The following is a 57,179-nucleotide window of genomic DNA, read 5'->3' on the forward strand; positions in this document are numbered from 1 at the left end:
ACCACTACGGACGCATCGTCAACGAGCGCCACTTCGACCGCCTCACCGCGCTGCTCGGCTCCGGCCGCACCGTGACCGGCGGACAGAGCGACCGCGCCGAGAAGTACATCGCCCCGACCGTGCTGCTGGACGTGACGCCGGACGAGCCGGTGATGCGGGAGGAGATCTTCGGCCCCATCCTGCCGATCCTGACCGTCGCCGACCTCTCCGAGGCCATCGCCTTCATCAACGACCGCGACAAGCCGCTGGCGCTCTACGCCTTCACCGAGAACGACACCACCCGGGCCCGGCTGATCGCCGAAACCTCCTCGGGCGCGGTCAACTTCGGCTTCCCCGTCTTCCATCTGACCGTGCCGACCCTGCCGTTCGGCGGGGTGGGGGAGAGCGGCATGGGCAGCTACCACGGCCGCTACTCGCTGGAGACGTTCAGCCACCGCAAGGCGGTCCTCGACGTCCCGCTGAGCTGACCCACCCACTCATCCACAGTGCGCAGGAGGACGAGGACATGAGCGAGATCAAGACCCGGTTCCGGCGGATCGACGGACTCTCCGTCCGGTACGCCGAGAGCGACAAGCCCCATGACCGCGAGGCGCTGCTGCTGAGCCCGTGGCCGGAGAGCCTGTACGCCTACGACGCGACCTGGTCGCGGCTGGCCGACCACGCTCATCTGGTCGCGGTGGACCTGCCGGGGTTCGGGCAGTCCGAGCTCCGGGAGGATCTGCTGTCCCCCCAGGCGATGGGCGAGTTCATCGTACGGATCGCCGACACGTTCGGGCTGGCGAAGCCGCATGTGGTGGGCCCGGACATCGGCACCAGTGCGGTGCTGTTCGCCGCGGCCCGGCACCCGGACCGGTTCCGCAGCGCGGTCGTGGGAACCGGCGGGGCGGCGGTCCCGCTGCAACTGGGGGGCGTGCTGGACGAGTGGGTGCACGCCGAGGACCTGGCTCCGTACCGGGCCATGGGTCCCAAGGACGTCGTGACCGTCGCCATTGATGCCATCGACGGCTACGAGCTGCCGGAGGTGGTCCGCGAGGACTACCTCGCCTCCTATATGGGCGAGCGGTTCGCCGACCAGATGCCGTACGTCCGGGCGTATCCAACCGAGCTGCCGGTCCTGGGCGACCTGCTGTCCCAGATCGAGACGCCGGTGCAGATCATCGCGGGTCGCAAGGACACGGTGGTCCCGGTGGCGAACGCCGAGTACCTGCACGAGCGCCTGCCGAACAGCGAGCTCGACATCATCGATGTGGGCCACTTCGTCTGGGAGGAAGGCGCGGAGGAGTACGCCCAGGCGGCCACCGGCTGGTGGCAGGCGAACTGACCTTCTCCGTAAGGGAGGTGGCGAGACCCGGCCCGGCGTTAGCTCCCGGGCCGGGTCTTCTTCCGGGCGCGGTACGCGGCCACGTTGCTCTTGTTGCCACAGACCTCGTACGAGTGCCAGCGCTGGGTGCGACTGCGCGTGGTGTCGTAGAACACGTGGCTGCAGCGCTCGTTGGCGCAGATACGGAGGCGGGGCCAGGTGCCGTCGGAGACGAGTTCCGCCACCGCCAGGGTGATGCCACCCACCACGGGGTCGCCGCCCACCTGCCGCAGCCGCACCGCTCCGGGCTCCGAGAAATCCTGCCGCAGGGTGACAGCGGACGCCCGCTCGGCGAGCTGCGCCCAGCCGGGTGCCGCCTCGGCGCTGTCCGGCGCGGACGCGATGTCCATGAGGGTTGTGCGCAGCCCGCGGATCTTGGCGATGCGCTGGGGTGATGGCGCTTCCGCCGCGGGCTGGCCGAACGGGCGCAGGACCGCGCTCGCCGTCTCCGGGGTCTGGAGCGTGTCCGGAAAACCGGGACCGTGCGGCCGGGAGTTGAGCAGGTCCACCATCGCCGCCGCGGTCGCGGGAATCCGCCGCGCTGAGTCCGATTCTTCTCTGGCCACCCAGCCATTGTAGCACATGGTCTACTGGCGAATGGGGCTTACATCTCGGTGGTCGTGCATGCTATAAGTAAGCGTCTAAAATAAAACACCAATTACAAGATCACCTTCCGAGATCAAACCTCGAGGACACAGCTCATGATTGCCAAGAACGGCCCGGACCTCCGGCCGGGGCGGGGCCAGGGCCCGCCGATCCTGTCCGGCTCCGCCGCCTCGGCCGGAACCGCGCCGTACGCGGCTCCCGCCTCCCATGACTCGCGGAGCGCGCGCATCGGCCTGCTGGCGATCTCGCTGGGCTCCGCGGGCCTGGGTGGAGCCTGGCAGGCGGCGACCTCCGTCGCCTCGGCGTGGATCCAGATCAGCGATGTGCTGTTCGCGATCAGCGGACTGGTCTGGATCGTGCTCCTGGCCGCATATGTGCGGCACGGCGGAGCCCGGTGGCACAACCTGCGCGAGGATCTGCGCCACCCGGGCCAGGGGTTCGCCCTCGCGTACGTCCCCATCATCGGCATGCTGATCACCGGTCACTTCTCGCGCTTCGGTGAGGAAGGCGCCCGCTGGGCCTATGCCGTCTTCGTCGTGGCGGCCGCGCTGGTCGCCGCCCGGCTGCTCGCCCACTGGTTCACCGGCGTGCTCAGCGAGACCACCCTGCACCCCGGCTACCTGCTGCCGGTCTCCTCCGCACCGTTCATCGCGAGCATCACCGCGTCGACGCTGCACCTCCCCGAGATCGCGGCAGCGGCCTTCGCCGTGGGGGTTCTGTACTGGCTGGCCTTCGGCACGGTCATCCTCGGCAGCCTGGTCGCCGGCAGTCCGCTTCCGCCACCGGCCCGGCCCACCCTCACCGTCCTGGTCATCCCGCCCGCCGTCGGCAGCAACGCCTGGCTCGCCGCCCACGGGGGCCGTCTGGACGGGGTCGGCTACGGGCTCTCCGGCATCCTGTTCTTCACCCTCGTCCTGGTCGCCTTCATGCTTCCGACCATCCGCGAGCGGTCCTTCCACACCGGGCTGTGGATCTACAGCTTTCCGGTGGCCGCCACCACGAACTTCCTGGTGCGCTGGACCTACGCGGCGGACGTGCCGGGCCGGGAGATCATCGTCTGGGCGCTGCTGGCGGTGGCGAGCGTTGGCTTCCTCCTCCTGGGCGTCGCGACGCTCGTCCACGGTGGCCGGCACTGGCGCCTACGGGCCGGGAGCCCGGATCTCGGGTGAATCGGCAGTGTGCCGCAGATGCAAGGTTAAATCCTCCTTCTCCCTCGCATCATCCGGATTCTTGATCCCTCGGCATGGCATGTGCGTTTGCGTGGGACCGGGGGTCGGGTAACGGTCCTCCAGGAGGTGGTAGCCCGTGAGTGACTCCCTCGCAGCTGCCAGTACGGCCGCTGGTCCGGTGGCGGAGCTCGCCCTCACGGGCGATCTGACCCGTCCGGCCCGGCTGGCGGTGTCCGAACTGCTCTCCTGGCCCCAGCACCGGGCACAGGTCAGCTTCGACTGCGCCACCAGCGGCATCCAGCAGCACCGCTTCACCGGACCGTATCTGCATGACGTCCTGGTCTCCGCCGGTCCCGCCTTCGACCCCGCCCGGCGCAAGGACCGCCTGCGCTTCCTGATCGCTGTACGCGGCGCGGACGGCCATCGCGCGCTGCTGTCCTGGGCCGAGATCGACCCGGACTTCGGCCGTGCCCCCGTCCTGCTCGCGGTCACCATCGACGGCACCCCGCTCGACCGCGCGGGCCCGCAGCTCGTCCTGCCCCAGGACCGTTGCGGCGCCCGGTACATCAGCGGCATCGAGGCGATCCGCGTGGACGGCGGGTACACCGTCTGGACCTGACGGCGCTGAGCGGAGCCCGCTGGGCCGGGGTGTCCTTGCGGTGGTGTCAGACCAGCGGACGGTATGCGGTGAGCGTGACGGACAGCGTCACGTCACAGGGCTCGGGCAGCAGCGCGACGCGCTCCTTCAGCCGCTCGCCGTGCTGGTGCCAGGCGTTCGGCCCCATCCCCACCAACTGCGGCACGGCCTGGTGGTCCAGCGTCATGGTGCTCCGCGAACGCTCCCGGGCCACCTCGGTGAAATGAGCCGAGAACCGGTCCGCCAGCCGCTCGTCCTTCTGCTCGTCCACCCGCAGCAGCCCCAGGGCCTCCACCAGTTCCCGCAGGTGATCCGGCCGGGGCGTCACCACCAGCAGCACACCCCCAGGGCGCAGAATCCGGCGCAGCTCGGCCGGATTGCGCGGTGCGAAGACGTTGAGGACCACCGGCGCGGCCCCGTCGGCGAACGGCAGCCCGTCCCAGGCGTCGGCCACCACCGCGCTGATACGGGGATGCGCCCGCGCGGCCCGGCGGGCGGCGAACTTGGAGATGTCGAGCAGGACGCCCTCGGAGCCCGGGAACTCCGACATCACCCGGGCAAGGTGGTAGCCCGTGCCGCCGCCGATGTCCACGAGGCAGCCGGGGTCCCCGCCCGTCGGCGCCGGTGCCGTCTCGCGCGCCAGCGCGGCCAGTGCCCCGGCGATCGGCGCGAAGTGACCGGCGGCCAGGAAGTCCGCGCGAGCCGCCACCATCTCGGCGGTGTCCGCGCTGAACTTGGCGGCCCCGCGCAGCAGATTCACATACCCCTGCTTCGCCACGTCGAAGCTGTGCCCCTGGGAACACCGCAGCGCGCCCTCGGCCATCGTCAAACCGCCGGAACAGTAGGGGCAGCGAAGGTACCGAACCGCCTCTTTCCGCATGGTGTCCCCCGTGTCGCTGTTGTCCTGACAGGAGCTCAGCCTATGCACATCTCGGCGGCGCGGTGCGGCCGGGTCTCAGTCGGCCGATGACGCCGACAGGTGCTGGTCGGCGGCCCAGGAGGCGAGGATGCGCAGTCCGTCGTGTGCGGACGTGCCGACCTCGGCCGTCCAGATGACCAGCTGCTGGTCGGGATCGGTGCTGGCGGTCAGCGTGTCCCAGTCCAGAGCGAGCTCCCCGGCGAGCGGATGGTGGAGGACCTTGGTGCCCACGCCGAGCGTGGCGACCTGGTGGGAAGCCCACCAGGTGCGGAAATCCGCGTCCTGGACGGAAAGTTCTCCGACGAGTGCGGACAGCCGCGGGTCGTCGGGATACTTCGCGGCCTCCATGCGCAGCTGGGCGACGCAGGTACGGGCGACGGTCTTCCAGTCGGCGTACAGCGTCCGCATGGCGGGGTCCGTGAAGAGGATGCGGACATAGTTCCGGTGCTTTTCCGGAACCTGCCCGAAGTCGGTGATGAGCGCGGCGGCGAGGGAATTCCACGCGATGACGTCCATACGCCGCCCCATGACGACGGCGGGGGTGGCGGTGAGGTCGTCCAGCAGCCGCCGCAATTGCGGCTGGACTTTCTGCCGCGCCCGGCGCCGGGGGCGGGCGATTTCCTTTCCGGCGAGTCCGAAGAGGTAGCCGCGCTGGTCGTCGTCGAGGTGCGGGGCCTGGGCGAGGGCCTCCAGCACGGGTGCGGAGGCGTGGATGCGGCCCTGCTCCAGGCGGGTGTAGTAGTCGGGGGAGATGGCCGCGAGCTGGGCGACCTCTTCCCGGCGCAGACCTGCCACCCGGCGCGGGCCCGCGCTGTCGGGCAGCCCGACGATACGGGGGCTGAGCTCGGCCCGGCGGGCCTTGAGGAATTCGCCCAGCTGGTTGAGGTGTGCGTCGGGACTCATGGTTCCCAGTGTGGCACCGTGCGGCAGCCCGCTGAGGGGGAGAGTTTTATCCCAGGATGTTTCCCTCCCAGGAGGAAACCCTCCTCTGCGCGAGTCTGCGCAGAGGTGCGAGCCTGGAAGCCACGACACCGAAAAGAACACCGGAGCGACACCGAGGAAAGTCACGGGAAGAAGGAAAACCGTTGAAGTTCGTCACTCCTCAGCCCACCACGAAGGCCCCCGCGGACTGGTTCACCGGCGATGTGTGGTTCGACGTCATATGCGCCGGCCAGGAGCCCTCCCGGATGCGCGCCAACATGGTGCGGTTCTCCCCGGGCGCCCACACCGCCTGGCACCGCCACGCCGTCGGCCAGACCTTGCACGTGGTGGAGGGCATCGCGCTGATCGGCACCCGCGACGGCACGGTCTTCGAGGCCCACCCCGGCGAGACCGTGACCTGCCCGCCCGACGAGGAGCACTGGCACGGCGCCACGCCGGATCGGTTTATGCAGCACCTGGCGATGTGGGAAGGCACGGGCGACGACCGCCCCGAGACCACCTGGCTGGAGAAGGTCACGGACGAGCAGTACGGCGGCGTCCGCACCCGCAGTCACTGACGACCGCTGGTCCGCGATCCTTGATCGCCGAATGAGGGAATGGCGCATAAACGACGAAAAGCGCTTCCGCCTGAATTCGGCTAACCGTCCATTAAATTGCGGAATCATGAATGCGTGATTACGATCCGCCGCAGCGAGCACCCCCACTCAAGCCGCTCACTGCCGGAAAGGCAGGCCCTCATGGGTATGTCACGCCGCCAACTCATCGGTTCCGCGCTCGGCGCCACGGCGCTCGGTGCCCTGGGCGCCGCCAAGCTGACGACGGGCACCGCCACCGCGGCCAGCCCGCCCGGTGACGTCGTCGGCAAGGTCACCGTCGGCTATCAGGGCTGGTTCGCCTGCGCGGGGGACGGCGCCCCGATCAACGGCTGGTGGCACTGGGCCGCCGACATGTCCCAGCCGCCGTCGCCGGACAACACGGGCATTCACAGCTGGCCGGATATGCGCGAGTACACCAAGGGATACCGGACCAACTACGGCAACCTCAACAACGGTCAGTCGGCCACCTTGTTCTCCTCCTACGACCAGCAGACCGTCGACACCCACTTCCGCTGGATGCAGCAGTACGCCATCGACACCGCCGCCCTCCAGCGCTTCAACCCCTTCAGCCCCGAGGGGTCGACGCGCGACGCCATGGCCACCAAGGTCCGCTCGGCGGCGGAGAGGTACGACCGGAAGTTCTACATCATGTACGACGCCACCGGCTGGCTCGACATGAAGAGCCAGATGAAGCAGGACTGGACGGACAAGATGAAGGCCCATACGTCGTCCTCCGCCTACGCCAGACAGAACGGCAAGCCGGTGGTGGGCATCTGGGGCTTCGGCTTCAACGAGGCCAACAAGCCCTGGTCGGCCGCGGACTGCCTGGATGTCGTCAACTGGTTCAAGGACCAGGGCTGTTATGTGATGGGCGGAGTCCCCACCCACTGGCGGTCCGGCAACGAGGACTCACGCCCCGGCTACCTCGGCGTCTACCACGCCTTCCATATGCTCTCGCCGTGGATGGTGGGGCGCATCGGCAACATCGCCGACACCGACCGCTTCTTCACCAATGTCAACACCCCGGACCAGGCCGACTGCAACGCCAACGGGATCGACTACCAGCCCTGTGTGCTCCCCGGGGACACCCAGTCGCGGCAGCGCGCACACGGCGACTTCATGTGGCGACAGTTCTACAACATGGTGCGGGTGGGCGCGCAGGGCATCTACATCTCCATGTTCGACGAGTACAACGAGGGCAATCAGATCGCCAAGACGGCGGAGAACGCGTCGATGGTCCCGGCCGGTTCGGGGATCTGGGCGCTCGACGAGGACGGCACCGTCTGTTCCTCGGACTACTACCTCCGCCTCACCGGAGACGGGGGCCGGATGCTCAAGAGGCAGATCGCGCTGACCCCCGACCGGCCCACGAAACCGGTCGTCTAGCGCCGTTCGCCGGGGCCCCGGCACACCACGCCTCAGCGGCGGCGAGCCGCCTCGAACCGGGCCACCCAGTACGCGGTGCGGTCGAGATACGCCGTCTCGGCCGCGGCGCCCGTCCTTCCGTACGCCCCGCTGTAGGTCCGGTAGCTCTGCGCCGTGGGCGGGGCGGAGGCCGCGGGCTCGATCTGGCTGCCCTCGTGCCACTCGTTGAACGAGGTGATCGAGACCCAGGAGGGCGGGCCCCCGTTGGCGGGGGAGAGGGCGTTGTTCCACTCCAGGTCATAGGTGGCGCCGTCGTCGCGCTCCAGGGTGGGCGTGGTGTTCCCGGGCACGGCGCGGTCGTCGATGTAGCCGGGGCCGATGGACGGTGCCCAGACCATGCCGTGGTCGCGGCAGTACGCGGCCGGGCCGGCCCACTGCGGGTTGTTGCCCGCGGCGATGGCGTCATAGGTGTACATGCCGCCGAAGTGCGCGACCTTCGACACGTCCGTGGTCTGGGCCAGCACGATGGCGCGGTCGGCCACCTGGTCCAGCGGGGTCCAGTCGACGATCCGCAGGGACTCGAAGACGTAGTACGCGCCGCGGTCGCCGTGTGCCGCGTCCCGGTAGAAGGCCGCGTGGCCGCCGTACCGCTGGATGAGATAGCCGATGTCGTCCACCACGGACTGTGCCGTGCGGCCGGCGTAGGGCTCGATATGCCAGGCCACCTTCAGCCCGCACGCGGCCGCCGCGTCCAGGAGCAGCGGCACCCGCTGGTCCTCGTAACCGCCCCGCCCCCACCAGCTGGTGACGAGCACACCGGTTCCGGCCTGGGCCAGCCACCCCATATGGCGGTCGACCACGGCGCGGTCGCCGGAGTCGTAGGCCCCGGCCGCCGGGTAGAAGTCGGAGCCGATCCGGTCGGGTGGGGTGAGGCCGCCCTGCGGCCAGTGGCGCCAGGAGCCGTTGACCGCCGGGCTGCCGTACCAGGGGTAGTAGAAGATGTGCACGGATCGAGAGGGGGCGAGACGGGGCGCGGTGGCGGGTGTCCTGGGGTCGTCGGCGGGTGCGGCGGCCGCCCGGCCTCCCGCCGCGGCGAGCGCGCCGGCGCCCAGGGCGCCCGTGGCCGCGGCCGTCAGAAAGGTCCGGCGACGGGTGCCGGGGCTCTGTGCCATCTCATGTTCCTTCCGTGGGGGAGGAGCGGTGGGGACCCTCGGCGTCGGCGGTACGCCAGCCGTGGGCGGGGGCGAAGCCCAGCAGCCGGGTGCAGCGCGAGGTGTCGTACAGCCCCGCGAAGCGGGACAGCGGCGCCACGATCCTGGCGGTGGGGTGGTAGCGGGCGAGCAGTTCGGCCGTGGGGATGTCCGAGGAGGTGTCGGGTGCCGCCACGTACAGCACATGGCTGCCGTGCGCCTCGGCGCCGAGCGCGGCTCGCACCGCCGCGGCGGCGTCGCGGGTGTCCAGCCACCCCCACAGGTCGCTCGCGTGGTGTCCGGGATCCGCGCGCACGGCGGCCAGTTGGCGCGTCAGCCGTGGGCCGGTGCCGGTGAAGGGGAAGCGCAGACACACCGTGTCGGTGCCCCAGCGCCGGTGGGTGCCCTCGGCGACCTGCTCGAGGACCAGCTTGGAGAGTCCGTACGGGTCCTCGGCGAGCGTGGCGTGTGACTCGTCGACCGGTACATAGCCGGGTGAGCGCGGGTGGGTCGACCATGCCAGCCCCAGCGCGCCGATGCTGGAGGCGGCCACCACGCGGCGCACCCCGGTGCGCCCGGCCTCGTCCAGCGCCAGGTAGGCGGTGTGGCAGTTGGCGGTGAACTGGCCCGCCGGATCCCGGGTGTCGGGGTGCGGGATCGCCGCGAGGTGGACGAGCGCCACCACCCCGCGCAGCGCCTCCCGCACCAGCTCGCGGTCGCGCAGGTCCCCGGCGAGGCTCCGCTCCAGGCGCGGATCGTGGAGGGGTTTCCGGTCGGTCGCGGTCACGCGGTAGCCGTGGTTCAGCAGATCCTCGACCACATGGCGTCCGATGTGGCCCGCGGCGCCGGTCACCAGGACGTGGGTCATCCCTTCACCGCCCCGACGAGTCCGTTCACGAAGTACCGCTGCAGCGCGAGGAAGAGCAGGATCACCGGGATCACCACGATCAGCGCACCGGCCATCAGGCTGTTGTACTGCGGCACGTTCTGCGCGGAGAGCTGTTGCAGCCCCAGGGAGAGCGTGTACGCGGACTCGTCGTTGAGCGAGACCTTGGTGAGCAGATACTCGTTCCAGGCCGGGATCGCCGTCAGCAGCGCCACGGTGATCAGCGCCGGCCGGGCGAGCGGAAGGTAGACACGGGCGAAGATGTGCGGCTCCCCGGCCCCGTCGACCCGGGCGGAGTCCCGCAGTTCTTTCGGTACGGCCGTGAAGGCGCCGGTCAGCAGCATGACCGACAGCGGCGCGGTGCCGTTGACGAACGGCAGGACGAGCCCGTAGTGCGTGCCGAGGACGCCGAGGTTGTGCTCCAGCAGGATGATCGGCAGCAGCACTGTCACTCCTGGGACGAAGAGCAGCGCCACGAACAGGCGGTACAGCCAGGCGCGGCCGGGGAAGCGCAGCACCGCGAAGGCGTATCCGGCGGCGGCGTAGATCAGCAGCGTCAGCACCACGGTCAGGGCGGTGACCTTGAGGCTGTTGAGGAAGTAGTCGAGGAAGTGGAGCCGGTTCCAGGTGTCGGTGAGGGTGTGCAGCGTGGGGTGCTCGGGGATGAGATGGCCGCCGCGCACCACCTCGAACTGATCCTTGAAAGCGCCCGAAACCATCCACAGGAACGGATACAGACTCACCAGCGCGTACCCGGCCAGCAGCACGCCGATCAGGACGCGTGCGCCGATCCGGCGCGTGGCGGCGGGCTTGGTGCCCGGCGTGCCCGAAGGGGCCGGGGCGGGATGTGTCGTCATACGCGGCTCCGCAGTGCTCTCAGATTGATCAGCGCCGGCACGATGGCGACGCCGAACAGCATCCAGCCCAGGGCGCTGGCCAGGCCCAGGGTGGGGGCGAACTTGGAGAGGAAGGCCAGCCGGTACGCCTCCAGGCCGAGGACGTCGGTGTGGGTGCCGGGGCCGCCGTTCGTCATGATCAGGAAGGTCTGGAAGCCGTGCAGCGCCGATCTGAGCGTGAGCAGCACGACGATCGCGGTGATCGGGCGCAGCAGCGGCCAGACCACCGAGACCTGGGTGCGCCACCAGCCCGCGCCGTCCAGCTCGGCTGCCTCGATGAGGCCGCGGTCGATGGTCTGCAGCCCGGTCAGATACATCAGCATCGCCACCGGGACCTCGGTCCACACCGTCACCACGATCATGGTGGGCAGGGCGGTGGCGGGGTTGCCGAGGAAGCCCTGTGGCTCCTGCAGGGAGCCGAGTCCGAGGACGCGCAGCAGGTAGTTGACGGCGCCGTCCGGCTGGAGAATGTACTGCCAGGCGTAGAAGACGGCGATGCCGGAGGTGACGTACGGCAGGAAGTAGACCGAACGCAGCACCGCCTGCGCCCGTTTGACCCTGGCCAGGGCGACGGCCAGCGGGAAGGACACGGCGACCGTGAGCACCGGCACGGCGATCATGACGTACAGGGTGTGGCGAGCGGCCTCGTGCACCCGCGGCGCGTAGACCGGATCGCGCCACAGCAGATCGGCGTAGTTGTCCAGGCCCACCCAGTCCCAGTGCGGGGCGAAGCCGTTCCAGCGGGCGAAGCCGAGCAGAAAGCCGTAGCCCACGGTGTACAGGCCCATCACGGCGAAGAGGATCACCGCGGGGGCGATGAACAGATAGCCGGTGAGGGCCTCGCGCCCCCGGCCGCCGGGTGTCGCGGTGGGTCGGCGGAAGCGTCGCGTGGCCGCCGCGGCGGCCGTCCGGGGCGCGGGGGCAGGAGGCGTGCCGACGGCCGTCACGAAGCCTCCTTCCAGTAGGAGTCGATGAGTGTGCGCAGCCGGAGGCCGGTCTGGGCGGGGCTGGTTAGGCGCAGTGGCGACATGTCGATGAGGGGCGCGCCCGCCTCGTCCATGTCGAGCGTCGGGGGCCGGAAGCTGGTGTCGTACGGGTTGTACGTGTTCTCCGGGGTGCCCTTGAACGTGGCCATGAGCCGGGCGAGGTTCGGGCCGAGGACGTCGGCGGACTCGGCGCCCAGTTCGGTCGCGGACAGATCGGAGGCGGCCTTGGAGAACCGGGCGGCGACGTCCGGTTCGGAGAGGTACCGCATCCACTTCCTGGCCTCGTCCTTACGGGGACTCGAATCGCTCAGGGCGAGGCCGGTCAGCGCGATCGGACCGAGTGCGAGGTCCTTGACGGCGCCTTCCTGGGGCGCGGGGACGCCGAAGGCGAGGATGTCGTCGGCCTTCATCCCGGCCTCCTGGAGGAAGGCCAGGGTGAAGGTGCCGCCGACGTCGAAGGCCGACTTGCCCTGCGCGAACGCCTGGTCGGCGTCGTCGATGGTGAGGGTCTGGGTGCCGGGCATCCAGTACGGCGTCAGCCGGTCGTACGCGTCAAGGACCTTGACGCCGTTCGGCGACCCCCAGTCGGCGGACTTCTCCCGCCCGTACAGGGCCTCGTACCCGTCCTTGCCGAGCTGGGCGAAGGCCAGCGGCTGGCCGATCCAGTTCAGACCGGTGGACGGCACCTTCAGGCCCAGGCTCAGCCCGCCGGTCCGCGGGTCCTTCGCCTTCGTCTTCTTCAGATCGGCGATGAACTCCTCCCAGGTGGCGGGGGGCCGGGTGATTCCGGCGGCGGCGAGCTTGGCCTTGTTGGCGTAGACGATCCCGAAGGTGCCGATGGTGAAGGGCAGGCTGTAGCGCGCGCCCTTCTTCGCCCCGTGGCTCGTGGAGGTCACCGGCAGCGACTGCTCGTACTTCTCCTGGGTGACCGTGCCGGAGTGGCGTACGGCCGGGTTGAAGCGGTTGTTCCAGCTCGCCGGGACCTGTCCGCGCAGATCCTCGACGATGCCCGCGGCGCCGTAGACGAAGTCCTCCCCGTCGGAGTGGACTTCGAAGACATCCGGCAGATCGCCCGTCATGGCCGAGCTCTGGACCTTGATGCCGTAGGCGTCATCGGGGGTGTACGCCTCGATCCTGACCTCGATGCCGGTCTTCTCCCCGAACTCCGCGGCGGCCGCCCGTAACCCCGCGACATGTGACTGCTTGAACGTCCACATCGTCACGTCCGCGGAGCCCGCCCCCGACGCGCTGCCGCAGCCGGTCAAGCCCGAGGCCGACAGCGCGGCGGCGAGGCCCAGCGCCGCGAGGCGGGCGCGCCGTGGCGGCGGGGAGAAACGTCCCGAGGGAGGAGGAAGCGGATATCTGGCATGCATACGAGCCCCTGCCTCATGCCGATGCGTTCAGAAGACCGAATGGCGTTGGAGTAACGGAACATAGGCTTGCCGTGATATAGCGTCAAGACAAGCTGCGTAAGGTGTCGGCAACCGGGGCCAGCGGGGCGCCGGGCCGGGGAGCGGAGGCTGGCGTGGAATCGGTGTCGGGAGCAGCGCGGGTCCGGCGTCACGAGGACGTCAAGTCCGCAGCGCGCGTCCTGGAAGTGCTCGAACTCCTGGGTGCCGAGGGCGCCCGGCTCTCACTCGCCGACATGGCGAGCACCCTGGCCGTGCCCAAGAGCAGTCTGCACGCCGTGCTACGCACCATGGAGTCCCGCCGCTGGGTGGAGACGGACCCGTCGGGAACGCTGTACCGCCTCGGCCTCAAGGCGCTGCTGTCCGGCACCGCCTATCTGGAGAGCGACGACCTCGCCGGGATCGCCGGGCCCGTGCTCGACCTGCTGGCCGAGGAGACCGGCGAGGCCGTCCACCTCGGCCGGCTGGACGATACGGACGTCATATACCTGGCCAAACGCGAATCCCGCCATGCCTTGCGGATGTACTCCGCGGTCGGCCGCCGGCTGCCCGCGCATGCCACCGCGCTCGGCAAGGCGATCCTGTCCCAGTACGACGCGGCCGAGATCCAGCGCCGGCTCAACTGGCCGTTGACGGCGCTGACTCCGAGCACCGTCACCGACCCGGACGAGCTGCTCGCCCAGCTCGCCGACGCCCGCAAGCGCGGCTGGGCGGAGGACGAGGGCGAGAGCTCGGTGGACATCCGCTGTGTGGCGGTCGCGCTCGGTACCGGGCACGGCGGCGGCGACGCGATCAGCTGCTCGGCGCCGCGCAGCCGGATGGACGACGCCCGGCTGGGCGAGATCGCCGCCCATGTCACCGAGGCGGCCCACTCGTTGCGGACCCTACTGAAGCGCCTCGGCGAGCACTGAGTCCCGCACGCCGCCGCGCACCCCGGGCCGGACCGTATCCCGGTACGGTCATTGACACCGCTCCTGAATCCTCTTTACGTTCGAATGGACGATTGCCATTCGGCTACCGGAATGGGAGCGCATGTCCGCACCCCATGAGCCGCACCCCCCGCTGGCCCAGGCCCCCTGGGTGGCAGAGCGCGGCGACAAGCTCCGCATCACCGCCGTACGCACGTTCCTGACGGCCCCACAGGGCTGCCCGTACCTCATCGTGCGGATCGAGACCAACGACCCCGGGCTGTACGGCCTCGGGTGTGCCTGCGACCCTCAACGCACCCTGGCCGTCCGCAGTGTGATCGACGACTACCTCGCGCCACTGCTGCGCGGCCGCGACCCCGGCGACATCGAGGACCTGCACCGCCTGGTCCTCAACAGCGCCTATTGGCGCGGCGGTTCGATCACCGGCAACGCCCTCGGCGGCGTCGACGTCGCCCTGTGGGACCTGAAGGCCAAGCGGCTCGGCGCCCCGCTGTACGCCCTCCTCGGCGGTCGCTTCCGGCACCGCGCCGCCGCCTACACCCACGTGGACGGCCGGGACGCCGAAGAGCTCGCCGACAAGGTCGCCGCCGCGCGCGAACGGGGCTTCGGACACGTCCGCGTCCAGACCGCCGTCCCCGGCTCCGACACCTACGGCGCCGCGCCCGCCGGCGCCGCGGAGGCGCGGGCCCGCCACGACCGCTCCGGCCGCTGGGACAGCGCCGCCTATCTGCGCGCGGTGCCCCCGGTGCTGCGCCGCACCCGCGAACTGGCCGGCGACGACGTCGAGTTGCTGCACGACGCGCATGAGCGCCTCGACCCGCGCCAGGCCATGGAGTTCCTGCGCCGGGTGGCCGATGCCGGGCTGTACTTCGTGGAGGATGTGCTCGCCCCGGAGGACGCCGCGCACTTCGCGCGGCTGCGCGCCGCGTCCCCGGTACCCCTCGCGATGGGCGAGCTGTTCAGCGACCCCACCCAGTTCCTGCCGCTGCTGGCCGGACCGGTGATCGACTTCGCGCGGATCCGGATCCCCACCCTCGGCGGCCTCACCCCGGCCCGTAAGCTCGCCGCCGCCTGCGAACTGCACGGCGTCCGGCTCGCCCCGCACGGGCCGGGCGACGTCAGCCCGCTCGCGCAGGCGGCCACCGTTGCCCTCGACATCTCCAGCCCCGCCTTCGGCGTCCAGGAGGCGGCGACCTTCCGCGAGGCGGTTCTGGAGGTCTTCCCCGGAACGATCGTGCCGCGCCTGGGGGCGATGGAGCCGCGGGAGGCCTCGGGGCTGGGCGTCGACTTCGACGAGAGCGCCGCGCGCCGCTATCCCGCCCCCGAGCCCCTGGCCCACGACCGCTGGGCCCTGCTGCGGACCACCGATGGGAGCGTGCAGAGGCCGTGAGACCGAACGCGACGAGCGCCACCCCGCCCGGGGCGCGGGCGCTGACCGAGAGGGGACCGCTGTGGGCGAGCCGCTGAGGATAGGGCTGGTCGGGGCGGGAAAGATCAGCCGGGCCTATCTGGACACGCTGCCGCGCCTGCCGGGACTGCGCCTGACCGCCGTGACCGACCTGAACCGGGCCCGCGCGGAGGCCGCCGCGAAGAGCGCCGAGGCCGCTGCCCGCAGCGCCGAGTCTGCCGCCGAGGGCGTCAAGTCCGCCGCCTCCAGCGCGCCGGGCGTCGCCGTCGCCGCGTCGGCCGAGGAGCTGGTGGCGCGGGAGGACGTCGATGCCGTACTGAACCTGACCATCCCGGCGGCGCACGCCGAGGTGGCGCTGGCCGCGCTCGCCGCGGGCAGACATGTGTACGGCGAGAAGCCGCTGTCCGCCACCCGCGAGGAGGCCGACGCCATCATGGGCGCGGCACAGCGGGCCGGGCTGCGGGTCGGCTGCGCGCCGGACACGGTGCTCGGCCCGGGCACCCAGACCGCGCGCAAGGCCGTGGACGACGGGCTCATCGGCACACCGGTCGCGGCCACCGCCTTCATGACGACCGCCGGGCACGAGGCGTGGCATCCGGACCCGGAGTTCTACTACCGGCCCGGCGGCGGGCCGCTGCTGGACATGGGCCCGTACTATCTGTCCGCCCTGGTGCACCTGCTGGGCCCGGTGGTCCGGGTCACCGGGGCGGCGTCCCGGCCGCGGGCCCAGCGGGAGATCGGCAGCGGGCCGCGCGCGGGCGAGCGCTTCGCCGTCGAGGTGGACACCCATGTCACCGGCGTCCTGGAGCATCGGGGCGGCGCGCTCACCACGCTGCTGATGAGCTTCGATGTGCACGCGGCCCGGCTGCCGCGCATCGAAGTGCACGGCAGCGAGGGCTCGCTGTCGGTGCCGGATCCCAACACCTTCGACGGCCCCGTGGAGCTCTGGCGCGGTGGCGTCTGGGAGCCACTGCCGCCGTCGGCCGGATACGCGGGCTCCGCCCGGGGGTACGGCCTGGCCGACCTGGCGCGGGCGCTGGAGGCGGGCCGCCCGCACCGGGCCTCCGCCGAGCTCGCCCGGCATGTCCTGGACGTCATGCTCACCCTGCTCGACGCCGCCCGGGAGCGGACCTCGCTCCCGGTCGGCACCACATGTTCCCGTCCCGAGTCCGTGCCCTTCGTGGGCGAACTGTCCCCGTCGGCGGGCCACGGCTAGGGCGGTGTCGAGTACGGGCACAAGGGTCCCCTCCACCCTGCCGAAGGCCCGTACCGCGGCGCGACGGCGCGCGCCTGTGCTCAGCACTTCCGCGAGTATCCCCACTGCATACGGAGGACCTTCGTGCACAGGAAACGCCTCGGACTGCGCAGATCCCTCGCGCTGTTCGCCGGAACACTGCTCACCGGAGCCACCCTGACGCTCACCGCTCCGGCGGCGGAGGCCGGGCCCGACCCCGACCGGACTGCCGCCGCCCCCGTGTTCCAGCAGGTCACCCTCGCCAAGGGGGTGGCCGAGACGGGTGAGCCGATGTCGCTGGCCGTGTTGCCCGACCGCTCGGTGCTGCACACCTCGCGCGACGGCACCCTGCGGCTCACCGACGCCGCGGGCACCACCAAGGTCGCCGGCACCCTGCCGGTGTACAGCCATGACGAGGAGGGGCTGCAGGGCGTGGGGGTCGACCCGGGCTTCAGCGCCAACCGCTTCATCTACCTCTACTACGCGCCGCCGCTGAACACCCCGGGCGGTGACGCCCCGGAGAACGGCACGACCGCGGACTTCACCAAGTTCGACGGCGTCAACCGGCTCTCCCGGTTCGTGCTCAAGACCGACGGCACCCTGGACCGGGCCAGCGAGAAGACCGTGCTGGAGGTGAAGACCTCCCGCGGCATGTGCTGCCACGTCGGCGGCGACATCGACTTCGACGCACAGGGCAATCTGTATCTGTCGACCGGCGACGACTCCAACCCCTTCGCCTCCGACGGCTACACCCCCATCGACGAGCGGGCGAGCCGCAATCCGGCCTTCGATGCCCAGCGCAGCGCGGGCAACACCAACGACCTGCGCGGCAAGATCCTGCGCATCAAGGTCAAGGCGGACGGTTCGTACGACATCCCGGCGGGCAACCTCTTCGCCCCCGGCACCGCCAAGACCCGCCCCGAGATCTACGCGATGGGATTCCGCAACCCGTTCCGGATGAGCGTCGACAAGGCCACCGGCGTGGTCTACGTGGGCGACTACGGGCCCGACGCGGGCAACGCCAGCTCCACCCGCGGCCCGCAGGGCATGGTGGAGTTCGCCCGGGTCACCAAGGCCGGCAACTTCGGCTGGCCCTACTGCGTCGGCAAGAACCAGCCGTACATCGACTACGACTTCGCCACCGGCACCTCCGGCTCCGCCTTCAACTGCGCCGCGCCGAAGAACACCTCGCCGAACAACACCGGCCTCACCGATCTGCCCCCGGCCCAGGCCGCCTGGATTCCCTACGACGGCGGGTCGGTGCCCGAGTTCGGCTCCGGCTCGGAGTCCCCGATGGCCGGACCGGTCTACCGCTACGACGCCAATCTCAACTCGCCGGTGAAGTTCCCGCAGGAGTACGACGGCGACTTCTTCGCGGGGGAGTTCGGCCGCAAGTGGATCAAGCGGATCGACCAGGGCGCGGACGGCACGGTCAGCTCCATCAACGCCTTCCCCTGGACCGGCACCCAGGTGATGGACATGGCCTTCGGCCCGGACGGCGCGCTGTACGTCCTGGACTACGGCACCGGATGGGGCGCGGGTGACGCCAACTCGGCGCTGTACCGCATCGAGAACGTCGTCGGCGGCCGGGCGCCGGTCGCCCAGGCGGCGGCCGATCGGACCTCGGGCAAGGCCCCGCTCCAGGTGAAGTTCTCCTCGTCCGGCAGCAGCGACCCCGACGGCGACGCCATCAGCTACAGCTGGGACTTCGGCGACGGCGGGAAGTCCGCCGAAGCCAACCCGGCGCACACCTACACCGCCAACGGCACCTACACCGCCACCCTGACCGCCCGGGACCCCGGCGGCCTGACCGGCACGGCGAGCGTCCACATCACCGTCGGCAACACCGCGCCGACGGTCACCCTGGAACTGCCCGGCGACGGCCAGCTGTTCACCTTCGGCGACAAGGTGCCCTTCCGGATCAAGGTCAGCGACCCGGAGGACAGCACCATCGACTGCGCCAAGGTGAAGATCACCCATCTGCTCGGGCACGACAGCCACGCCCACCCCATCACCTCGGCCACCGGCTGTGAGGGCACCCTGCAGACGCTGGCGGACGGAGAACACGACGAGAACGCCAATATCTTCGGGGTCTTCGACGCCGAATACACCGACAAGGGAGCGGGCGGCCAGCCCGCGCTGACCACCCACACCCAGCATGTCGCTCAGCCGAAGCACCGCCAGGCCGAGCACTACACCGCGTTCCAGGGCATCGAGCAGGCGAGCCACTCCACCGCGCACGGCGGCAAGACGGTCGGCTTCACCGACAACGGCGACTGGATCTCCTTCAAGCCGTACCTCCTGAACAACGCCACCAAGCTGACCGCCCGCATCTCCTCCGGCGGACCCGGCGGCACCATCGAGGTCCGCGCGGGCGGCCCCACCGGGACGCTGCTGGGGACCGCGACCGTGCCCGCCACCGGCGGCTGGGAGAACTTCCAGGACGTGAGCGCCACGCTCGGCGGCGCCCCCTCGGGGACGACGACGCTCTCCTTCGTCTTCAAGGGCGTCACCGGCCAGGGCAACCTCTTCGACCTGGACGACTTCACCTTCACCACCGGCTGAGCCGGGACCGAGCAGGGCCGCGCCGGAGGTCCCGAGGGGAACCGCCGGACGGCCCACGCGGCGGGGAGGGGAACGCCGACTCCTCCCCGCCGCATTTCTGTACCCGGTGTCAATTCTCTTATCTGACACAGTCGATGGGAGGCCGCTTATTTTCCTCCTGACAGGGCGTCGGGCCGCTTCTTTTACTGAGTAAATCCGCAGGTCGCAGGCGCTGTTCACGGCAACGGGACGGTAATTGGGCCGAAGCGTTGACGTGATAACACACATGGTTTTACATAAACGGCACGCGCACTTTCCCGGAAGGCAGGCAGGAGGAAGGGCCGACCATGCACGACGACCGCCACGCCGTGGAAGAGCGCATCGCGAAGTTCATCGCCGAGCGCCTGCGCCCGGCGCTGTACGGCGACCACGTCCCGCTGGAGGTCGCCGCCTGGCACATCCCGGGGGAGCCGGTGCCGGTGGCCGACGCGCTGCGCGCCGAGTACCGGCCGTTCGTCACCGGTGACGGCTGGGGCGATCCATGGTCGACCACCTGGTTCCGCGCCACCGCGACGGTCCCCGAACGGTGGGCGGGCCGCCGGGTGGAGGCCCTGTTCGACCTCGGCTTCGATCTCTCCCGCGGCCCCGGAGGCCAGGCCGAGGGCCTGGTCCACGACGCCGACGGCACCCCGCTGCAGGGCCTGCACCCCCACAACCGCTCGGTGCCGCTGACCCCCCACGTCGTCGGCGGCGAGAGCGTGTGCCTGCTCGTCGAGGCCGCCGCCAACCCGCCCATCGTCGGCAGCGCGGGCATCGGCACCCACTACGGGAACCGGCTCACCGCGGGCGAGGAAGACCTGTACCGCCTGCGCCGTGCCGACCTCGTGGTCCGCGAGGAGGACGTCTGGCAGCTCCTCCACGACATGGAGGTGCTGGACGAGCTGATGCGCGAACTGCCCCTCGGACTGCCGCGCCGCCACGAGATCCTGCGCGCACTCCAGCGGGCCGTGGACAGCGTGCCCCCGCGCCGCGTCGCCGCGGGCGCCGCGGCGGCCCGCGCGATCCTGCGTCCGGTCCTGGACCGGCGCGCCCACGACTCCGCGCACACCATCGCCGCCGTGGGACACGCCCATATCGACTCCGCCTGGCTGTGGCCGCTGCGCGAGACCGTGCGCAAGTGCGCCCGGACGTTCTCCACCATGGCCTCGCTGGCCGAGGAGTACCCGGAGCTGGTCTTCGCCTGCTCCTCCGCGCAGAGTTACGCCTGGATGCGCGACCACCAGCCGTATGTCTTCGAGCGGATCAAGAAGGCGGTGGCCGACGGCAACTGGGCGCCGGTCGGCGGCATGTGGGTCGAGGCCGACGGCAATCTGCCCGGCGGCGAGGCCCTGGCGCGTCAGCTGGTCCACGGCCGCCGCTTCTTCGCCCAGGAGCTCGGCGTGGAGACCGACGGCGTCTGGCTTCCCGACTCCTTCGGCTACACCGCCGCCTACCCGCAGCTGGCCGCGCTCGCGGGCGCCCGCTGGTTCCTCACCCAGAAGCTGTCCTGGAACGAGACCAACAAGCTGCCCCACCACACCTTCTGGTGGGAGGGGATCGACGGCACCCGGATCTTCACCCACTTCCCGCCCGTGGACACCTACAACGCCACCCTGTCCGGCGCCGAGCTGGCCCACGCCGTCGCCACGTACGCGGAGAAGGGCGCGGGCACCCGCTCCCTGGCCCCCTTCGGCTTCGGCGACGGCGGGGGCGGGCCCACCCGCGAGATGCTGGAGAAGGCCCGGCGCCTGGCCGATCTCGAAGGCTCCCCGCGGGTCAGCGTCCAGTCGCCGTCGGACTTCTTCCGCGAGGCCCGCGAGGAGTACCCCGACGCGCCCGTGTGGCGCGGCGAGCTGTATCTGGAGACCCACCGCGGCACCTACACCAGCCAGGCCCGCACCAAGCGCGGCAACCGGCGCAGCGAGGCCCTGCTGCGCGAGGCCGAGCTGTGGGCGGCGACCGCCGCCGTCCGCACCGGCGAGCCCTATCCGTACGAGACGCTCGACGCGCTGTGGAAGCAGGTGCTGCTCCACCAGTTCCACGACATCCTCCCCGGCACCTCCATCTCCTGGGTCCACCAGCAGGCCGAGCAGACCTACCGCGCCATCCACCGCGGCCTGGAGCGGATCGTGGCCCGCGCCGCGGGCACCCCGGACACCACGGAATCACTCGCCGTCCTCAACGCCGCCCCTCACGCGCGGCGCGAGGTGGTCCGCCTGGATACGCCGCCCGCCGCCGGCGGCCCGGTGCAGAAGCTGTCCGACGGCCGGTACGCCGTGCTCGCTCAGGCCCCCGCGCTCGGCGCCGCCGTCCTCGGCACCGGCACCGGCGCCGCCGACCAGCCGCCGGTCACCGCCCGTCCCGCCGACGCGGGCGGATACGTCCTGGACAACGGTGCGCTGACGGTCCATATCGACAGGGATGGGCTCGTCCGCTCCGCGTACGACCACGACCGCGGCAGGGAGGCCATCGCGCCCGGCGGCGCCGGAAACCTGCTGCAGCTCCACCCCGACGATCCGGTGCGCTGGAGCGCCTGGAACCTGGACGCCCAGTACCGCAACGTCCACCGCGACCTGGACATCGCGACCGCCGTCCGGCTCGACGACGAGGGCCCGCTGCTGGCCTGTGTCCGCGTGGAGCGCACCACCGGCCGGTCCGTCGTCGTGCAGCGCCTCAGCCTGGCCGCGGGCAGCCGGATCCTGGAGGTCGACACGGACATCGACTGGCGGGAGGAGGACACCGTCCTCAAGGCCGCCTGGCCGCTGGACGTGCACGCCGAACGCGTCGCGTCCGAGATCCAGTTCGGCCATGTCGAGCGGCCCACTCACGAGAACACCAGCTGGGACGCCGCCCGCTTCGAGGCATGGGCGCACCGCTGGATCCACATCGGCGAACACGGCTGGGGCGCGGCCCTGCTCACCGACTCCACCTACGGGCACGACGTCAGCCGCCTCACCCGCGAGGACGGCGGAACGACCACGACCCTCCGGCTCACCCTGCTGCGCGGCCCCCACAGCCCCGACCCGCACGCCGACCGGGGCCGGCACCGCTTCCGCTACGCGCTGTACCCCGGCGCCGGCACCGGCGACGCCGTGGCCGGGGGATACGCGTTCAGCCTCCCGCTGCGCCCCGCCGCGCCCCGGCTCACCGGACCGCCGCTGGTCGCGGTGGGCGATCCGGGCATCGTGGTGGAGGCGGTCAAGCTCGCCGACGACCGCTCAGGCGACGTCGTGATCCGCCTCTACGAGTCGCGAGGCGGCCGGGTCCGCACCACTCTGGCCGCCGGATTCACCGTCGAACGCGTCCAGGTCACCGACCTGATGGAGAACCCCACGGACGAACTGGCCCACACTCAGGGCGTGGTGGACCTGAACCTGCGCCCGTTCCAGATCCTGACCCTCCGGCTGGCGCGCGGGGCGTCGTGAACCCGCCGCACCAGGACGCCTCGGGACTGCCCGAGGAGGACCGCAGGCTGCTGCAGCACTGGGTGGCGGAGGGCGGTTCGCGCGCGGTCCGCGCCGCCGTCGTCCTGCTCGCCGCCCAGGGGCTGCGCAACGCCGAGATCGCCCGGCGGCTCGAGGTCTCCCGGCAGACGGTGGGCAACTGGCGGCAGCGCTTCGACGCCTCCGGCGTGGCGGGCCTGCGGGAGCGCCCACGGCCCGGGCGGCCCAGCATCATCGACGAGGCCGAGGTCATCACCCGTACGGTGCTGGCGCCCGACGGCGGCGGCGCCTCCCGCGCGGTCGCCCGCGAACTCGGCTACAGCCACGCGGCCGTCGCCGCGATCCGCCAGCGCTGGCGGGTCACGCCCGGCAACGCCACCGTCCCCGCCGTGCCCACCCGCCCCCCGCTCCCGCAGGCCGAGGTGTGGGTGCTCGGCCTGTACCTGGACACCCACCGGGCGCTGCTGCTCGTCGGCACCCGCCCGGCCGCCCACGAGAGGGGCCACGGCGCCTCGCCGGGCGCCTCTCCCGGTGCCGATGTCATCGCCGCCGTCGACGCGGCGGTGGAGGCCGCGCTGAAGGTCCCGCCGTCCCCGGCGCCGGGGGAGCGGCGTGGCCAGGACCGGCTCGCCGGATACCTGGCCGAGGCCCGGCGCCGCCACCCCGGCGCCTCGCTGCACGCCATCACCCTGTGGGACACAGGGGAGGGCGGGCCGTCGTCCCAGCGGTGTGCCCGGGGCGGGGTGGTCCACCACGCCCTTCCGGTGCGCACCACCTGGCGCACCTTCCTGCGGGCCATGGTCGGCCTGGACTGCACCCGGCACCCGGAGTCCTCGCACCGCGTCTACCTCGACCTGGCCGCCGCCCTCACGCGCTACGCGGACCTGCCGGGCACCGGCCGCGAGCGGCAGCCCGTGCGCTGGCTCCGGGAGCCCATCGCCACCCACTTCGCCGGCGCCTCCCGGGCCGGTGGCGAGCAGCGCCGGGAGTCCTGGGGCGGCGCGAACCAGATCGACCTCGGCTCCTTCAACGAGTGCGTGGTCATCGAGGCGGTACGGCTGGCCGGGACCATCACCCGCGGCGAGATCTCGCACCGCACCGGCCTCACCCAGCAGTCGGTCTCCCGGATCTCCCGCTCGCTGCTGCACCGCGGCATCCTGGTCGAGGACGATCGGCGGCAGGCCACCTCCGGCAAGCCGCGCACCCCGGTGCGGCTGCGCGGTGACGCCGGGCACGCGCTGGGCATCCATGTCGACCCCGAGGTGCTGACGGCGGTCGTGGTCGACCTCGACGGCGCCATCGTGCGCAGCCGTACGGAACCCGTCGCGCAGACCGCGAGCCCGGACCAGCTCGTCGACCACATCGCCCGGCTGGGCCGCGGGGTCCTGTCCGCCGCCGGTGGCGCGGTGCGGCCCGGGGGATTCCTCGGCATCGGCGTGGCCACCCCAGGACCCGTCGACGTGGCCTCCGGTACCGTCCTCGACCCGCCGCTGCTGTCGGTGTGGCGGGATGTGCCGTTGCTGTACATGCTCAAGGACCGCTTCCCGTGTCCCATCGTGATGGAGAAGGACTCCTCGGCCGCGGCCATCGGGGAGCGGTGGATCGGGCGCAACCGGCGCGCCCGCGACTTCGTGTATCTGTACCTCGGCACCGGGGTCGGCGCCGGGCTGTTCCTGGGCGGCGACATCCACCGCGGAGTCAGCGCCAACGCGGGGGAGTTCGGCCAGCTGTGCGCCGTCGCCCTGGAACGGGTCGACGCGGACGGCAGACCGGAGATCCTGCCCGAGTGCAATCCGCCGGTGTCCATCCCCGAGACGGCCGCCCGGCTCGGCATGGTCCTCGGCCCACGCGCCGCGCACGACCCGCGCGAGGCCCACCGGGTGGTGAGCGCGGCGGCCGGGTCCGGTGACCCGGTCGCCGAGAAGGCCGTGCGCCAGGTCGCCGGGGCGATCGGCAGGGGCGCCCTGTCCCTGGTGGACCTGCTGGACATCGACCTGGTCGTGCTCGGTGGGCCGTTCTTCACCGACGGGGTCGCCGACCTCTACACGGCCGAGATCTCCCGTATCGTCAACGACTTCCCGACCGCCAGACGGCTGCGCCGGGTCGATGTCGAACGGTCCGTGCTGAGCCGCGAGGCCGCCGCCGTCGGCGCCGCGTCGACCATCTTTCACGCCACGTTCACACCCCGGCTGGCGGGCCGTCCCGCGCCCACGAGGCGGTGACCGGATGGCCGGCCAGAGCTTTTTGTCAACGGGCTTTGCAAAGTGGGGCCGACTCGGTACGGTCCCCTTACGCCCACGGAGGCAGCCCCTCCCCTCACCGAGGCTCGCAGCTGTGCGGCGTAGGCGCGACGGCGCGCGCCTGTGCCCAACCCCCTTTGAGAATCACACTTCTCCCCGGAGGTTCCCCGTGCACAGGAAACGTCCCGATCTGCCCGCCCCCACCCAGCGCCGCTCCGTGGTCAAGGCCGCGGCCGGTGCCGTGCTGCTCACCGGCGCGGCGTCCGCGCCCGCCTGGGCCACGTCCGCCCGCAGGCGGCCGAGGGCGGGCCGGGTGCTGGTGTTCTCCAAGACGGCGGGCTTCCGCCACGACTCCATCCCCGACGGCATCGCCGCCATCACGAACCTGGGCGCGCAGGGCGGCTTCGCCGTCGACGCCACCGAGGACGCCGCCGCCTTCACCCCCGGCAACCTCGCCCGCTACGCCGCGGTGGTCTTCCTGTCCACCACCGGCGACGTCCTCGACACGGGCGGGCAGACGGCCTTTGAGGGCTATGTCGCGGCGGGCGGCGGCTACGCGGGGGTGCACGCCGCCGCCGACACCGAGTACGACTGGCCGTTCTACGGCGGGCTGTGCGGTGCGTGGTTCCAGTCCCACCCGGCGATCCAGCAGGCCACGGTGAAGGTCGAGGACCATGCCCACCCGGCGACGGCCCACCTCGGGGACACCTGGGTGCGCACCGACGAGTGGTACAACTACCGCACCAATCCGCGCGATACGGCCACTGTGCACGTGCTGGCCGCGCTGGACGAGTCCTCGTACACCGGCGGCACCATGAACGGGGACCACCCCATCAGCTGGTACCAGAAGTACAAGGGCGGCCGGGCCTTCTACACCGGCCTCGGCCACACCAAGGAGTCCTACGCCGAGCCCGCCTTCCGGCAGCACCTCCTCGGTGGCATCACGTACGCCATGGGCGTTGCCACAACCGGTCACGGACGCTGACCCGACCCCCGACCCCCGACCCCCGACCCCCGACCCCCGACCCCCGACCCCCGGGCCGCGGGAGAGCGGCCCGCCGGGACGGCCGGACGGATCCCGGAGTCGAGGCAGACCCCGGATCGAGGCAGACCCCCACTCACCCCTTCCTGGAGTCGCAGTGACCCCTGATGTCCCGCGCCGACAGTTCATGGCGCTCGCCGCCACGACCACCACGGGCCTTGCGGCCGCCGGCCTGCCCGCCGGGACGGCCCACGCCGCGGAGGCCGCCGGGCGCGAGAAGGCGGACCGGCCGCTGGCGCTGTGGTACCGCGAGCCCGCCGCCGACTGGCTGAGCGCCCTGCCGCTGGGCAACGGGCGGCTCGGCGCGATGGTGTTCGGGGCCACGGAGACCGAGCGGCTGCAGCTCAACGCGGACACCCTCTGGGCGGGCGGGCCGCACAGTTACGACAACCACAAGGGCCTGGCCGCCCTGGCCCGCATCCGGCAGCTCGTCTTCGACGGAAAGTGGCCCGAGGCCGAGACGCTGATCAACTCCGACTTCCTCGGCGTGCCCGGCGGCCAGGCGCAGTACCAGACCGTCGGCAGCCTCCTGCTGAGCCTGCCGACGGGCGGCGCGGTGAGCGGCTACCGGCGGGAGCTGGACCTGGACTCGGCGGTGGCCACCACCACGTACACCCGCGACGGCGTGACCTTCACCCGCGAGGCGTTCGCCAGCGCTCCCGACCGCGTCATCGTCGTCCGGCTGTCCGCGTCGAGACAAGGCGCCCTGTCCTTCGGTGCCACGTTCGAGAGCCCGTTGCGTACCTCCCTGTCCTCGCCGGACCCGCTCACCGCCGCGCTCGACGGAACGGGGGACGCCACGGGCGGGGTGGACGGCGCGGTGGGGTTCCGCGCGCTGGTGCGGGTGCTCGCCGAGGGCGGCACCACCACCAGCGCGGGCGGGACCGTCACCGTCCGGGGAGCCGACGCGGCGACCGTCCTGGTCGCCATCGGCACCACCTATGTGAACTGGGAGAACGCGAACGGTGACGCGGCGGGCCAAGCGGCCGCGGACCTCAACCCGGCGGCGAGCCGCCCGTACGGACAGCTGCGCAGCCGCCATGTCGACGATCACCGCGCGCTGTTCCGCCGTACCTCGCTGGACGTGGGCAGCAGCGACGCGTCCGCCCTGCCCACCGACGAGCGCGTCTCCCGCTTCGCCTCCGGCGGCGATCCGCAACTGGTCGAGCTGCACTTCCAGTACGGCCGCTATCTGCTCATCGCCGCATCCCGCCCCGGCACCCAGCCGGCCACCCTCCAGGGCATCTGGAACGACCTGACGAGCCCGCCCTGGGGCTCGAAGTACACCATCAACATCAATACGGAGATGAACTACTGGCCGGCCGCCCCCGCCAACCTCCTGGAGTGCTGGGAGCCGGTCTTCGCCCTGCTCGACGAGCTGGCCGTGGCCGGGCGGTCGACGGCGCGCACCCAGTACGGCGCGGACGGCTGGGTCACCCACCACAACACCGACGCCTGGCGTGGCACGGCCCCCGTCGACGGCGCCTTCTGGGGCATGTGGCCCATGGGCGGCGCCTGGATGTCCATGGCCATCTGGGAGCACTACCGGTACACGCGCGACAGGGGGAAACTGCGGGCGCGCTACCCCGTCCTCAAGGGCGCGGCCCAGTTCTTCCTCGACACGCTGGTGACCGACCCGGCCACGGGCGCGCTGGTCACCTGCCCCTCCGTCTCCCCGGAGAACGCCCACCACAGCGGAGGCGGCGGCTCGCTGTGCGCCGGGCCGACGATGGACATGCAGCTGCTGCGCGACCTGTTCGGCGCCGTGGCCTCGGCCGCCGACACCCTCGGCACCGACGCCGCCTTCCGGGACCAGGTGCTCGCCGCGCGCGGACGGCTCGCCCCCATGAAGGTCGGCGCGCTGGGCCAGCTCCAGGAGTGGCAGCAGGACTGGGACGCGGGCGCCCCCGAGCAGGAGCACCGCCATGTCTCCCATCTGTACGGGCTGCATCCGAGCAACCAGATCAGCCGGACCCGCACCCCGGACCTCTTTGCCGCGGCGCGCACCACCTTGGTGCGGCGCGGTGACGCGGGAACCGGATGGTCGCTCGCCTGGAAGGTCAACTTCTGGGCGCGGCTTCAGGAAGGGGACCGTTCGTACAAACTGCTCGCCGATCTGCTCACCCCCGAACGCACCGCCCCCAACCTCTTCGACCTGCACCCGCCGTTCCAGATCGACGGCAACTTCGGCGCCTGCGCCGGAGTGACCGAATGGCTGCTGCAGAGCCAGCACGACGAACTGCATCTGCTGCCCGCCCTCCCGTCGCAGTTGCCGGACGGAAGTGTGCGGGGCCTGCTGGCGCGGGGCGGTTTCGAGGTGGACATCAGCTGGCGGGGCGGCGCGCTGGGCGAGGCGCGGCTGACGGCCCGGGCGGGCGGGCCGGCGCGGCTGCGCACGGCGAAGGAGGTGCGGGTGACCTCCGGGGACGCGCCCGTCCCCACGACCCGGCCGGAGCCGGGTGTCACGGCCTTCACCGCGAACGCGGGCGCTGTGTACGTGGTACGTCCCGCCTGAGCCGGGGCTCAGCTGTCGGTGGCCGACTTCCAGGCGTCGATCCGGACGCGAAGTGCACGGTCACGGGGTCGCCATGGGCCGGCGGCTCGCGCAGCTCCCGCTAGGTGCTCTCCAGGCCGACCCGCTCGTCATCCGCGAGCAGAACCCGCTCCAGGTGCCAGACGGGCTCGCCGCGGGTCAGGCCGGTCTCGGCGGCGAGTGCGTCGGGGCAGGGGAAGCGGTCGAGGGTGACCAGCGCACGGCCCGGGGTGCGCCCCTGGCGCCGTACGCCCTCGGTGTAGCTGGGCAGCGACAGCGGCTGCGCCAGCTTGGGGCCCGCGACCACCGTGCCGCGGCCCTGCCGCCGCAGCTTGCCCTCCAGCACCAGCTCGCGCAGCGCCTGGCGCACCGTCTCCCGGGCGACCTCGAACCGCTCGGAGAGATCACGCTCGGTGGGGATGGGGGAGCCCTCTCCCAACTCGTCCACGAGCCGGTCGATCTGTGCCTTGACGGCGTAGTGCTTGGGCACGCGGCCGTGCTCCGGGATGCCGGAGCGGACGGGGGCGCCGGGGGCCTGGTCGTTCGGGTAGTCCACGCGGAGATCGTCGCAGACGGGGTTTCTAACGGACCTCCGAGGCGCCCGACTCCAGCAGCCGGCCGCCGTCCCAGACCACGCCGACCTGGCGGTAGTACGCGGCGATCGGCTCGTGGATCTCCAGCCGGGCCAGCTCCTCGGTGGGCGCCTCGAACAGCTCCAGCTCGGCGTCGCCGACCCACGGCCGACCGCCCTCGAAGGAGGCGGCGCCGGACTCGACCAGCTCGTCGAGGGCGAGCCCCTTGCCGTTCTCGATCGAGGGCAGCCAGCGGTGGTGGGCCATGGGGTGGCCGTTGACGAAGCCGCCGGTCTCGGACGGCTCGCGCAGGGTCACCACGGCCTGGGCGAGGCGCCGGTCGGCCGCGGCGAGGGTCGCGCCGAACCGGGCGCCGGCCTCGATGCGCGGGGCGGGGCCGTACGGATGGGGGCGGGTCTGATGGATCGAGCCGAGCTTCTTCGGATAGCCCTGGTGCAGTCCGCGGGCGATCGCGAAGTCCTTGTCGACCCAGATGTAGACACAGCGGGAGTACGTCCGGCCCCGATACGCACAGCGGACGACCGCGAAGGTCTCCTTGTACTGGGAGAGCACCGGGTCCAGCAGCTCCCGCCCGCCGGTCGCGCAGGACTGCCAGTCGGCCCAGATCAGCGCGACCGCTCCCGGATCCTCGGCGGCCGGTTCCAACGGCTCGGGCAGCAGCTCGCGCACCCGCGCCGGGTCGGTGCGGTACTCGATGGTGAGCAGGTCGCCGGAGTAGTGCCACGGAGGGGAGGGGATGAGGGCCGAGGCGCCGGTGGCGGTCTTGGGCGGGAAGTAGCCGTGGACGCTGGTCATGCCGTCACGCTCCTGCTGGCGGATATGCGCAGATGGGCTGAGGGGGGCCAGGGCGGCGACCGTCATCCACGTGCGAGCCGCTCCAGGCGGGCGTGGAGCTGGTCGACGTAGCTCTCGGACTCCGGCTTCATCAGCACACTGCGCAGGATGCGCGCACCGTCCGCGTCCCGGACGAGCTTCGGATGGAGGGCCGTCAGGCGATCGGCGCCGAGGCGGAGCGTGCTCACGAAGACGGGGTCGCCGTCCGCCATCCCCTCCTGCAGAATCCGGGCGCTGGACGCGTCGATCCGCGACAGCGTGGCGGCCTCGGTCACCGGGAAGTAGCTGACGATGTCCAGTTCCGGGGCTTGGTACAGCTCCAAGTGCTCGGAATCCTCGATGAGTTCGGCCCAGCGCAGTGCCGCGCGCCGGCCCGCCGCGAGCGACTGCCCCAGCCCCTCGCGCGTGGGCGGTATCAGCTGGAAGGTGAGCCACAGGGCGGCGGCCGCCGCGCCCGCGCGCGAACACTCCAGGCTGATCTCGCCGAGGTGCAGTTCCTCGGAGGTGAAGTACGTGTACGGCGAGTCGTGCAGATAGAACCGGCCGACCGAGGGATCACGGAACAGGACGGCGCCGCAGCCGTACGGCTGGAGGCCGTGTTTATGCGGGTCCACGACGATCGAATCGGCCTCGGCGATGGCCCGCCACGGCTCCTCGGGCAGGCCCTCGGGGCCCTCCACCCCTGCCAGCAGGGTGAAGAAACCGCCGTAGGCGGCGTCGACGTGGATGCGCACACCGTAGCGCTCGCGCAGCGCCAGCGCCTCATGGATCGGTTCGACGGCGCCGAGCCCGGTGGTCCCGGCGGTGAGCACGACGGTGCCGACGGTGCCGGTCCGCAGCAGACTCTCCAGCGCGTCGAGATCGATACGGCCGAGGTCGTCGACCGGGACCGGATGGCCCTCCACGCCCAGGACACCGCACATCCGGCCGTGGGTGTAATGGGCCTCGGTGCTGTAGGCGACGCCCTTGCCGGGGTGCAGTTCGCGCGCCACGAAGAGCGCCTCGAGGTTGGCGATGGTGCCGCTGGTGGTCAGGTGCCCGAGGTGGGTGTCGTAGCCGAACATGGTGGCGAGCTGCTGGACGGCCTCCCGCTCCATCTCGGCGGTGGCCGGGCCGCCGTCCAGGGCGTGGTTGTTGGGGTTGATCAGCATCGCCGTGAGGTATCCCACGACCGCCGCCGGATGCGGTGGCTTGAGCATCTGGCCCGCGTAACGGGGGTGGAAGAAGGGGTAGTTGTCCTTGAGTCGCTCGGTGAAGACCTCGAACGCGGCGGCGAACCGGTCGTCGTCGACCGCCAGCGCCGGATGGGCCTGGTAGGGGCCGAAGGTCTTCGCCCAATCGGCGTTCGACGCCAGCGCCGTGGCGAGCCAGCCGTTCAGATCCATATGGTCCACTCCTTGGTCGGGACGAGTTTGGATTCAGGGCCGCTTGGGCGGGCGGATGCCGCGGAACTCCCAGTCGCCGCCGAGGGCGGTGGACCGGACCTCCTCCGACTCGGTGGGCTGCGCGCCGATGTCGGTGCGGACCGGGGCCGGGCCGGTGACGATGTGGTTGGTGAGCCGGCCCAGGCCCTCCACCTCCACTTCCACGACGTCGCCGGGCTGTACGGGGCGGGAGTTGGCGGGTGTCCCGGAGAGCAGGACGTCGCCGGGGCAGAGCGTGATGGTGCGGGCGATGTCGGCGACGAGGTAGTGCATGTCCCACTTCATCTCGTCGGTGGAGCCGTCCTGCGCCAGCCTGCCGTTGACGTAGGTGCGCAGGTACTTGCCGTGGAAGTCCCAGTCGGTGACCAGCCCCGGCCCCAGCGGGCACAGGGTGTCGGACCCCTTGACGCGGAGCATCGAACCGGCGTCGGTGTCCCGGAAGTCGTGCAGCCCGTAGTCATTGGCGATCGTGTAACCGGCGATGTGCTCCGCCACCTGCTCAGGCGCGATGTTCCGGGTGGTCTTCCCGATGACGATGGCGACCTCGCCCTCGTAGTTGAGCCACTTGCAGCCCTCGGGGCGGACGACGGCGCCCTGGTGGGAGTTGAGCGCCGAGGTCGGCTTGTGGAAGTACGTGGGGGCCGCGGGGAGCCGGCTCTGGAACTCGGCGACGCGGCTGAGGTGGTTGAGGTGGACGGCGATCACCTTGGAGGGGACCACGGGCGGCAGATGCCGGGCCTCCCGGGCCGCGACGCGGCGACCGTCGCCGGTGACGAGAGTGTCGCCCTCGCGGACGGTCTCCACCACGGAGCCGTCGAGGAGGATGCGGCGGTACTCGCGCATGCCGGCTCTCCTCAGACGGGGCGGTGCGGGGTGGGCACGGTGGCGGAGGCGGGCGAGCCGGCGCCGGTCCAGCCGTCGGCCGGGCGGGCGAACCAGAGGTGGGCCTGGCCGGTGCCGACGGCGTTCTCGTACGCGCCGTACTGGCGGGCCCGGGCGACACACGCCCGGTCGCCGAGCGCACCGGCCATCATCAGGTAGTGGAAGAACTTCGCCTCGGGCCGGTACGTCCAGAACGTGTCCATGGTGTCGAGGACCTTGTCGTGGCGGCCCTCCTTGAACCAGGCGATGCGTTCCTCGTCGGCCGCCCTCGCCTCGGGGGTGAAGATATGGCGCGGGTCGCTGGACTCGTGGTCCCGGATCTCGCGCAGCGGCCAGAAGGTGTGCGAGAGGGCGCCGGAGGCGATCAGGAGGACGCGGCGGCCGGGTGTGGCGGCGACGCCGTCGGCGAGCGCCCGGCCCAGCCGGAGGTGGTCCTCCATGTCACCGGTCTGACAGACCCCGATCGACATCCACCGCTTGCCGGGCAGGCCCTCGCCCAGGAACTTCCACAGGTTGACGGTGGCGTACTGGATCGGCAGGTAGGCGTCGTCGATCGCGGTGATGAAGGTGGCGTGGGCGTCGGCGAAGTGCGTGATGGTGTGGGCGAGTTCGGGGTCGCCGGGGAAGTCGTACGGCATCCGGCACATGCCTCGCGGCAGCTCCTCGGAGGTGTACAGCCCGGCACGCCGCGGCTGGGCCGTCACGACGAACTCGACCGTGGTGGCCCAGTGGGAGTCCAGGACGACGACGGTGTCGTAGTCGTCGCGTGCGAAGACGTCCTCGCGGAGCCGGCGGAGGCCGGTGACGAGGGTGATCTCCTTGCCGTCGTTGAGCGCGCGCCGGGTCTCCTCCGGGAGCACGATGGTGGGGACATGGGCGAGCAGGCCCGCCCCGACGATCTCACCCATGGTCGTGGAATCCCTTCGGGGCCATCACGCGGTTCTTCAGATCGCAGTAGAAGTCGAAGCTCCAGGTGCCGCCCTCGCGGCCGACGCCGGAGAGGCGGGAGCCGCCGAAGGGGGCCCGCAGGTCGCGTACGAAGAAGCAGTTGACCCAGACCGTGCCCGCCACCAGCTGGGCGGTGACCCGCTCGGCACGCCGGTGGTCGCCGGTGGCGACGGTGGCGGCCAGCCCGAAGCGGGTGTCATTGGCGAGGTGGATCGCCTCCGCCTCGTCCACGAAGGTCTGCAGGGTCAGGACCGGGCCGAAGACCTCCTCCTGGACGACCTCCGAGTCCTGGGCGACATCGGTGAGGAGCGTGGGCCGGTAGTACAGACCGCCGAGCCGGGCGTGGGAGCCGCCGCCGAAGACCACGCGGGCACCGGCCGCGACCGCCCGCCGTACGAAGCCGTCGATCCGCTCGGTCTGGCGGGGGTGGATGGTGGGCCCGATGTCGGTGGCCTCCTCGCGTGGATCGCCCTGCCGCAACCGGGAAGCCTTCGCCACGAAGCGCTCGGTGAACTCGTCCGCGACCGACTCCTCGACGAGGAGGCGGGTGGCGGCCAGACACACCTGTCCGGCGTTGTCGAACTGCTCCACGGCCAGGTCGGCGGCCAGCTCCAGATCCGCGTCCGCGAAGACCAACAGCGGTGATTTGCCGCCGAGTTCCAGGCTCAGCGGGGTCAGGTTCGGTGCGGCCGAGGCGGCGATGCTCCGGGCGGTCGTCACCGAGCCGGTGAAGCTGATCCGGCGGACGTCCGGGTGGGAGGTGAGGTCGTCGCCGACCTCGGCCCCGTGGCCCTGGACGACATTGAGAACACCGGGCGGCAGTTTCGCCTCGGCCGCGATGTCCGCGAGCAGCGAGGCGGTCAGCGGGGACCATTCTGCGGGCTTGAGAATCACCGTGTTCCCGGCGGCCAGGGCCGGGGCGACCTTCCACGTGGCCAGCATCAGCGGGGCGTTCCACGGGGTGATCAGCACACAGGGGCCCGCCGGGTCCCAGCTGACGTGGTTGGTGTGACCGGGCGCGGCGGGGCCGCCGGTGTACGTGGTGAAGTCCTCGTGGCCCAGTGTCAGCAGCCAGTCCGCGAAGAAGCGGAAGTTGCGGGCGACGCGCGGCATCACACCCCTGCGGTGCGAGCGCAGAAGCGCGCCGTTGTCGGTGGTCTCGACGATCGCCAGCTCTTCGAGGCGCTTTTCCACCCCGTCGGCGATGGCGTGGAGGACGCGGGCGCGCTCGGCCCAGGGAGTGGCGGCCCAGCCGGGGAAGGCGGCCTTCGCGGCGGCCACGGCGGCTTCGGCCTCGGTGGGGCCGCCGCGGGCGATGCGGGCGAGGGTGCTTCCGTCGATCGGCGAGAGGTCGGGGAAGGTGTCGGCGGATGCCACGCGCCGGCCGCCGATCCAGTGTCGGGTGTCGACGGCGACGCCGGCGATCCGCGCCTCGTGCACAGCTGTGTCCGGCTGTTGGGGCATGTCCCGATCCTCCAGCTTGTTTGGCCCCAAACAAGCTAACTCTGCCACGAGGCGGGGTCAAGGTTGCCGTGGTGGCCTCGGTGGCCGGGATACCGCGCCGGGCGCCGTGCCGGGGTGTCGCCCCCGGGCGTGGTCACTGGCGGGAACGGCGGCCCGAACGGCGCGGGGCCAGGTCCCTTCCGTCGAGCAGCTGCCGTCGGCGCTCTTCGCCGTGCGCCTCCAGCTGGGCCACGATGGCGCGCAGCCCGTTGGCGAGCCGCAGACAGTCCTCGGCGCTGAGCGGGGTGGCGACGAACGCCTCCTCGGCGTTGAACGCGGGGAAGAGGCGCTCCATGAGCTCCTCGCCCTCGGGGGTCAGCGAGAGCAGGACGCGTCGGCCGTCGTCGGGGTGGGGTGCGCGGGCCACGAGGTGGCGTGACTCGAGAGTGCGCGCGATCCCGGTCAGCGTCCCCTTGGAGACGCCCGCCTCCTCCGCGACCGACCAGGTCTCGGCCTCGCCCCAGATCCACAACACCCACAGCACCACGAAGCCGGTCCAGGTCAGATCGTGCGGGCGCAGCACGGAGTTCTCCAGGTGCTGGCGGACGGCCGCGGCGGCGCGGTGGATATTGGCGACGGCGGCCATCTGTTCGCGCTGCAACTCGAAGCCGCCGAGTCGTTCCTGGACGGCCTGTTCGGTCTCGGTGATGGATCGGCGGCGCCCGGGCACGATGGCATCCTCCTCGGCTTCGGGCGGCAGGGACCGCCGTGTCATTCGTTCGCGATCAAATGTAGCCCCGGGTGCGCCGGACGCCGGGCGGCGTTCGCGCCCTGGCCGCATCGTGGCGATCCCTTGTGGACGGCCCGGCCGACTCGTATCGTGTGGCCTCCCGTTTGGCATCAAATAACTTTTGCGGAGCGACCATTGAGCGCCGAGACAGCCGACCGCGTCCGCCAGAGGACCGAGGCACTCGCCGCCGAGGGCATCGACGTCGTACGGGTCGCCTATCCCGACATGATGGGCTCCGACCGCAGCCGGGACATTCTGCTGCACCACCTGCCCCATGCGGTCGGCCACGGGCTCGCCTTCAGCCGCGCCGTGTATCACACGGGCGCACTGGGCGATCACTCGCACATCGCGGGCGGTCTCGAAGCGGGTATGCCGGACGTCCTCGTACGCCCCGACCTCACCACGCTCGTCGCGCTGCCGTGGGAACCGGGCGTGGCCGGGTGCATCGGCGACGTCCGCGACCCGGCCACCGGACTGCCCGTGCCCGAATCGCCGCGGGATCTGTTGCGTCAGGTCATCGGCCTGCTGATCGACGGGGACCTGACCGCGGTCGTGGGCCCGGAGCTCGAGTACGTCCTGCTCGACCCCGACCCGGCCTCGCCCGTCGGCTGGCGGCGCTACGCCCCCGCCCCGGGCCACGTCTATACGACCGGCCGCATGGGCGACCCGGACGGCCACCTCCTGCGGACCGTCCGCGCGCTGCACGCCCTCGGGCTCGACGTCAGCGGCGGCAACCGGGAGTTCGACAGCGGCCAGTTCGAAATCAACCTCAGCCACTGCGAGGCACTGGACGCCGCCGACCAGGCCTTTCGCTTCAAGGCCGCTATCAAGGAACTCGCCCATGCGGAGGGCAGGTTGGCCACGTTCATGGCCAAGCCGTTCAACGAGGGAGGCGGCTCGGGTTTCCACCTCCACCTCTCCCTCGTCGACGCGGACGGCCGCAACGTCTTCGACGCACCCCGGGGCGCCTATGGCCTGTCCGCCACGGCTCGCCACGCCCTGGCCGGAGTGCTCGCCCACGCCCCCGCGCTCTTGGCGCTCCTCAACCCCACGGTCAACTCGTACAAGCGCTTCGGCCCGGACACGACGGCTCCCTGGCTGATCAACTGGGGCCTGGACAACCGCAACGCCCTGGTCCGCATCCCGCCCGAGCGCGGCGGCGCCACCCGTCTGGAAGCGCGCCTCGGCGACGCCACCGCCAACCCCTACCTCGCCATCGGCGGTCTGCTCGCCGCGGCCCACCTGGGCATCGCCGCCGCCCAGGAGCCCCCGGCGCCGATGACCGGCCAAGGCCACGACAGGGGCACCGCCGCCGCGCTGCCGACCGGCCTCGGCCAGGCACTCGACGCCCTCGAAGCCGACGACCAGCTCACCGATGTGCTCGGCAAGCCCTTCGTCGACGCCTTCCTCACCTTCAAGCGCGATGAGCTGGCCAGGTTCCAGCGATACGTCACCGACTGGGAGTTCCGCGAGTACGCACGGATCACCTGAGCCCCCCCGGCACAGCCGCGCCGCGATCGGCGCGGCTGTGCCGGGGGCGCCATCAGCCGAGGTGCCGGGCGAAGAACCGCAGCGCGCTGTCCAGCTCGAAGGCCGGGATGTCCCCGTGCCTGCCGGGGTTGGCGTGCAGCGTCTTCTCGGCCGAGGCCAGGGCGTCGAACAGCGCCAAGCTCTCGGCCCGGGGCACTCGCTCATCGTCCCACTGCACCAGGAACTCCACCGGGACGGTGATCCGTGCGGCGTCCCCGGCCGAGGCCAGAGCCCCGCCCAGGCCCAGCACCGCCGCACGGACCCGGGGTTCGGCGGCAACGAACGGAACGCCGAGTCCGCACCCCAGTGAGACTCCCCAGTAGCCCACCGGCCCGGCGCCGACGTGTCCGAGTCGCTGAACCGCGTCCAGGACCGCCCGCCATTCGGGGACAGTCTGGCGGGCCACGAGCGCCTGGAAGTCGGCGATGAGCGGGGCCAGTTCTTCTCCGGCCGCCACCCGTGCCTGGTTCTCGGTCGCGATCCGGTCGTATTCCTCGACCACCGGACGGTCGCCATGCCCGGGTACGTCGACCGCCACCACCGCGAAACCGCACTCGGCCACGTAGCGGCGCGCGCGAGCCAGGATGTCGGGGGCCTTCTTGTGCTGACCGCCACCGTGCCCCATCAGGATCAGGGGACGCGTACCGGCAGCACCTTCCGGTGTCCACAGCACACCGGGAATCCCATCGAGGGTGAAGAGCTGTTCGCGGACACCGTCGGACGGTGTCTCAGAGGTGAAGCGCATGGCGTTTCAAGCCTTTCGGGATGCCTTCCGCGGGCACTCCCTGGACCATGCGGGGGAGGGAGTGCCCGACCTGTCACAGCGTTGATCGGTCTCACCTCCTCGGTTCGCAGCAGCGCACGGCGGCACCGAAAATATCACGCACCGAAGCCACCTTGTTGCCGGCCGGGGCGCAGGTGCGGTGCGGACAGGGCCGGGAGTTCGGGGTGGTCGCGCAGCGCCGCGACGACCGCGTGCACCGCCGCGCGCTGCGTGGTGCCGCGGCGCACCGCGATGGCGACGTTGCGGTGCACCGGTGTGCTGAGCTCCCGGGTGGCGACGGCGTGCTCCGGTGTGATGGCGAGGGCGGGCAGCAGGGCGATCGACCGGCCCGATTCGACGTGTTGCAGCAGCATCAGGTAGTTGCTGAACCGGCAGGCCACCCGGGGCTCGAAGCCCGACTCGCGGCACAGCCGTACGGTCAGATCCGCCATGTACGACTGTGGTCGGTCACACGCCCACGTTTCCTCCGCGCATGCCGCGAGGTTCACCGTCGTGCGGCCGGTGAGGGGGTGGTCAGGTGGCAGGACCAGCACGATCGGGTCGGTTCCCAGGGGAATGATCTCGAGGTCCGCGCCCCATGAGAGGCCGACGTAGTCGGTGGTGGTGACGATGACGTCCGCCTCCCCCGAACGGAGGGCCGGTCCGCTCTCATGCGGTTCCAGCTCGATCAGTTCCAGGTGCAGCCGCGGGTGGGTGGTGGCCAGGCGGGTCGCCGCCGGGACCGCGAGGGGGTAGATGGCGCTCTGGAACGCCCCGAGCCGTACGGTGCCGATGGGCTCGTCGTTCAGGGCGTGCAACTCGGCCTCGGCCTCGGCCATCTGGTCCAGGATCTCCCGGCCCCGACGGGCCAGCAGCAGACCGGCCGGGGTCAGCCGCACCTTCCGCCCGGTCCGCTCCAGCAGTCGGCACCGGGTCTCGGTCTCGAGGACCGCCAGTTGCTGGGAGACCGTCGAGGCGCTCAGATGCATCGTCTCGGCGACCGCGCGGACGGTACCCAGGGTTTCCAGCAGGCTGAGCAGCCGCAGCCGGCCCGAGTTGAGCATGCGCCCGATTGTAGGTTCGGCCGTACGATCTCGCTGTACGGTTCTACCTGACAGAGCGGTCGGATCTGTGCGATGGACGCGCGCAGCGGAGCATCCCTACCGTCGTTCCTATGCCTTCCGAGACTGCCGGTGCCGCCCCGGAGCGCCACCTCATCCGCTACAGCGGCCACGCCCCGTTCACCCCCGAGATCATCGCCCGCGCCGCGGGCACATCGGTGTTCACCGAGAGCGGTCGCGAGCTGCTCGATTTCACCTCCGGCCAGATGAGCGCGATCCTCGGCCACTCCCACCCGGCGATCGTCGCGACGGTTCGCGAGCAGATCGCCCTCCTCGATCATCTGCACAGCGGCATGCTCAGCCGCCCGGTCGTCGACCTCACTGGCCGGCTCGCCGAGAGCCTGCCCGAGCCGCTGGAGAAGGTGCTGCTCCTGACCACGGGGGCGGAGGCGAACGAGGCCGCGGTGCGGATGGCGAAGCTCGTCACCGGCCGCCATGAGATCGTCTCGTTCGCCCGGTCCTGGCACGGGATGACCCAGGCCGCCGCGAACGCCACCTACAGCGCGGGGCGCAAGGGTTACGGACCCGCCGCGCCGGGCAACTTCGCGCTGCCGGTCCCGGACCGCTTCCACCCCGACTTCGTGGACGCCGAGGGCGCGCTCGACTGGCGCCGCCAGCTCGACCTGGGCTTCGACCTGATCGACGCCCAGTCGGTCGGCAGCCTCGCCGCCTGCCTGGTCGAACCGATCCTCAGCTCCGGCGGTGTCATCGAACTCCCGCCGGGCTACCTCGCGGCCCTGGCACAGAAGTGCCGGGAGCGGGACATGCTGTTGATCCTCGACGAGGCGCAGACCGGGCTGTGCCGCACCGGCGACTGGTACGCCTTCGAGCACGAGGGTGTCGTCCCGGACATCCTCACGCTGTCCAAGACGCTCGGCGCGGGGCTGCCACTGGCCGCCGTGGTGACCAGCCCGGAGATCGAGCAGCGGGCGCATGAGCGGGGGTTCTTGTTCTTCACCACCCATGTCAGCGACCCGCTGCCGGCCGCTGTCGGCAACACCGTCCTCGAGGTGCTGGTCCGCGACCGCCTCGATGAGCGTGCGCGCGAGCTCGGCACGGCACTGCGCGGTCATCTCGACGCGCTCGCCACCCGCCACGACGCCGTCGGCGATGTCCGCGGCCGTGGGCTGCTGCTGGGTATGGAACTGGCCGGCGACCAGATCCTGGGCGCCGGTGGCGCCGACCGGCTGGGCGCGGCCGTCACCCGGCGCTGCTTCGAACTCGGGCTGCACATGAACATCGTGCAGTTGCCCGGCATGGGAGGCATCTTCCGGATCGCGCCCCCGCTGACCGCGAGCGACAACGAGATCGCCCACGGTGCCGCCATCCTCGACCAGGCGCTCACCGACGCCGCCAAAGACCTCTGACGGTATCTCCGGTGACGTATCTCCAGGGTTCGCATGACAGATGTCAGATGGACGCATGACAGACCGCACTGCCACCCGGCCCGCCGCGCCGGGAGTCTGGAATGCATGGACACTGTGATCGAAACCGCCGATCTACGGCGGCACTATCGGGGCTTCGAGGCCGTGCGCGGCATCGACCTCACGGTCGCCCGCGGTGAGCTCTTCGCGCTGCTGGGGACCAACGGGGCCGGTAAGACCTCCACCCTGGAGGTCTTGGAGGGGCAGGCCACCCCCACCGCCGGAACCGTCCGGGTGCTCGGCCGCGACCCGTACCGCGAACGCGCCGCCGTCCGCCCCCGTATCGGGGTGATGCTCCAGGAGGGCGGCTTCCCGACGGAGCTGACGGTCACGGAGACCGCACGTATGTGGGCGGGCTGCACCAGCGGCGCCCGCCCCGTGGCCGAGGCCCTGGAGCTGACCCGGCTGTCCAAGCGGGGGGCGGTGCGGGTCAAGCAGCTCTCCGGTGGCGAGCGCCGTCGTCTCGACCTCGCGCTGGCCCTGCTGGGACGGCCCGAGGTGCTGTTCCTGGACGAGCCGACGACCGGCCTGGACGCGCAGTCCCGCCGCGAGACCTGGGAGCTGATCCGGGAGCTGAAGCAGCAGGGCACGACGGTGCTGCTCACCACCCACTATCTGGAAGAGGCCGAGCAGCTGGCCGACCGGCTGGCCATCATGCACGCGGGGCGGATCGCCACCTCGGGGCGGGTTGCCGACGTGGTCGCCGAGCGGCCCTCGCGGATGAGTTTCGAGCTGCCCAGGGACCACTTCCTGGGTGATGTGCCGCCGCTCGCACCCCTGGGTGTGACCAGCTACGAGGAGGCCGGGGGGAGGGTCCGGCTGGAGACCGCCGATCTGCAGCGCACGGCCACGGCGCTGCTGGTCTGGGCCCGGGACAGGGGCGTGGAATTGCGCGGTCTCGACGCCCGGTCCGCCACCTTGGAGGAGGCGTTCATGGAGATCGCGAAGGGCCTGGACAGCGAGGAGGCACGATGACGACGTCAGCAGCCCGAACGGCACGAACGTCCGTGGCCACGGCCCCCCGGCGCACCGCCGCAGACCGCATGACCGCCCTCGGCCGCGCCGAGCTGACGCTGCTGCTGCGCAGCAAGGCGTCCCTGGTCACCGCGGTGATCCTGCCCAGCACGATGGCCTTCGCGATGCGCGGCACGGTCGAGGAGCTGGACCTGGGCGGCACCGGCCTGTCGGTGGCCACCGTCATGCTGCCCGCCGCGCTGGCCACGGCACTGCTCTTCTCCGTCTACACCTATCTGGTCGGCGTGTACGTGGTGCGCCGCGAGGGCCTGGTGCTCAAGCGGCTGCGCAGCGGCGAGGTACGCGACTGGGAGATCCTCGTCGGCAGCGCGCTCCCGGCGTTCCTGCTGGCGGTCGTGCAGTCCCTGCTGCTGGCGGTCGGGATGACCGCGTTCCTCGACGCGGACGCACCCCCCGCACCGCACCTGGCGGTGCTCGGTCTGCTCAGCGGTGTGGCCATGCTGGTCGCCGGGGCGGCGCTGACGGCGGCTTTCACCCGGACATCGGAGAGTGCCCAGATGACGTTCCTGCCGTTCTTGCTGGTGACCATGGCCGGCTCCGGGGTCTTCGCGCCGCGTGAGGTGATGCCGGACACGATGGCCGACATCGCCGCCTGGCTGCCGTTCTCGCCGGTGATGGACCTGCTGCGGGGCGGCTGGACGGATGACCTGGCCGCTATGGATCAGCTCCGGGCGGTGATCCTCGCGCTGGCATGGACGGGCCTGGCAGTGTGTGCTGTGCGTCGGCGGTTCCGCTGGGGACCGCGGAGTTGAGAGCGGCGGGAGCCTGAGGTGGCGGAGCCCGAGGTGATGAGGCCAGAGGTGGCGGAGCCCGTGATGACAGGGCCTGAGGTGGCGGGGCCCGAGGTGGCGGGGCCCGAGGTGTCGCGGCCCGCGGTGTCGGGGCCGGGGAGCATGAGCGTGGAGACCTGGGTGGAGCGGCTCGGGGGCCCGGACGGCCCCGAGCGCTACCGCCGCTGGACCCTCGGCACCCTCGCCGCCTTCGCCGCAGCCGAGGCTGCGCTGTGGGCGTTCTGGGTCAAGACGTCGGACGCCGGCACGCTCGGGTCGGCCCTGGTGGCGGCGGTGGGCGCGGCACACGTCGGCGCCCATCTGCCGCTCTCCCGTGCGGCCCTGCGCCGCTACCTCGGTGCCGGACCCCGCCCGGTCGGGCTGGTCGCGCTGTACGTCGCCGTCACCGTGGCCATGGCCGCGGTGGGCTGCGCGCTGCTGGCCGCCGGGCGCATCGGGGACCGGGACCTGGTGACCTACCTGATCTGGCTGATGATGTTCTACGCGGGCCCGCCGATGCTGGCGCTGCCGCCCCGCACCGGGGTGGTGCTGGTCGGGGCGGTGCCGGTGGCGGCGCTCGGCGCGGCGGTGGCGAGCGGGCTGTCGGGGGAGCTGCTGGCCTTCGCGGTCGGCGGGATCCTGTTCATGGTGCCGTTCATGGCCACGGGGATGCGGGTCACCGGCTGGAGCGTGCGACTGATCGAGGAGCTCGCCAAGGCGCGGGCGACACAGGCACGGCTGGCCGTCGCGGAGGAGCGGCTGCGCTTCGGCCGCGACCTGCACGATGTGCTCGGCCGCAACCTCGCGGTGGTGGCGCTGAAGAGTGAGCTCGCGGTGCAGCTGGCGCGGCGGGGCCGGGAAGAGGCGGTGGCCCAGATGGAGGAGGTGCAGCACATCGCGCAGGAGTCGCAGCGGGAGATCCGCGCGGTGGTCCGCGGCTACCGCACCGCCGACCTGCTCGCCGAGCTGGCCGGGGCCCGATCCGTACTGGAGGCGGCCGGGATCGACTGCCGGATCGAGAACGGCCCGGCGGCGCGGCTGCCCGTACAGACGCAGGCGGCGCTCGGCTGGGTGGTCCGCGAGGGCACGACGAACGTGCTCCGCCATGCGCAGGGCGCTTCGCGCTGCGAGGTGTCGGTGCGCGCGACGGTCTCGGGCTGGGTGGCGCTCGTCATGGAGAACGACGGGGCAGGTACGGCCCCCCGGACCGGCACCGGCAGCGGCCTGCCGGGGCTGCGCGAGCGCCTGGCCGAGGTGGACGGCACGCTGACCATCGAACGGCGCCCAAACGGGATCTTCCGCCTGACCGCGAGGATTCCCTGGGAGACGGCCGAATGATCAGGGTTCTGCTCGCGGACGACGAACACCTCATCCGGGGCGCCCTCGCCTCCCTCCTCGCGCTGGAGGACGACATCACCGTGGTGTCGGAGGCCGGAACCGGCGACGAGGCGCTGGCCATGGCCCGGGCACACCGCCCCGCCGTGGCCGTCCTGGATCTGCGGATGCCCGGATGCGACGGGGTGTCGGTGGCGGCGAAGCTGCGGGACACGGTGCCGGAGTGCACATCGATGATCGTCACCAGCGACGCCCGGGGCGGGGCGCTGAAAAAAGCGCTGGCCGCGGGCGTGTGCGGCTTCGAGCCGAAGAGTGTCCGCGCGGCGACTGGCGGAGATCATCCGTACCGTGCACACGGACGGCCGCTACGTCGACCACGAGCTGGCGGCGGACGCCATCGCCGCGGATGAGTCGCCACTCACTCCCCGCGAGGCGGAAATGCTGTCACTGGGCGAAGACGGGGCTCCGGTGGGGGAGATCGCGTCCCGGGCCGCGCTGTCGCCCGGGACGGTGCGCGACTATCTGTCGGCCGCCGCGGCCAGGCTCGGCGCGGAGAACCGGCACGTGGCGGCTCGCATTGCCCGCGAGTGCGGCTGGCTGTAGCCGCCCTACCCGCGCGAAGAACGCGCCCGTCGACGTCGGCGGTGGCCGAGGACGAGGGCTCCACCGCCCAGCAGAAGGGCCGCAGCGCCCCCGGTCACCCACGCGGCGGCCGTGTCGGCGGGCCGGGACTCCGCCCCGGCGCGGGAGTCGGAAGGCTTGGCGGCGGGCGACGGCCGGGCCTTGCCGGTGGCCGTGGCGGCCTTGATGATGAGGTCGGTGACCTCCTGGGGGTGGGCGATCATGGCCACGTGGGAGGAGTTGATCTCCACGGTGTGAGAGTGGGCGCGCTTGGCCTGGAAGCGCTCCTGCCGGGGGTTGATGGTCTTGTCCTGCTTGGCCACGAGGACCCAGGACGGGATCTGCCGCCACGCGGCCACCTTGGCCTTCTCCGAGAACGTGGCCGTCGTGGCGGGCCGTTGGGTCGCCGCCAGCAGCTTCGCCGTACTGACCGGGAGGTCCGCGGCGAAGACCCGGTGGAGCTTGTCCCGCTTGAGGTACAGGTCCTTGCCCCGCATGCCGTCACCGGCCCGGTAGGGGACCGCCCTGGTGGCGGTGGCGAGCTCGCTGGGGAACCGGGCGGCCAGCGACTGGCCGCTCTCGCCCTTGTCGGGCATCAGGGAGGACACGTACACCAGCGACTTCACCCGGGGGTGGCCCGCCGCGGCCGAGCTGATGACCGCGCCGCCGTAGGAGTGGCCCACCAGCACGATCGGGCCCTTGATGCTGTCCAGGACGGAGGCGATGTAGGTGGAGTCGGTGTACAGACCGCGCAGCGGGTTGGCGGGGGCGATGACGCGGTAGCCGCGGCGCTCCAGGCGCTGGATGACACCGTTCCAGCTGGAGCCGTCCGCGAACGCGCCGTGGATCAGCACCACCGTGGGCTTCCCGTGGGACGTGTCGTCCTCCGCGGCGGCCGGAGCCGCCACGGTCGCGCACACCGCCACGGCGCACCCGGCCGCCGCGACACGTGCGCGGGTCAGTCCGCGTCCGGGGCCGAGAGCCGGAGACGCCACCATGGTGTTCTCGCTTCCCTTGAGGTGTTCCGAGGGCTTCTGAGGTGTTCCGAGGGCTTCGCTCAGGGGCCCTTGAGAGCCATGCCTCCTCAACGTTCGCGGGACCCGTGGCGCCTGGCCGCGCGGCAGGGTCCGACCGGGTGAGAGAGGTCATCCACCGGGGTGACACCGCGCTGACAACGATGCCCACGACCTGCGCGCGGCGTTCTTGTACTGCCTTTGCCTCGAGTTCGCCGAGCATTGGCCTGAGCTTGTTTGCATGCAGGAATGGACCCCACACCTGCTTGGTGGCGGTCGTCATCGTCACGGCCCTGGCCTTCGACTTCACCAACGGCTTCCATGACACGGCCATGACCGAGATCCAGTCGCCGCAGGGCTTCGCCGCCGAAACCGCCTCCACCACCGTCATCCTCACCTCCGCGCACCTGGGCTTCGCCCTGTCCACGACGCAGGTCGCCTCGCAGCATCCTGGGTGCCGGGCTCGGCCGACGGCTGGCGGAGGTGCGCTGGGATGTCGCGGGCCGCATGGTGATCGCCTGGATGGTCACGCTGCCCGCCGCCGCGCTGGTCGGTGGCGTCTCCGCGAGCGTGGTCACCAACGGCGGCAACATCGGCGCGGCGGTCGTCGCCCTGGTCGGTGCGGCTCTCGCCGGGGCATCGTGCTCCTCTCCCGCCGGAACCCGGTGGACGTGAAGAACGTCAACGACGCCCACGAGGTCACCATCCGCACCGAGCCGCTGGCCAAGGTCGGCACGGCCGCGTGAGTCACCCTGAATCACGGAGAGTTGAAAACGATGCATCTCGACTGGAGTGCACTCGGCCAGGTCACCGCGGTGAGCATCGGCGTCACCGTCGCCGTGGTCGTCGTCTTCGCCCTCGGCGTCCTGGGCCTCTCCAGCGTGGAGGCAGCCCGTGAGGAGAACGGCACCGGCTCCACCGTCGGCCTCACCCAGGCCGGCCTGTGCTTTGTGGCGTGCGCCGCGGTGGTGGCGTACGGAATCTACCTGATCGTGCCGCAATTCCACTGAAGCCGAGAGGAAGGACTGGATGACAACGCCGCCCTTGCTGTCCGAGCTGTCCGACCTGCGGGTCGACTACAGCGACCACGACGACCCCGTGCTCATCCGGCCGGACGGAAGCCCGGTCGACACCTGGCGGGAGAACTACCCGTACCCGCACCGCATGGAGCGCAAGGAGTACGAGTGGCACAAGCGGCTGCAGCAGATCGAACTGCTGAAGTTGCAGAGCTGGATCAAGGAGACCGGACGCCGGCTCGTCATCGTCTTCGAGGGTCGGGACGCGGCCGGCAAGGGCGGCACGATCGAGCGCTTCACCGAGCACCTCAACCCGCGCGGCGCACGGGTCGTCGCGCTGGAGATGCCCACCGAGCGCGAACGTGGCCAGTGGTATTCCCAGCGGTACGTGGAGTATCTGCCGACCGCGGGTGAGATCGTGCTCTTCGACCGGTCCTGGTACAACCGGGCCGGCGTCGAGCGGGTCATGGGCTTCTGCTCGCAGGACGACTACCAGCGCTTCACCCGGCAGGCGCCGCTGTTCGAGCGGATGCTAGTGGACGACCGGCGTCGACCTGGTGAAGTTCTGGTTCTCGGTGTCCCAGAGAGCCGTGTCCCCTCGATGCACCAGACGAGCCGCGAGGCGGGTGGTGAACCGCGCACGGTGGTGCGCGACGTGACCACCGTCCCGGTCACCGGCGCCATCGCCGAGCGGCTGGAACGTGCCGAAGGCAGCGCGGTCCACCTGCTGACCCGGCAGTCGTACATCGACGGCCCGCTCAGCGGCTGGTCCCCGGAGTGGATCCCGGCCGACATGCCGCCGGAGCTGGACGCGGCCGTGCACGCCGTGGAGTCGCTGGACTCCATCCTGCGGCAGATGTGCGGGGTGACCCCGGTCCGCGCCTGGTGCCGGGTGAGCAGCGTGCTGCCCGACCGGCGGGCGGCGGAGGGGCTGGAGACGGCGCACAACCGGCCGGGGTGGCTGGTGGAGAGCCTGAGCCGGGACGCGGCCTACGACGCGCGGTGATGTGCAGCTCCACCTGGTCCCGCCCGGACAGCATCCGGATCATCGTCGAGCTCGACGGCCCGGTCACCCCCTGACGCCATCCCGCTTCCGGCGCTGGACGTACAGGCGGTTGCCCTCCGGGCCGGTCCATTCCAGCCGCACGACACCGGGGACGGCGGCGTCGGCGATGCGCGACGGGTGGGACCAGTAGCCGAAGTTCGGGTTGCGGAAGAAGGTCGCCCACAGGTGGCCGCCGTGATCCACGAAGAAGTTGTTGTGGCCGGCCCCGACACCCGCGGTCCACCGCTGGGAGTACGGTCCCTCGAAGGTGTCCGAGACGGCCACGACGGCGTCGTACTGGTACTGCACACGGCCGGGGCCCGGTGGGTCGTAGGCGTAGCGCGTGCCGCCGTCGGGATCGATCGACGTACGGTCCCACGCGGCCTGGACGAGGTAGTACTTGCCCCGGTACTTGAACACGTACGCGCCCTCGAGATACGGCTCGGGGGAGTACGGCATCTGCCGGAACGTGGGGAGCTTGGCCGTCGGGTTGATGTCCTCCATGTCGTTCCGGAACGGCGCGTACAGGTCGTTGTGGAGCACCAGCCACGCGTCGTCGCCCTCGGTGTAGAGGCTGCCGTCGATGTGGTGGTAGGCGCCGGGCTCGATGAACTCCGGTCCCCCGATGAACGATTCGCCGAAGGGCTTGTCGAGGTTGCCCTCGATGAGCCGGTACGGGCCCTCGACCCCGCCCTCGCTCACCAGGAGAAACGAACCCACCTTCCGGGAGTGGTCGCCCATGCACGCGACGAGGTACCAGGTGCCGTTGAAGTAGTGCAGCTCCGGGGCCCAGACCTGGCCGCGCTTGCCGAACTGGTCGTCGTACCAGTACTCCTGCCACGGAGCGACGACCGTGCGCCCGGGCCGGTTCTCGCCGACGAACTCGGGCGACCACACCTTGCCCCGCTCGGCGCCGGGCCGGATGCCGGTCGTGTCCACCAGCCGCCATGGCCCCCGAAGGGACGGGGAGATCCACACGAAGATGCCGTCGTTCCAGGGGGCGGCCGCGCTGAGTTCGGGCACGCGGGTGGTGCCGGTGGCCACGTACATCGGACGGCCGTCCACGACAAAGCAGTTGACGTAGGTGTCCCGCATCCAGACCACGCCGCGCTCCCGGTCGCGGGGGCGCCGTTCGAGCGGGAGGACGAAGGAGTTGTCCTGACGCGGCCACAGGTCCAGCCGGGTGTCCGCGAGGCCGTAGGGCTCGAGTTGGGGCCAGTTCGACGGGTGCCGCCGCGTCGGCGCGACCTCCGTGGGGGACGCCTGGGCCGCGGTCGCGGGCAGTCCCGCCGCAACTCCCAGGGATCCGGCGACTCCGGTCAACAACGTCCGTCTGTCGATGTGCAACCTGTGCTCGGAGTTGGTCGGCATGGAGCACAGCATGCGAACGCCCGCCGATTTACGTCAAGAGCCAGGACAAAAATGCTCCGGAGGGTCCGGTCGCGCGAGGGGTCCGGGGGAGGGCGGCGATCACGGCGCAGACGATGCGGCAGGAGGAGGCGACAGGAGCAGGCGCCCGGTGAGGAGCCGGATGAGGGGGGCCGGATTGTAGGAGAGGGCTGCCGACGGCGCATCCGCACCGCCGGGCCATGACCGTGGCCCCCGGCGATGGGTGCAGTATGGGGGTAGCTGACGGGAACCGGCTGTGGGGCGCCCGGAGGGCCCGGACGCTCCGCCCGGAGAGGCGGTGGCGCTATGGATCTTCCCCGTGCTCGCGCGCACGGCACCGTGACGCAGCGACTGATCGGCGATCATCTGTTGTCCGGCCGCATGGAGCCGGGGGAGGAGATCGCGCTGCGCGTGGACCAGACGCTGACGCAGGATGCCACCGGCACGCTGGTGATGCAGGAGCTGGAGGCGCTGGCCCTGGACCGGGTCCGGACAGAGGTCAGCGTGCAGTACGTGGACCACAACATCCTGCAGGCCGACGAGCGCAACGCCGAGGACCATCTCTTCCTGCGCTCGGCCGCCCGCCGCTTCGGCCTGTGGTTCTCCAAGCCCGGCAACGGCGTCTCACACCCGACCCATATGCACCACTTCGGCGCTCCTGGGAAAACCCTCGCCGGTTCGGACTCGCATACCTGCGCCGGCGGCTCTCTGGGCATGCTGGCGATCGGCACCGGCGGCCTGGAAGTGGCACTCGCCATGGCCGGAAGGCCTCTCCACCTCACCATGCCCGAGGTCTGGGGCATTCGGCTGACCGGGGAACTCCCGCCCTGGGTGAGCGCCAAGGACGTGATCCTGGAGCTGCTGCGCCGTCACGGGGTACAAGGCGGCGTCCAACGTGTTCTGGAGTACCACGGGCCCGGTCTGGCTTCCCTCACCGCGATGGACCGGCACGTCATCGCGAACATGGGGGCGGAACTCGGCGCCACCACCACCGTCTTCCCGTCGGACGAGGCGGTGCGCGGCTTCCTCGACGGGGTGGGGCGTGGCGATGACTTCGTCGAGATCACCGCGGAACAGGACGCGTCCTATGACCTCGACGAGGAGATCGACCTGTCGTCCCTGGAGCCGCTCATCGCACGGCCCACGTCTCCGGGAAACGTCGTGCCGGTCAGGGAGGTCGCCGGAGAGCCCATCGCCCAGGTCGTCATCGGCTCCTCCGCCAACCCCGGATTCCGCGACTTCGCCGTCCCGGCCGCCATGGTGGCCCGACGGCAGGTCCCGGCCGGGGTGAGCTTCGACATCAACCCGACATCCCGCGAGATCCTCCAGGACCTGACGCGCCGCGGGGCGACGTTCGACCTGATCGCCGCCGGTGCCCGGATCCACCAGTCGGGCTGTCTGGGCTGCATCGGCATGGGACAGGCACCGGCCTCGGGACGCAATTCCCTGCGCACCTTCCCGCGCAACTTCCCCGGCCGTTCCGGCACCGAGGACGACGCGGTGTGGCTGTGCTCACCGGAGACCGCCACGGCCTCCGCGCTGACCGGCGTCATCACGGATCCGCGCGACTGGGCCGACCGCCTCTCGGCGGCCCCTCCCACGCCGGACCTGCCCGCCCCGCCCTCGAACAACGACGCCATGCTGGAACCGCCGCTGCCGCCGGACGAGGCCGCGCGCGTATCGCTGGAACGCGGCCCCAACATCTCCGCACTTCCGGAGCTGGATCCGCTGCCGGACAGCCTGCACGGACCCGTCCTCCTCAAGGCCGGCGACGATGTCTCGACCGATGAGATCTCCCCGGCCGGAGCGGCCGCCCTGCCCTACCGCTCCAACATCCCCAAGCTCGCGGGATTCACCCTCACCCGGCTCGACCCCGACTACCCGCGGCGCGCCGAGGCGGTCCGGGAGGTCAGCGGGCACCTCATCGTCGCCGGTGCGAACTACGGCCAGGGCTCCTCCCGCGAACACGCCGCCATCACGCCGCGCTACCTCGGACTGCGCGCCGTCATCGCCAAGTCCTACGCCCGCATCCACTGGCAGAACCTCGTCAACTTCGGTGTTCTGCCACTGGAATTCGAGGATCCCGCCGACTACGCGCGCATCGAGACCGACGACCGGCTGCACCTGTCCGGTCTGCGCGAGGCCCTCTCCCCGGCCGGCGCCCCGACACTCCGCGTCCGCAACGCGACCCGGGACGAGGAGTACGCCGTCCGCCACCGTCTCTCCCCCCGGCAGCGGGAAGCGGTTCTCGCCGGCGGCGTCATCCCCGCCATGACGCCGCCGCCCGGAGCGGGACCGTCGGCGTCACGCCTGTCCGGCGCCTGAGAAGTCGGCGTCGTCGGCCAGGCCGGGCAGTGCACGCAGTGCGAGCGCCCAGCCCAGCCGGGTCCCACCCGAATCCGGCGACCAGCCGAGTTCGCACAGCAGGGCCTCCGGCAACCGCTCGTCGAGCGCCGCGACCTCCCCACTGCGCGGGGTGAGCGTCCGCAGCGCCCGTTCCGCCAGACGCGGCCCCGACCCCGCTTCGGCGAGGCGGGCGAAGGCAGGTGAGACCCCGGCGGTCGCGCCAGATCCGTGCGCAGGATCCCGATGAGCATCCGCGGGTCGCGGGGGCCGATCCGTACGATCCCCGCGTACCGCTCGGCCCGTGGCCGCCAGAACGACCGGACGTCGGCCGCGGTCAGAACCGGCGCCGGATGGGGTGGCGCGGCCGGGTAGACATCAACAACCTGGTCATCCTCTACCCGCAGACCGATATCAGCCTGGTCCGCGGCAACCCGCAGGGCTGCTGGGACTGGTGGGGTTTCACCGGCCGTGACTACGCCCAGAAGTCCGCGCCAGATGCGCGCCATCGTCCACCAGATCCACGCCCTGGGCGGCTGAGTGTCACGACGTGGCGACGGGACGTACCGGAACACATACCGCGAAAGCTGATGGTCGTCGCGTACGGTGAGTGCTGTGACACTGAGTGAGGGAAACCATCGCCTCGGGCCGCCGGGCGGACGACTGCTGATCAAGACCAGCCGTACCGGGCTCGGCCGGAGGGCGGGGCACGATCTGACGATCGAGGCCACCCGATGGTCCGGGGAGGCGACGGTGGTCGGCGGCGCCCCCGAGGAGTCGTCGGTGGCCGTGACGGTCGAGACGGACTCGTTGAGCGTCCGGGAGGCGACCGGCGGGCTCAAGCCGCTCAGCGAGGGCGACCGGGCCGAGATCGAGCGGACGCTGGGGGGCAAGGGGCTGCTGCACACCGCGGAGCACCCCACGATCACCTTCCGCTCCACGCGGATCACCGGAACGCCCGAGTCCTTCGAGATCACGGGCGACCTCACCATCAAGGGCCGGACCCACCCGGTGACGGTGCACGGGAGCGGCGATCCCCAGGGGACGCTGCGCGGCTGGGCGTCCGTCACACAATCCACCTGGGGCATCAAGCCGTACAGCGCGTTCCTGGGTGCGCTGAAGCTGTCGGACGAGGTCCGCATCGAGTTCGAAGCGACCGGGCTGGAACCGGCACCCGGCCCCGGATAGTGGCCGGGGCCGGGCCGCAGGCGCCGCTAGGTCTGCGTCCGGGACGCGGCTCGGCAGCTTTCCGCGCCCTTGCACCGCTGGAGCGCGGTGAGGGTGTGGTGCAGGGCGGCCCGTTGCGCGGCCGAGAGCGACGCCGCCCGGTTGGTCAGCTGGTCGGGGTCGGAGCCCAGCGCATAGAACTCGCGCTCCCCATCGGCGTATTCGACGTAGAGGGAGTCGTCGGTCCTCATCGCCGCGTAGGTCGGCGGGTCGCCGCTGTCCTTGGGCGCCGCGTCGGGGTCACCCTCCTTGGACGTCGCGTGATGGTGCTCGACCAGGACGGCCTGGCGCCACTCCTCCTCCGTCCGGCCGTGCATCAGGTCGCGCAGGCTGCGCCCGTCCACGGTCGACGGCGGCTCCACGCCCGCCAGGTCCAGGAAGGTCGGGTTGATGTCGACGTTCTCCGCGAGCCGCGACACCTCCTCACCGGCCGGAACGCCGGGCCCGGTGACCATCATCGGCACCTTGACGTCGGTGTCGTAGGCGGTCTGCTTTCCCGGGCGGAGCCGGTGTTCGCCCATGTGGAAGCCGTTGTCGGAGCCGAACACGAGGTAGGTGTCGTCCGCCAGGCCCTTCTCCTCGAGTGTCTTCTCCAGCTGACCGATCATGGCGTCGACCGCTTGGACGGAGCGCACTCGCTTGGCGAACCTCCGGTCGGTCTCCTCCTTCTCCTGCGCCGTCAGTGGCGACAAGGAGTGCTGCCACTTCGGCGCGTTGCGGGTGGCCTTGTCGTAGGCGTCGGTCCGGGGCGCCTTGAGCCCGGGGAATGTGTCCTTGTCGCGCGGCGCGGGTGTGGAGGGGCCGTGCGGCGCGAACGTGGCCACCTCCAGCATGAACGGCTTCTTCGCATCCGCCGAGGAGCCGATGAAGGAGGTCGCCTTCTTCGCCAGCACATCCGTCAGATAGTCCTGGGGGGCCTTCCCGTAGGGCACGACCTTGCCGTTCTCGTTCAGGTCGTACTTGTACTCCTTGTAGCCGTCCCCGGCCACGTCCCACTCGTCCCAGCCGGAGGGGACATACGGCTTGGAGGTGCCGTTCTTGTCGGCCGGCTGGTACCCGTTGAGGTACTTGCCCATGAACCCGGTGCGGTAGCCGGCGCGCTGCAGCGCGGGCCCGAAGGTCTTTTGCTCGTTGCGGTTCTTCATGAACGCGCGGTAGCCGCCGTCGTCGCCGGTATTGGTGAAGACCCCGGTGTTGTGCGGGTACTGACCGGTGAGGAGGGACGTCCGCGACGGACAGCACAGCGAGTCCGTGGCGAAGAAGTTCGTGAAGGTCGTCCCCTTCTTCTGCAGCTGTCGCAGGTGCGGCATGTACTCCACGAGATTCCACGCCAGGTCGTCCGTGAGGACGTACACGATGTTGGGCTTCTTGCCCGAGCTCGAGGTGTCGGCCGCGGGCGAGTCGCCTTCGGTGGCCGCGCTCACCACTCTCGCGCACGAGGCCAGCAAGGCGATGGCCAGAGCCGCACACAAGGCGGCGAGGACACGTGGACGGCGACTGCCGAACATGGCGCAACCTCCTACGAGTTGGGCGTCTTCGTCGCTCGGACCGTAGGAGAGGGCTTTGTGTGATTCTTGTGAGGCATCCCGCCGGGCCCGGGGTCGGCCCGGCGTGCCTGCTATGGATGTGCGGTCAGTGCTGCGGCGTCGTGGCCGGCGGCGCGGCGGCGTGTTCTTTGACGAGTTCGTACGAGCGCAGGCGGGCCGCCAGCGCGTAGACCGGCGTGACCAGCATCAGCTCATCCGCCCCGGTGGCGTCCGCCAGCTCCGTCAGCCGCCGCACCACGGTCGCGGGCGTGCCGTAGGCCTGATGGGCCCGGAAGGCCGCCAGCGCCTGCCGGTCGTCCGCGGTGAACGGATGCACGGACGCTTCTTCGGGTGAGGGGAACGGAACCTCGCTGTGCCCCTTGAGGAGCCCGGCCTTGACGACATCCATCGGGCCGGACAGCCGCGCCGCCTCCTCCTCGGTCTCGGCGCAGATCGTTTCCACGCACACCAGCACCCGGGGGCTCGTGCACCACGGGGACGGTGCGAAGTGCGCACGGTAGTGGCCGAGCGCGGCGAGGGTGTTGTCGGGGCGGATGTGATGGGCGAAGGCGAGGGGCAGGCCGAGCTCCGCGGCGAGCGCGGCACCGGCGGTGCTGGAGGCCAGCAGCCACGGCTCCGGCAGCGGACCGAGCGCGACCTCCTCGACCAGGAAGCGCAGCGTCGCCGCCACGTCGTCCCGGTACTCGTCGTCCGTCGTCGGCCCGGCGCCGCGCCGCAGCGCCCGGGCCGTGGACTCGTCGAAGGTGCCAGGGCCGCGGCCGACGCCCAGGTCGATCCGGTCGGGGTGCAGCGCCGCGAGGGTGCCGAACTGTTCCGCCAGCATGATGGGGGCGTGGTTGGGGGCGAGTACGCCTCCGGAGCCCAGGCGGATGGCCGATGTCGACGCGGCCGCGTGGGCGGTCAGGACGACGGGTGGGAAGGCGCCGATGGCGGGGGAGTGGTGGTGCTCGGCATACCAGAGTCGGTGGTAGCCGAGGGCGTCGAGACGCTGGGCGAAGGCCGTGGTGTCACGGAGCGTGTCCACGGCTCGCGTACCAGTCTGGACCATGGCGACTTCCAGCGCGGAGAGCGGCACATCGATCATGCAGTGAGCATACGGAGTGCGGGTGGCCTCAGGCAGCCGTTCGCCCAACGGCCGGTGACCGGGTCGCCCACGCCAGGGGCGCGCGCCGCCCGGGATCCGGATCCCGGGCGCGGAGAGGTCACACCGGGGCCACCGCGCCGAGCTGCCGCTCCAAGTCCTCCACCAGCAGGGGAAGTTCGTCCGCCCGCTCGGCGATGCCGAACAGGTAGAAATCCGGACGCACCAGCACCGCCACCGCTCCCAGCCCGGTCAGGTAGGGCAGATACCGGCCCTCCACATCCACCACATCCCGCGGCCCCAGGTCGCCCGCGGGCGTGTCCGCGGGGACGATACGCACCACCCGGGCCCCGATGCTGTCGAGGAACTTCAGCCGCCGTGTGCCCAGCACCGGCACCACGTCCTGACCGCAGAGCAGGGCGAAGCCCGTGCCCACCACGTCGTCGAACAGCCCCGTCCGGTCGTGGTGGCCCACCCGCCACTGCGGCGCGGCCTCCCCGGCGTACGGCGCCGGCCGGCCTTGCCCGTCCCGCCGCAGCACCCCGTCGGATAGGGGCTTCACCACGGAGCGGCCCGAACCGCTCGGCCCCATGTTCCGCTTCCGCGCCGCCAGCATCGCCGCGTCCCGGTCCGCGGCCGCCTCACGGTCCGTCACGCACACCACCCGGCCCAGGCCCACCGACATCTTCACCGCGTGCTGCACATGGTCGCGTCGCTCGGTGGTGTAGGTGTCCAGCAGCGTCGGCGCCGCCTGACCGCCCAGCACCAGGTCCAGCTTCCAGGCCAGGTTCATCGCGTCCCGGAACCCCGAACACATGCCCTGACCGGCGAACGGCGGCATCACATGCGCCGCGTCCCCGGCCAGGAACATCCGCCCCGACCGCCACCGATGCGCCCAGCGGGCCTGGAACGTGTAGACCGCGTGCCGGTCCAGGACGCTGTTGCCGGGGGTCACGTCGAACAGCTTCAGCAGCTCCCAGGCCTGCTCCTCGGTGCCGAACCGGTCCGGCCCGTCCGCGGGCACCCGCATGAACTCGTACCGCCGGTGTCCCGGACCTGCCGATACCGCCGTGCGCGGGCGTGCCGGGTCGCAGATCTGCAGGTTGTTCGGCCGGAACTCGCGCTGCTCGTGCAGCCGTACGTCGCAGACCAGCCAGTCGTGGGAGAACCCCAGATCGGTCATGGTGGTCCCGGTGCGCTGCCGCACCAGGCTGTTCGCCCCGTCGCAGCCGACCACCCAGCGGCCGGTGAGGGGCGTCCTCACCCCGTCCGGGCCGACCACGGCCAGACGTACGTGGTCGCCGCCGTCGGTGAGCTCCACGGCCTCGTACCCGCGCAGGATCCGCAGGGCCGGCAGCGTCTCCCCGCGCTCGATCAGCCCCGTCTCCAGAGCGGGCTGAAAGGCCGACATCGCCTCCGGCCAGGTGCAGTGACCCTGGTCGGCCACCTCGAACTCGATCAGCGTCTCGCCCTTCGCGCTGCGCCAGGCGTAGTCGCGCGACGGCTCGCCGAACTCCCGCAGCTGGTGGCCGATCCCGGCCGAGGACAGGATGCGCGCGGCCTCGCTGTCGAAACCGACGGCGCGCGGAAGATTGAACGGCTTCGGCCAGCGCTCCACCACCGTCACCTGCCACCCGCGCTGCGCCAGCAGCACCGACAGCAGCTGCCCCACCGGCCCGTATCCGACCACAAGTACATCGGCCACCAGCGCATCGCCCTGCCGGGTGTCCGCCTCGTGCGCCACCACCATGTCCGCCTCCTTCCCGCTCATGCCCCGGCCAGGATCGAATCGACCACGCTTTGGTACTCGTCCGCCTTCACCAGCACCCTGATGTTTTCCACGCCGTCCTCGACGGTCAGATAGCGCTTGCCGATGAGCACCATCTGCCCGCCGTCGGTGGCCCGGCCGCGAAATGTGGTCCCGGCCAGCACGGAGTCCGCGGCATAGTCGTCCAGGCCGTCCAGCCGCACCAGGTCCCAGCCGGCGGGATCCGCCCGTTCGGGGCGGAACCGGTAGACCGGCTGCCAGTCGCCGCCCTTGAGCCGCCGCTCCAGCACCCGGTGGCCGCCACGGCGGGCCACGCGGTAGGAGCAGCCGTGCTGATGCTGCTCCTCATCCGACAGGCGCACCGGCTCCAGATACGACGGTCCGATGAAGCCGACGTCCACGAGATACGTCTGCCCGTCGAGGACGACCAGGTTGAAGGAGTGCTCGTCCTCCGGGCCGAAGTTGCCGTTCGCCAGCCGGACCGCCGCCGTGACCGTGCGCACGTCGAAGCCGAGTTCCGTCAGCAGGGCGTGGAAGAGCCGGTTGAGTTCGTAGCACACCCCGCCGTTGCCCCGGGTCACCACATGGTCGAAGACCTCGTCCAGGGGGACACCCGCCAGCCGCCGCGAGGCGGGCAGCCGGTCGGCGGCCGTCGCATTGTCATAAGGAACGGCCATCAGATGCCGCTTGTGCAATGTCCGGAGGGTGTCCAGGGTCGGCGCACTCTTCCCTTCGGCCCCGATGCGCTGCAGGTACGTCGTCGCGTCGAACATGGTCGTGTCACTTCTCCGTACGTGTGGTAGTCGGCCCGAAGAAACCCGTCGTCGCTAGTGATTCTTATGCGGTGAGCGCATGGGTCGCTCC

General features: G+C 71.4%; 44 protein-coding genes and 6 pseudogenes (1 of these 50 cut by a window edge). 26 read left to right on the forward strand and 24 right to left on the reverse strand.

Annotated features, from left to right (window positions below):
• Both ACFYOY_RS21080 and ACFYOY_RS21085 read left to right on the forward strand, forming a co-directional pair.
• On the forward strand, nt 1-467 hold the final stretch of the coding sequence (locus ACFYOY_RS21080) for an aldehyde dehydrogenase family protein (RefSeq protein WP_388588745.1). 871 nt of this gene lie to the left of the window's left edge; the window shows 467 of its 1,338 coding nt (coding positions 872-1,338); its start codon lies beyond the left edge, outside the window; it ends in the stop codon at nt 465-467.
• Between the two features lie 38 nt (nt 468-505).
• Nucleotides 506-1,321, forward strand: coding sequence for an alpha/beta fold hydrolase (locus tag ACFYOY_RS21085; RefSeq protein ID WP_388588748.1), 816 nt, complete (start codon nt 506-508; stop codon nt 1,319-1,321).
• A gap of 38 nt (nt 1,322-1,359) precedes the next feature.
• Here ACFYOY_RS21085 and ACFYOY_RS21090 read toward each other — a convergent pair whose 3' ends face one another.
• On the reverse strand, nt 1,360-1,926 hold the full coding sequence (locus ACFYOY_RS21090; RefSeq protein WP_351893728.1) for a CGNR zinc finger domain-containing protein: 567 nt from the start codon (nt 1,924-1,926) through the stop codon (nt 1,360-1,362).
• Nucleotides 1,927-2,061: 135 nt separating this feature from the next.
• Between ACFYOY_RS21090 and ACFYOY_RS21095 the strand changes: the two genes are divergently transcribed.
• Together ACFYOY_RS21095 and ACFYOY_RS21100 are read left to right on the forward strand one after the other, a co-directional pair.
• Complete coding sequence (locus ACFYOY_RS21095; protein WP_388588751.1) at nt 2,062-3,135, forward strand: hypothetical protein; 1,074 nt, start codon at nt 2,062-2,064, stop codon at nt 3,133-3,135.
• Nucleotides 3,136-3,271: 136 nt separating this feature from the next.
• Nucleotides 3,272-3,754 (forward strand): molybdopterin-dependent oxidoreductase, encoded by a 483-nt coding sequence (locus ACFYOY_RS21100; protein ID WP_351893735.1) that lies wholly within the window; start codon nt 3,272-3,274, stop codon nt 3,752-3,754.
• Between the two features lie 46 nt (nt 3,755-3,800).
• Here the strand turns inward: ACFYOY_RS21100 and ACFYOY_RS21105 are convergent, their stop codons facing one another.
• Both ACFYOY_RS21105 and ACFYOY_RS21110 read right to left on the reverse strand, forming a co-directional pair.
• On the reverse strand, nt 3,801-4,652 hold the full coding sequence (locus ACFYOY_RS21105; RefSeq protein ID WP_351893739.1) for a putative RNA methyltransferase: 852 nt from the start codon (nt 4,650-4,652) through the stop codon (nt 3,801-3,803).
• Between the two features lie 75 nt (nt 4,653-4,727).
• The gene (locus ACFYOY_RS21110; RefSeq protein ID WP_388588755.1) at nt 4,728-5,594 is read right to left on the reverse strand and encodes a helix-turn-helix domain-containing protein; all 867 of its coding nucleotides are present in this window, start codon (nt 5,592-5,594) and stop codon (nt 4,728-4,730) included.
• Nucleotides 5,595-5,776: 182 nt separating this feature from the next.
• On the opposite strand from ACFYOY_RS21110, the gene ACFYOY_RS21115 reads away from it, so the two are divergent.
• Both ACFYOY_RS21115 and ACFYOY_RS21120 read left to right on the forward strand, forming a co-directional pair.
• A complete protein-coding gene (locus ACFYOY_RS21115) occupies nt 5,777-6,190 on the forward strand; it encodes a cupin domain-containing protein (protein WP_388588758.1) in 414 nt (137 codons plus the stop codon).
• 180 nt (nt 6,191-6,370) lie between these two features.
• Nucleotides 6,371-7,612, forward strand: a pseudogene (locus ACFYOY_RS21120) (glycoside hydrolase family 71/99-like protein); the annotation flags it as partial.
• A 35-nt stretch (nt 7,613-7,647) separates the two neighbouring features.
• Here the strand turns inward: ACFYOY_RS21120 and ACFYOY_RS21125 are convergent.
• The 5 genes from ACFYOY_RS21125 to ACFYOY_RS21145 are packed head-to-tail and all read right to left on the reverse strand — an operon-like array spanning nt 7,648 to nt 12,925.
• Entirely contained in the window at nt 7,648-8,766 is a 1,119-nt protein-coding gene (locus ACFYOY_RS21125; RefSeq protein ID WP_351893746.1) for a glycoside hydrolase family 99 protein, read from the reverse strand.
• 1 nt (nt 8,767) lies between these two features.
• Nucleotides 8,768-9,652: an NAD(P)-dependent oxidoreductase gene (locus ACFYOY_RS21130; protein ID WP_351893749.1), complete on the reverse strand. Its 885-nt coding sequence runs from the start codon at nt 9,650-9,652 to the stop codon at nt 8,768-8,770.
• Nucleotides 9,649-10,527 carry a carbohydrate ABC transporter permease gene (locus tag ACFYOY_RS21135; RefSeq protein WP_388588761.1) on the reverse strand — a complete coding sequence of 293 codons (879 nt, stop codon included), beginning with the start codon at nt 10,525-10,527 and terminating at the stop codon, nt 9,649-9,651. Before ACFYOY_RS21135 ends, ACFYOY_RS21130 begins: the two co-directional genes overlap by 4 nt.
• On the reverse strand, nt 10,524-11,513 hold the full coding sequence (locus ACFYOY_RS21140; protein ID WP_351893755.1) for a sugar ABC transporter permease: 990 nt from the start codon (nt 11,511-11,513) through the stop codon (nt 10,524-10,526). The genes ACFYOY_RS21135 and ACFYOY_RS21140 overlap by 4 nt, the downstream gene beginning before the upstream one ends.
• Nucleotides 11,510-12,925, reverse strand: coding sequence for an ABC transporter substrate-binding protein (locus ACFYOY_RS21145; protein WP_388588764.1), 1,416 nt, complete (start codon nt 12,923-12,925; stop codon nt 11,510-11,512). The genes ACFYOY_RS21140 and ACFYOY_RS21145 overlap by 4 nt, the downstream gene beginning before the upstream one ends.
• 152 nt (nt 12,926-13,077) lie before the next feature.
• Here ACFYOY_RS21145 and ACFYOY_RS21150 point away from each other — a divergent pair, with 152 nt between their 5' ends.
• From ACFYOY_RS21150 to ACFYOY_RS21185, 8 genes and pseudogenes are all read left to right on the forward strand, one after another.
• Nucleotides 13,078-13,872 carry an IclR family transcriptional regulator gene (locus ACFYOY_RS21150; RefSeq protein ID WP_388588767.1) on the forward strand — a complete coding sequence of 265 codons (795 nt, stop codon included), beginning with the start codon at nt 13,078-13,080 and terminating at the stop codon, nt 13,870-13,872.
• 121 nt (nt 13,873-13,993) lie between these two features.
• A complete protein-coding gene (locus ACFYOY_RS21155; protein WP_388588770.1) occupies nt 13,994-15,280 on the forward strand; it encodes an enolase C-terminal domain-like protein in 1,287 nt (428 codons plus the stop codon).
• Between the two features lie 61 nt (nt 15,281-15,341).
• Nucleotides 15,342-16,514 (forward strand): Gfo/Idh/MocA family protein, encoded by a 1,173-nt coding sequence (locus tag ACFYOY_RS21160; RefSeq protein ID WP_388588773.1) that lies wholly within the window; start codon nt 15,342-15,344, stop codon nt 16,512-16,514.
• Between the two features lie 123 nt (nt 16,515-16,637).
• Nucleotides 16,638-19,097 carry a PQQ-dependent sugar dehydrogenase gene (locus ACFYOY_RS21165; protein ID WP_388588776.1) on the forward strand — a complete coding sequence of 820 codons (2,460 nt, stop codon included), beginning with the start codon at nt 16,638-16,640 and terminating at the stop codon, nt 19,095-19,097.
• 326 nt (nt 19,098-19,423) lie between these two features.
• The gene (locus tag ACFYOY_RS21170) at nt 19,424-22,540 is read left to right on the forward strand and encodes an alpha-mannosidase (RefSeq protein WP_388588779.1); all 3,117 of its coding nucleotides are present in this window, start codon (nt 19,424-19,426) and stop codon (nt 22,538-22,540) included.
• The gene (locus ACFYOY_RS21175; protein WP_351893780.1) at nt 22,537-24,780 is read left to right on the forward strand and encodes an ROK family protein; all 2,244 of its coding nucleotides are present in this window, start codon (nt 22,537-22,539) and stop codon (nt 24,778-24,780) included. The genes ACFYOY_RS21170 and ACFYOY_RS21175 overlap by 4 nt, the downstream gene beginning before the upstream one ends.
• A 208-nt stretch (nt 24,781-24,988) precedes the next feature.
• Nucleotides 24,989-25,756, forward strand: a pseudogene (locus ACFYOY_RS21180) (ThuA domain-containing protein); the annotation flags it as partial.
• 211 nt (nt 25,757-25,967) lie between these two features.
• Nucleotides 25,968-28,355 (forward strand): glycoside hydrolase N-terminal domain-containing protein, encoded by a 2,388-nt coding sequence (locus ACFYOY_RS21185; protein WP_388588884.1) that lies wholly within the window; start codon nt 25,968-25,970, stop codon nt 28,353-28,355.
• Between the two features lie 103 nt (nt 28,356-28,458).
• On the opposite strand, the pseudogene ACFYOY_RS21190 reads toward ACFYOY_RS21185, so the two are convergent.
• The 7 genes and pseudogenes from ACFYOY_RS21190 to ACFYOY_RS21220 all read right to left on the reverse strand — a co-directional run.
• A pseudogene (locus tag ACFYOY_RS21190) lies at nt 28,459-28,929 on the reverse strand (GntR family transcriptional regulator); the annotation flags it as partial.
• Nucleotides 28,930-28,954: 25 nt separating this feature from the next.
• Nucleotides 28,955-29,761: an acetoacetate decarboxylase family protein gene (locus ACFYOY_RS21195; protein WP_388588782.1), complete on the reverse strand. Its 807-nt coding sequence runs from the start codon at nt 29,759-29,761 to the stop codon at nt 28,955-28,957.
• A gap of 62 nt (nt 29,762-29,823) precedes the next feature.
• Entirely contained in the window at nt 29,824-31,185 is a 1,362-nt protein-coding gene (locus ACFYOY_RS21200; RefSeq protein ID WP_388588785.1) for a pyridoxal phosphate-dependent decarboxylase family protein, read from the reverse strand.
• Nucleotides 31,186-31,218: 33 nt separating this feature from the next.
• Complete coding sequence (locus ACFYOY_RS21205) at nt 31,219-32,067, reverse strand: fumarylacetoacetate hydrolase family protein (RefSeq protein ID WP_388588788.1); 849 nt, start codon at nt 32,065-32,067, stop codon at nt 31,219-31,221.
• A gap of 11 nt (nt 32,068-32,078) precedes the next feature.
• Nucleotides 32,079-33,014, reverse strand: coding sequence for a catechol 1,2-dioxygenase (locus ACFYOY_RS21210; RefSeq protein ID WP_351893797.1), 936 nt, complete (start codon nt 33,012-33,014; stop codon nt 32,079-32,081).
• A complete protein-coding gene (locus ACFYOY_RS21215; protein ID WP_351893800.1) occupies nt 33,007-34,518 on the reverse strand; it encodes an aldehyde dehydrogenase in 1,512 nt (503 codons plus the stop codon). The genes ACFYOY_RS21210 and ACFYOY_RS21215 overlap by 8 nt, the downstream gene beginning before the upstream one ends.
• A gap of 133 nt (nt 34,519-34,651) precedes the next feature.
• A complete protein-coding gene (locus ACFYOY_RS21220; protein ID WP_351894030.1) occupies nt 34,652-35,227 on the reverse strand; it encodes a MarR family transcriptional regulator in 576 nt (191 codons plus the stop codon).
• A 195-nt stretch (nt 35,228-35,422) separates the two neighbouring features.
• Between ACFYOY_RS21220 and ACFYOY_RS21225 the strand changes: the two genes are divergently transcribed.
• A complete protein-coding gene (locus tag ACFYOY_RS21225; protein WP_351893804.1) occupies nt 35,423-36,778 on the forward strand; it encodes a glutamine synthetase family protein in 1,356 nt (451 codons plus the stop codon).
• Nucleotides 36,779-36,830: 52 nt separating this feature from the next.
• Here ACFYOY_RS21225 and ACFYOY_RS21230 read toward each other — a convergent pair whose 3' ends face one another.
• Together ACFYOY_RS21230 and ACFYOY_RS21235 are read right to left on the reverse strand one after the other, a co-directional pair.
• Nucleotides 36,831-37,562: an alpha/beta hydrolase gene (locus ACFYOY_RS21230; protein WP_351893806.1), complete on the reverse strand. Its 732-nt coding sequence runs from the start codon at nt 37,560-37,562 to the stop codon at nt 36,831-36,833.
• Between the two features lie 134 nt (nt 37,563-37,696).
• Complete coding sequence (locus tag ACFYOY_RS21235) at nt 37,697-38,644, reverse strand: LysR substrate-binding domain-containing protein (RefSeq protein ID WP_388588793.1); 948 nt, start codon at nt 38,642-38,644, stop codon at nt 37,697-37,699.
• A gap of 110 nt (nt 38,645-38,754) precedes the next feature.
• Between ACFYOY_RS21235 and ACFYOY_RS21240 the strand changes: the two genes are divergently transcribed.
• The 5 genes and pseudogenes from ACFYOY_RS21240 (at nt 38,755) to ACFYOY_RS21260 (ending at nt 43,868) form a co-directional block, all read left to right on the forward strand.
• Nucleotides 38,755-40,068 (forward strand): aspartate aminotransferase family protein, encoded by a 1,314-nt coding sequence (locus tag ACFYOY_RS21240; RefSeq protein WP_351893810.1) that lies wholly within the window; start codon nt 38,755-38,757, stop codon nt 40,066-40,068.
• Nucleotides 40,069-40,173: 105 nt separating this feature from the next.
• Nucleotides 40,174-41,100, forward strand: coding sequence for an ABC transporter ATP-binding protein (locus tag ACFYOY_RS21245; protein WP_351893812.1), 927 nt, complete (start codon nt 40,174-40,176; stop codon nt 41,098-41,100).
• The gene (locus tag ACFYOY_RS21250) at nt 41,097-41,912 is read left to right on the forward strand and encodes an ABC transporter permease (protein ID WP_351893815.1); all 816 of its coding nucleotides are present in this window, start codon (nt 41,097-41,099) and stop codon (nt 41,910-41,912) included. The genes ACFYOY_RS21245 and ACFYOY_RS21250 overlap by 4 nt, the downstream gene beginning before the upstream one ends.
• A 63-nt stretch (nt 41,913-41,975) precedes the next feature.
• Nucleotides 41,976-43,268 (forward strand): sensor histidine kinase, encoded by a 1,293-nt coding sequence (locus ACFYOY_RS21255; protein ID WP_351893819.1) that lies wholly within the window; start codon nt 41,976-41,978, stop codon nt 43,266-43,268.
• Nucleotides 43,265-43,868 (forward strand): annotated as a pseudogene (locus tag ACFYOY_RS21260) (DNA-binding response regulator). The gene ACFYOY_RS21255 and the pseudogene ACFYOY_RS21260 overlap by 4 nt, the downstream one beginning before the upstream one ends.
• Before the next feature lie 5 nt (nt 43,869-43,873).
• Here ACFYOY_RS21260 and ACFYOY_RS21265 read toward each other — a convergent pair.
• Entirely contained in the window at nt 43,874-44,884 is a 1,011-nt protein-coding gene (locus ACFYOY_RS21265; protein WP_388588797.1) for an alpha/beta fold hydrolase, read from the reverse strand.
• 347 nt (nt 44,885-45,231) lie between these two features.
• On the opposite strand from ACFYOY_RS21265, the pseudogene ACFYOY_RS21270 reads away from it, so the two are divergent.
• The 4 genes and pseudogenes from ACFYOY_RS21270 to ACFYOY_RS21285 form a co-directional block, all read left to right on the forward strand.
• A pseudogene (locus ACFYOY_RS21270) lies at nt 45,232-45,645 on the forward strand (inorganic phosphate transporter); the annotation flags it as partial.
• Between the two features lie 30 nt (nt 45,646-45,675).
• Nucleotides 45,676-45,909 carry a hypothetical protein gene (locus ACFYOY_RS21275; RefSeq protein WP_388588800.1) on the forward strand — a complete coding sequence of 78 codons (234 nt, stop codon included), beginning with the start codon at nt 45,676-45,678 and terminating at the stop codon, nt 45,907-45,909.
• Nucleotides 45,910-45,928: 19 nt separating this feature from the next.
• Nucleotides 45,929-46,529: pseudogene (locus ACFYOY_RS21280) on the forward strand (polyphosphate kinase 2); the annotation flags it as partial.
• Nucleotides 46,517-46,921 carry a UTRA domain-containing protein gene (locus tag ACFYOY_RS21285; protein WP_388588803.1) on the forward strand — a complete coding sequence of 135 codons (405 nt, stop codon included), beginning with the start codon at nt 46,517-46,519 and terminating at the stop codon, nt 46,919-46,921. The pseudogene ACFYOY_RS21280 and the gene ACFYOY_RS21285, both read left to right, overlap by 13 nt.
• A gap of 63 nt (nt 46,922-46,984) precedes the next feature.
• On the opposite strand, the gene ACFYOY_RS21290 is transcribed toward ACFYOY_RS21285, so the two are convergent.
• Nucleotides 46,985-48,331 (reverse strand): family 43 glycosylhydrolase, encoded by a 1,347-nt coding sequence (locus tag ACFYOY_RS21290; RefSeq protein WP_388588805.1) that lies wholly within the window; start codon nt 48,329-48,331, stop codon nt 46,985-46,987.
• Nucleotides 48,332-48,655: 324 nt separating this feature from the next.
• Between ACFYOY_RS21290 and ACFYOY_RS21295 the strand changes: the two genes are divergently transcribed.
• Nucleotides 48,656-50,674 carry an aconitate hydratase gene (locus tag ACFYOY_RS21295; RefSeq protein WP_351893839.1) on the forward strand — a complete coding sequence of 673 codons (2,019 nt, stop codon included), beginning with the start codon at nt 48,656-48,658 and terminating at the stop codon, nt 50,672-50,674.
• Here the strand turns inward: ACFYOY_RS21295 and ACFYOY_RS21300 are convergent.
• The gene (locus ACFYOY_RS21300; protein WP_351893842.1) at nt 50,654-50,788 is read right to left on the reverse strand and encodes a hypothetical protein; all 135 of its coding nucleotides are present in this window, start codon (nt 50,786-50,788) and stop codon (nt 50,654-50,656) included. The genes ACFYOY_RS21295 and ACFYOY_RS21300 overlap by 21 nt on opposite strands.
• 519 nt (nt 50,789-51,307) lie before the next feature.
• Between ACFYOY_RS21300 and ACFYOY_RS21305 the strand changes: the two genes are divergently transcribed.
• Nucleotides 51,308-51,880: a YceI family protein gene (locus tag ACFYOY_RS21305; protein ID WP_351893845.1), complete on the forward strand. Its 573-nt coding sequence runs from the start codon at nt 51,308-51,310 to the stop codon at nt 51,878-51,880.
• Nucleotides 51,881-51,906: 26 nt separating this feature from the next.
• Here ACFYOY_RS21305 and ACFYOY_RS21310 read toward each other — a convergent pair whose 3' ends face one another.
• From ACFYOY_RS21310 to ACFYOY_RS21325, 4 genes are all read right to left on the reverse strand, one after another.
• A complete protein-coding gene (locus ACFYOY_RS21310; protein ID WP_388588810.1) occupies nt 51,907-53,427 on the reverse strand; it encodes a sulfatase in 1,521 nt (506 codons plus the stop codon).
• 124 nt (nt 53,428-53,551) lie between these two features.
• Entirely contained in the window at nt 53,552-54,550 is a 999-nt protein-coding gene (locus tag ACFYOY_RS21315; protein ID WP_351893852.1) for an MsnO8 family LLM class oxidoreductase, read from the reverse strand.
• 118 nt (nt 54,551-54,668) lie between these two features.
• The gene (locus tag ACFYOY_RS21320) at nt 54,669-56,318 is read right to left on the reverse strand and encodes a bifunctional 3-(3-hydroxy-phenyl)propionate/3-hydroxycinnamic acid hydroxylase (RefSeq protein WP_388588813.1); all 1,650 of its coding nucleotides are present in this window, start codon (nt 56,316-56,318) and stop codon (nt 54,669-54,671) included.
• Nucleotides 56,315-57,088, reverse strand: coding sequence for an arylamine N-acetyltransferase (locus ACFYOY_RS21325; protein WP_351893859.1), 774 nt, complete (start codon nt 57,086-57,088; stop codon nt 56,315-56,317). Before ACFYOY_RS21325 ends, ACFYOY_RS21320 begins: the two co-directional genes overlap by 4 nt.
• Nucleotides 57,089-57,179: the final 91 nt, after the last annotated feature.

The sequence above is a fragment of the Streptomyces sp. NPDC007875 genome (genome assembly GCF_042868035.1).
GTDB classification, from domain to species: Bacteria; Actinomycetota; Actinomycetes; order Streptomycetales; family Streptomycetaceae; genus Streptomyces; species Streptomyces antimycoticus.

Bases quoted from the DNA above. Each gene is read 5' to 3' on its own strand.
- ACFYOY_RS21295 (WP_351893839.1), top strand. From the start codon at position 48,656: ATGGATCTTCCCCGTGCTCGCGCGCACGGCACCGTGACGCAGCGACTG.
- ACFYOY_RS21210 (WP_351893797.1), bottom strand. From the start codon at position 33,014: ATGGGTGAGATCGTCGGGGCGGGCCTGCTCGCCCATGTCCCCACCATC.
- ACFYOY_RS21285 (WP_388588803.1), top strand. From the start codon at position 46,517: ATGCACCAGACGAGCCGCGAGGCGGGTGGTGAACCGCGCACGGTGGTG.
- ACFYOY_RS21215 (WP_351893800.1), bottom strand. From the start codon at position 34,518: ATGCCCCAACAGCCGGACACAGCTGTGCACGAGGCGCGGATCGCCGGC.
- ACFYOY_RS21230 (WP_351893806.1), bottom strand. From the start codon at position 37,562: ATGCGCTTCACCTCTGAGACACCGTCCGACGGTGTCCGCGAACAGCTC.
- ACFYOY_RS21105 (WP_351893739.1), bottom strand. From the start codon at position 4,652: ATGCGGAAAGAGGCGGTTCGGTACCTTCGCTGCCCCTACTGTTCCGGC.
- ACFYOY_RS21195 (WP_388588782.1), bottom strand. From the start codon at position 29,761: ATGACCAGCGTCCACGGCTACTTCCCGCCCAAGACCGCCACCGGCGCC.
- ACFYOY_RS21110 (WP_388588755.1), bottom strand. From the start codon at position 5,594: ATGAGTCCCGACGCACACCTCAACCAGCTGGGCGAATTCCTCAAGGCC.
- ACFYOY_RS21130 (WP_351893749.1), bottom strand. From the start codon at position 9,652: ATGACCCACGTCCTGGTGACCGGCGCCGCGGGCCACATCGGACGCCAT.
- ACFYOY_RS21235 (WP_388588793.1), bottom strand. From the start codon at position 38,644: ATGCTCAACTCGGGCCGGCTGCGGCTGCTCAGCCTGCTGGAAACCCTG.
- ACFYOY_RS21200 (WP_388588785.1), bottom strand. From the start codon at position 31,185: ATGGATCTGAACGGCTGGCTCGCCACGGCGCTGGCGTCGAACGCCGAT.
- ACFYOY_RS21095 (WP_388588751.1), top strand. From the start codon at position 2,062: ATGATTGCCAAGAACGGCCCGGACCTCCGGCCGGGGCGGGGCCAGGGC.
- ACFYOY_RS21325 (WP_351893859.1), bottom strand. From the start codon at position 57,088: ATGTTCGACGCGACGACGTACCTGCAGCGCATCGGGGCCGAAGGGAAG.
- ACFYOY_RS21320 (WP_388588813.1), bottom strand. From the start codon at position 56,318: ATGAGCGGGAAGGAGGCGGACATGGTGGTGGCGCACGAGGCGGACACC.
- ACFYOY_RS21145 (WP_388588764.1), bottom strand. From the start codon at position 12,925: ATGCATGCCAGATATCCGCTTCCTCCTCCCTCGGGACGTTTCTCCCCG.
- ACFYOY_RS21290 (WP_388588805.1), bottom strand. From the start codon at position 48,331: ATGCCGACCAACTCCGAGCACAGGTTGCACATCGACAGACGGACGTTG.
- ACFYOY_RS21170 (WP_388588779.1), top strand. From the start codon at position 19,424: ATGCACGACGACCGCCACGCCGTGGAAGAGCGCATCGCGAAGTTCATC.
- ACFYOY_RS21185 (WP_388588884.1), top strand. From the start codon at position 25,968: ATGGCGCTCGCCGCCACGACCACCACGGGCCTTGCGGCCGCCGGCCTG.
- ACFYOY_RS21240 (WP_351893810.1), top strand. From the start codon at position 38,755: ATGCCTTCCGAGACTGCCGGTGCCGCCCCGGAGCGCCACCTCATCCGC.
- ACFYOY_RS21250 (WP_351893815.1), top strand. From the start codon at position 41,097: ATGACGACGTCAGCAGCCCGAACGGCACGAACGTCCGTGGCCACGGCC.
- ACFYOY_RS21315 (WP_351893852.1), bottom strand. From the start codon at position 54,550: ATGATCGATGTGCCGCTCTCCGCGCTGGAAGTCGCCATGGTCCAGACT.
- ACFYOY_RS21205 (WP_388588788.1), bottom strand. From the start codon at position 32,067: ATGCGCGAGTACCGCCGCATCCTCCTCGACGGCTCCGTGGTGGAGACC.
- ACFYOY_RS21135 (WP_388588761.1), bottom strand. From the start codon at position 10,527: ATGACGACACATCCCGCCCCGGCCCCTTCGGGCACGCCGGGCACCAAG.
- ACFYOY_RS21275 (WP_388588800.1), top strand. From the start codon at position 45,676: ATGCATCTCGACTGGAGTGCACTCGGCCAGGTCACCGCGGTGAGCATC.
- ACFYOY_RS21255 (WP_351893819.1), top strand. From the start codon at position 41,976: ATGACAGGGCCTGAGGTGGCGGGGCCCGAGGTGGCGGGGCCCGAGGTG.
- ACFYOY_RS21310 (WP_388588810.1), bottom strand. From the start codon at position 53,427: ATGTTCGGCAGTCGCCGTCCACGTGTCCTCGCCGCCTTGTGTGCGGCT.
- ACFYOY_RS21125 (WP_351893746.1), bottom strand. From the start codon at position 8,766: ATGGCACAGAGCCCCGGCACCCGTCGCCGGACCTTTCTGACGGCCGCG.
- ACFYOY_RS21155 (WP_388588770.1), top strand. From the start codon at position 13,994: ATGTCCGCACCCCATGAGCCGCACCCCCCGCTGGCCCAGGCCCCCTGG.
- ACFYOY_RS21085 (WP_388588748.1), top strand. From the start codon at position 506: ATGAGCGAGATCAAGACCCGGTTCCGGCGGATCGACGGACTCTCCGTC.
- ACFYOY_RS21265 (WP_388588797.1), bottom strand. From the start codon at position 44,884: ATGGTGGCGTCTCCGGCTCTCGGCCCCGGACGCGGACTGACCCGCGCA.
- ACFYOY_RS21245 (WP_351893812.1), top strand. From the start codon at position 40,174: ATGGACACTGTGATCGAAACCGCCGATCTACGGCGGCACTATCGGGGC.